Source organism: Prochlorococcus marinus XMU1404 (genome assembly GCF_017696175.1).
Lineage (GTDB): Bacteria > Cyanobacteriota > Cyanobacteriia > PCC-6307 > Cyanobiaceae > Prochlorococcus_A > Prochlorococcus_A marinus_X.
Map to the genome: position 1 here is coordinate 112761 of NZ_JAAORE010000002.1, position 57671 is coordinate 170431.

General features: G+C 30.3%; 60 protein-coding genes, 1 tRNA gene and 1 pseudogene (1 of these 62 only partly in view). 20 read left to right on the forward strand and 42 right to left on the reverse strand.

Translation table 11 applies throughout. The annotated features are described in order from the left end of the window. The first annotated feature begins 3 nt into the window (after window positions 1-3). Window positions 4-933: a c-type cytochrome biogenesis protein CcsB gene (gene ccsB / locus HA144_RS04250; RefSeq protein WP_209042828.1), complete on the forward strand. Its 930-nt coding sequence runs from the start codon at window positions 4-6 to the stop codon at window positions 931-933. A gap of 22 nt (window positions 934-955) precedes the next feature. Here the strand turns inward: ccsB and rpe are convergent, their stop codons facing one another. Beyond that, a complete protein-coding gene (gene rpe, locus HA144_RS04255) occupies window positions 956-1714 on the reverse strand; it encodes a ribulose-phosphate 3-epimerase (protein ID WP_209042830.1) in 759 nt (252 codons plus the stop codon). 188 nt (window positions 1715-1902) lie between these two features. Here rpe and glpX point away from each other — a divergent pair, with 188 nt between their 5' ends. From glpX to HA144_RS04290, 7 genes are all read left to right on the forward strand, one after another. Beyond that, complete coding sequence (gene glpX, locus HA144_RS04260) at window positions 1903-2904, forward strand: class II fructose-bisphosphatase (protein WP_209042832.1); 1002 nt, start codon at window positions 1903-1905, stop codon at window positions 2902-2904. Window positions 2905-2922: 18 nt separating this feature from the next. Further along, the gene (locus tag HA144_RS04265) at window positions 2923-4233 is read left to right on the forward strand and encodes a glutamyl-tRNA reductase (protein WP_209042834.1); all 1311 of its coding nucleotides are present in this window, start codon (window positions 2923-2925) and stop codon (window positions 4231-4233) included. A gap of 130 nt (window positions 4234-4363) precedes the next feature. Continuing rightward, window positions 4364-5659: a glucose-1-phosphate adenylyltransferase gene (locus HA144_RS04270; protein WP_209042836.1), complete on the forward strand. Its 1296-nt coding sequence runs from the start codon at window positions 4364-4366 to the stop codon at window positions 5657-5659. A gap of 94 nt (window positions 5660-5753) precedes the next feature. Next, on the forward strand, window positions 5754-7172 hold the full coding sequence (gene gndA / locus HA144_RS04275; protein ID WP_209042838.1) for an NADP-dependent phosphogluconate dehydrogenase: 1419 nt from the start codon (window positions 5754-5756) through the stop codon (window positions 7170-7172). Beyond that, window positions 7160-7897: a 6-phosphogluconolactonase gene (gene pgl / locus HA144_RS04280; protein WP_209042840.1), complete on the forward strand. Its 738-nt coding sequence runs from the start codon at window positions 7160-7162 to the stop codon at window positions 7895-7897. Before gndA ends, pgl begins: the two co-directional genes overlap by 13 nt. A 30-nt stretch (window positions 7898-7927) precedes the next feature. Next, entirely contained in the window at window positions 7928-8476 is a 549-nt protein-coding gene (locus tag HA144_RS04285; RefSeq protein WP_209042842.1) for a CIA30 family protein, read from the forward strand. Next, complete coding sequence (locus HA144_RS04290) at window positions 8466-8852, forward strand: coat-like protein (RefSeq protein ID WP_209042844.1); 387 nt, start codon at window positions 8466-8468, stop codon at window positions 8850-8852. Before HA144_RS04285 ends, HA144_RS04290 begins: the two co-directional genes overlap by 11 nt. A gap of 21 nt (window positions 8853-8873) precedes the next feature. On the opposite strand, the gene ilvD is transcribed toward HA144_RS04290, so the two are convergent. Genes ilvD through HA144_RS04305 form a run of 3 tightly spaced genes read right to left on the reverse strand, consistent with a single transcriptional unit; the run spans window position 8874 to window position 11508 of the window. Continuing rightward, a complete protein-coding gene (gene ilvD / locus HA144_RS04295; RefSeq protein ID WP_209042846.1) occupies window positions 8874-10547 on the reverse strand; it encodes a dihydroxy-acid dehydratase in 1674 nt (557 codons plus the stop codon). 23 nt (window positions 10548-10570) lie between these two features. After that, entirely contained in the window at window positions 10571-10861 is a 291-nt protein-coding gene (locus tag HA144_RS04300; RefSeq protein WP_209042848.1) for a hypothetical protein, read from the reverse strand. A gap of 29 nt (window positions 10862-10890) precedes the next feature. Beyond that, entirely contained in the window at window positions 10891-11508 is a 618-nt protein-coding gene (locus HA144_RS04305) for a uracil phosphoribosyltransferase (RefSeq protein WP_209042849.1), read from the reverse strand. Window positions 11509-11571: 63 nt separating this feature from the next. On the opposite strand from HA144_RS04305, the gene HA144_RS04310 reads away from it, so the two are divergent. The 5 genes from HA144_RS04310 (at window position 11572) to purQ (ending at window position 14388) form a co-directional block, all read left to right on the forward strand. Further along, the gene (locus HA144_RS04310; RefSeq protein WP_209042851.1) at window positions 11572-12084 is read left to right on the forward strand and encodes a pentapeptide repeat-containing protein; all 513 of its coding nucleotides are present in this window, start codon (window positions 11572-11574) and stop codon (window positions 12082-12084) included. Window positions 12085-12093: 9 nt separating this feature from the next. Continuing rightward, window positions 12094-13158, forward strand: a complete 1065-nt coding sequence (locus HA144_RS04315; RefSeq protein ID WP_209042853.1) for a GTP-binding protein — start codon at window positions 12094-12096, stop codon at window positions 13156-13158. A 46-nt stretch (window positions 13159-13204) separates the two neighbouring features. Then, window positions 13205-13369: a hypothetical protein gene (locus HA144_RS04320; protein ID WP_209042855.1), complete on the forward strand. Its 165-nt coding sequence runs from the start codon at window positions 13205-13207 to the stop codon at window positions 13367-13369. Between the two features lie 97 nt (window positions 13370-13466). Then, the gene (purS, locus tag HA144_RS04325) at window positions 13467-13721 is read left to right on the forward strand and encodes a phosphoribosylformylglycinamidine synthase subunit PurS (protein ID WP_011376342.1); all 255 of its coding nucleotides are present in this window, start codon (window positions 13467-13469) and stop codon (window positions 13719-13721) included. 1 nt (window position 13722) lies between these two features. Further along, the gene (gene purQ / locus HA144_RS04330; protein WP_209042857.1) at window positions 13723-14388 is read left to right on the forward strand and encodes a phosphoribosylformylglycinamidine synthase subunit PurQ; all 666 of its coding nucleotides are present in this window, start codon (window positions 13723-13725) and stop codon (window positions 14386-14388) included. 52 nt (window positions 14389-14440) lie between these two features. Here the strand turns inward: purQ and fba are convergent, their stop codons facing one another. The 21 genes and pseudogenes from fba to HA144_RS04435 all read right to left on the reverse strand — a co-directional run bounded on the left by fba (window position 14441) and on the right by HA144_RS04435 (window position 31566). Beyond that, a complete protein-coding gene (fba, locus tag HA144_RS04335) occupies window positions 14441-15514 on the reverse strand; it encodes a class II fructose-bisphosphate aldolase (RefSeq protein ID WP_011376344.1) in 1074 nt (357 codons plus the stop codon). A gap of 150 nt (window positions 15515-15664) precedes the next feature. Beyond that, a complete protein-coding gene (locus HA144_RS04340) occupies window positions 15665-16732 on the reverse strand; it encodes a class I fructose-bisphosphate aldolase (protein ID WP_209042859.1) in 1068 nt (355 codons plus the stop codon). A gap of 102 nt (window positions 16733-16834) precedes the next feature. Then, complete coding sequence (locus tag HA144_RS04345) at window positions 16835-17932, reverse strand: Gfo/Idh/MocA family protein (RefSeq protein WP_209042861.1); 1098 nt, start codon at window positions 17930-17932, stop codon at window positions 16835-16837. Between the two features lie 2 nt (window positions 17933-17934). Then, window positions 17935-18327 carry a hypothetical protein gene (locus tag HA144_RS04350; RefSeq protein WP_209042863.1) on the reverse strand — a complete coding sequence of 131 codons (393 nt, stop codon included), beginning with the start codon at window positions 18325-18327 and terminating at the stop codon, window positions 17935-17937. A 1-nt stretch (window position 18328) separates the two neighbouring features. Then, on the reverse strand, window positions 18329-19210 hold the full coding sequence (gene accD / locus HA144_RS04355; protein WP_209042865.1) for an acetyl-CoA carboxylase, carboxyltransferase subunit beta: 882 nt from the start codon (window positions 19208-19210) through the stop codon (window positions 18329-18331). A 136-nt stretch (window positions 19211-19346) separates the two neighbouring features. Continuing rightward, window positions 19347-20243 (reverse strand): phosphoribulokinase, encoded by an 897-nt coding sequence (locus tag HA144_RS04360; RefSeq protein ID WP_209042867.1) that lies wholly within the window; start codon window positions 20241-20243, stop codon window positions 19347-19349. 89 nt (window positions 20244-20332) lie between these two features. After that, a complete protein-coding gene (gene leuB, locus HA144_RS04365) occupies window positions 20333-21406 on the reverse strand; it encodes a 3-isopropylmalate dehydrogenase (RefSeq protein ID WP_209042868.1) in 1074 nt (357 codons plus the stop codon). 28 nt (window positions 21407-21434) lie between these two features. Then, window positions 21435-22469 (reverse strand): UDP-3-O-(3-hydroxymyristoyl)glucosamine N-acyltransferase, encoded by a 1035-nt coding sequence (gene lpxD / locus HA144_RS04370; protein ID WP_209042870.1) that lies wholly within the window; start codon window positions 22467-22469, stop codon window positions 21435-21437. A gap of 19 nt (window positions 22470-22488) precedes the next feature. Continuing rightward, the gene (proB, locus tag HA144_RS04375; RefSeq protein ID WP_209042872.1) at window positions 22489-23571 is read right to left on the reverse strand and encodes a glutamate 5-kinase; all 1083 of its coding nucleotides are present in this window, start codon (window positions 23569-23571) and stop codon (window positions 22489-22491) included. Beyond that, window positions 23568-24062 (reverse strand): YqeG family HAD IIIA-type phosphatase, encoded by a 495-nt coding sequence (locus HA144_RS04380; RefSeq protein WP_209042875.1) that lies wholly within the window; start codon window positions 24060-24062, stop codon window positions 23568-23570. Before HA144_RS04380 ends, proB begins: the two co-directional genes overlap by 4 nt. A 4-nt stretch (window positions 24063-24066) precedes the next feature. Beyond that, entirely contained in the window at window positions 24067-24603 is a 537-nt protein-coding gene (locus tag HA144_RS04385; protein ID WP_209042876.1) for a DUF3727 domain-containing protein, read from the reverse strand. Between the two features lie 26 nt (window positions 24604-24629). Next, the gene (gene ruvX / locus HA144_RS04390) at window positions 24630-25091 is read right to left on the reverse strand and encodes a Holliday junction resolvase RuvX (RefSeq protein WP_209042879.1); all 462 of its coding nucleotides are present in this window, start codon (window positions 25089-25091) and stop codon (window positions 24630-24632) included. Continuing rightward, a complete protein-coding gene (locus HA144_RS04395; protein WP_209042881.1) occupies window positions 25088-26143 on the reverse strand; it encodes a hypothetical protein in 1056 nt (351 codons plus the stop codon). Before HA144_RS04395 ends, ruvX begins: the two co-directional genes overlap by 4 nt. Then, complete coding sequence (locus HA144_RS04400) at window positions 26144-27310, reverse strand: hypothetical protein (protein WP_209042882.1); 1167 nt, start codon at window positions 27308-27310, stop codon at window positions 26144-26146. It abuts the gene before it with no gap. Window positions 27311-27332: 22 nt separating this feature from the next. Beyond that, window positions 27333-27869, reverse strand: coding sequence for a thylakoid membrane photosystem I accumulation factor (locus tag HA144_RS04405; RefSeq protein WP_209042884.1), 537 nt, complete (start codon window positions 27867-27869; stop codon window positions 27333-27335). A gap of 14 nt (window positions 27870-27883) precedes the next feature. After that, window positions 27884-29500: a DUF3685 domain-containing protein gene (locus HA144_RS04410; protein ID WP_209042886.1), complete on the reverse strand. Its 1617-nt coding sequence runs from the start codon at window positions 29498-29500 to the stop codon at window positions 27884-27886. 242 nt (window positions 29501-29742) lie between these two features. Further along, a pseudogene (locus HA144_RS04415) lies at window positions 29743-30030 on the reverse strand (ATP-dependent Clp protease adaptor ClpS). Between the two features lie 65 nt (window positions 30031-30095). Then, a tRNA-Met gene (locus HA144_RS04420) sits at window positions 30096-30169 on the reverse strand. A 29-nt stretch (window positions 30170-30198) separates the two neighbouring features. Next, on the reverse strand, window positions 30199-30681 hold the full coding sequence (locus HA144_RS04425) for a tRNA (cytidine(34)-2'-O)-methyltransferase (RefSeq protein ID WP_209042888.1): 483 nt from the start codon (window positions 30679-30681) through the stop codon (window positions 30199-30201). Between the two features lie 2 nt (window positions 30682-30683). After that, the gene (locus tag HA144_RS04430) at window positions 30684-31244 is read right to left on the reverse strand and encodes a bifunctional adenosylcobinamide kinase/adenosylcobinamide-phosphate guanylyltransferase (protein ID WP_209042890.1); all 561 of its coding nucleotides are present in this window, start codon (window positions 31242-31244) and stop codon (window positions 30684-30686) included. A 10-nt stretch (window positions 31245-31254) separates the two neighbouring features. After that, a complete protein-coding gene (locus HA144_RS04435; protein WP_209042892.1) occupies window positions 31255-31566 on the reverse strand; it encodes a fusion glycoprotein F0 in 312 nt (103 codons plus the stop codon). A 110-nt stretch (window positions 31567-31676) separates the two neighbouring features. Here HA144_RS04435 and HA144_RS04440 point away from each other — a divergent pair, with 110 nt between their 5' ends. After that, window positions 31677-32303 carry a cofactor assembly of complex C subunit B gene (locus tag HA144_RS04440; RefSeq protein ID WP_209042894.1) on the forward strand — a complete coding sequence of 209 codons (627 nt, stop codon included), beginning with the start codon at window positions 31677-31679 and terminating at the stop codon, window positions 32301-32303. On the opposite strand, the gene lptC is transcribed toward HA144_RS04440, so the two are convergent. The 5 genes from lptC to rpmG form a co-directional block, all read right to left on the reverse strand. Next, complete coding sequence (gene lptC / locus HA144_RS04445; RefSeq protein ID WP_209042896.1) at window positions 32300-32923, reverse strand: LPS export ABC transporter periplasmic protein LptC; 624 nt, start codon at window positions 32921-32923, stop codon at window positions 32300-32302. The two genes, HA144_RS04440 and lptC, sit on opposite strands and share 4 nt — an antisense overlap. Then, complete coding sequence (metG, locus tag HA144_RS04450) at window positions 32916-34451, reverse strand: methionine--tRNA ligase (RefSeq protein ID WP_209042898.1); 1536 nt, start codon at window positions 34449-34451, stop codon at window positions 32916-32918. The genes lptC and metG overlap by 8 nt, the downstream gene beginning before the upstream one ends. Before the next feature lie 66 nt (window positions 34452-34517). Then, window positions 34518-35702: a ribonuclease catalytic domain-containing protein gene (locus HA144_RS04455; RefSeq protein ID WP_209042900.1), complete on the reverse strand. Its 1185-nt coding sequence runs from the start codon at window positions 35700-35702 to the stop codon at window positions 34518-34520. 43 nt (window positions 35703-35745) lie between these two features. Next, entirely contained in the window at window positions 35746-35967 is a 222-nt protein-coding gene (rpsR, locus tag HA144_RS04460) for a 30S ribosomal protein S18 (RefSeq protein WP_002806014.1), read from the reverse strand. Window positions 35968-35979: 12 nt separating this feature from the next. After that, window positions 35980-36174: a 50S ribosomal protein L33 gene (gene rpmG / locus HA144_RS04465; protein ID WP_002805540.1), complete on the reverse strand. Its 195-nt coding sequence runs from the start codon at window positions 36172-36174 to the stop codon at window positions 35980-35982. A 100-nt stretch (window positions 36175-36274) separates the two neighbouring features. Here rpmG and pheT point away from each other — a divergent pair, with 100 nt between their 5' ends. Beyond that, window positions 36275-38719, forward strand: a complete 2445-nt coding sequence (gene pheT, locus HA144_RS04470; RefSeq protein WP_209042902.1) for a phenylalanine--tRNA ligase subunit beta — start codon at window positions 36275-36277, stop codon at window positions 38717-38719. Between the two features lie 105 nt (window positions 38720-38824). Continuing rightward, a complete protein-coding gene (locus HA144_RS04475) occupies window positions 38825-39073 on the forward strand; it encodes a hypothetical protein (RefSeq protein WP_209042904.1) in 249 nt (82 codons plus the stop codon). A 423-nt stretch (window positions 39074-39496) separates the two neighbouring features. Here the strand turns inward: HA144_RS04475 and HA144_RS04480 are convergent, their stop codons facing one another. After that, window positions 39497-40504 carry a molecular chaperone DnaJ gene (locus HA144_RS04480; protein ID WP_209042905.1) on the reverse strand — a complete coding sequence of 336 codons (1008 nt, stop codon included), beginning with the start codon at window positions 40502-40504 and terminating at the stop codon, window positions 39497-39499. Window positions 40505-40648: 144 nt separating this feature from the next. Between HA144_RS04480 and HA144_RS04485 the strand changes: the two genes are divergently transcribed. Then, the gene (locus HA144_RS04485) at window positions 40649-40828 is read left to right on the forward strand and encodes a hypothetical protein (RefSeq protein ID WP_209042907.1); all 180 of its coding nucleotides are present in this window, start codon (window positions 40649-40651) and stop codon (window positions 40826-40828) included. Window positions 40829-40830: 2 nt separating this feature from the next. On the opposite strand, the gene HA144_RS04490 is transcribed toward HA144_RS04485, so the two are convergent. Both HA144_RS04490 and HA144_RS04495 read right to left on the reverse strand, forming a co-directional pair. After that, window positions 40831-41661: a DUF4922 domain-containing protein gene (locus HA144_RS04490; RefSeq protein WP_209042909.1), complete on the reverse strand. Its 831-nt coding sequence runs from the start codon at window positions 41659-41661 to the stop codon at window positions 40831-40833. 48 nt (window positions 41662-41709) lie between these two features. After that, the gene (locus HA144_RS04495; protein WP_209042911.1) at window positions 41710-42093 is read right to left on the reverse strand and encodes a DUF2237 family protein; all 384 of its coding nucleotides are present in this window, start codon (window positions 42091-42093) and stop codon (window positions 41710-41712) included. A 99-nt stretch (window positions 42094-42192) separates the two neighbouring features. On the opposite strand from HA144_RS04495, the gene HA144_RS04500 reads away from it, so the two are divergent. Next, window positions 42193-42411, forward strand: coding sequence for a hypothetical protein (locus tag HA144_RS04500; RefSeq protein WP_209042913.1), 219 nt, complete (start codon window positions 42193-42195; stop codon window positions 42409-42411). Between the two features lie 9 nt (window positions 42412-42420). On the opposite strand, the gene metH is transcribed toward HA144_RS04500, so the two are convergent. After that, a complete protein-coding gene (metH, locus tag HA144_RS04505) occupies window positions 42421-45987 on the reverse strand; it encodes a methionine synthase (RefSeq protein ID WP_209042915.1) in 3567 nt (1188 codons plus the stop codon). An 18-nt stretch (window positions 45988-46005) separates the two neighbouring features. Further along, entirely contained in the window at window positions 46006-46920 is a 915-nt protein-coding gene (locus HA144_RS04510) for a branched-chain amino acid transaminase (RefSeq protein WP_209042918.1), read from the reverse strand. A gap of 72 nt (window positions 46921-46992) precedes the next feature. On the opposite strand from HA144_RS04510, the gene cobN reads away from it, so the two are divergent. After that, window positions 46993-50730 (forward strand): cobaltochelatase subunit CobN, encoded by a 3738-nt coding sequence (gene cobN, locus HA144_RS04515; RefSeq protein WP_209042920.1) that lies wholly within the window; start codon window positions 46993-46995, stop codon window positions 50728-50730. 1 nt (window position 50731) lies between these two features. On the opposite strand, the gene HA144_RS04520 is transcribed toward cobN, so the two are convergent. From HA144_RS04520 to HA144_RS04535, 4 genes are all read right to left on the reverse strand, one after another. Continuing rightward, a complete protein-coding gene (locus HA144_RS04520; protein WP_209042922.1) occupies window positions 50732-51379 on the reverse strand; it encodes a PHP domain-containing protein in 648 nt (215 codons plus the stop codon). Beyond that, the gene (gene hemJ, locus HA144_RS04525; protein WP_209042924.1) at window positions 51372-51938 is read right to left on the reverse strand and encodes a protoporphyrinogen oxidase HemJ; all 567 of its coding nucleotides are present in this window, start codon (window positions 51936-51938) and stop codon (window positions 51372-51374) included. Before hemJ ends, HA144_RS04520 begins: the two co-directional genes overlap by 8 nt. Before the next feature lie 88 nt (window positions 51939-52026). Next, a complete protein-coding gene (uvrC, locus tag HA144_RS04530; protein ID WP_209042926.1) occupies window positions 52027-53985 on the reverse strand; it encodes an excinuclease ABC subunit UvrC in 1959 nt (652 codons plus the stop codon). Between the two features lie 9 nt (window positions 53986-53994). Further along, a complete protein-coding gene (locus tag HA144_RS04535; protein ID WP_209042928.1) occupies window positions 53995-54483 on the reverse strand; it encodes a flavin reductase family protein in 489 nt (162 codons plus the stop codon). Between the two features lie 59 nt (window positions 54484-54542). On the opposite strand from HA144_RS04535, the gene coaD reads away from it, so the two are divergent. Further along, window positions 54543-55016, forward strand: a complete 474-nt coding sequence (coaD, locus tag HA144_RS04540; protein WP_209042930.1) for a pantetheine-phosphate adenylyltransferase — start codon at window positions 54543-54545, stop codon at window positions 55014-55016. 7 nt (window positions 55017-55023) lie between these two features. On the opposite strand, the gene HA144_RS04545 is transcribed toward coaD, so the two are convergent. The 3 genes in view from HA144_RS04545 to HA144_RS04555 are tightly spaced (at most 7 nt apart) and all read right to left on the reverse strand, a layout consistent with a single transcriptional unit that may run on beyond the window. After that, on the reverse strand, window positions 55024-56244 hold the full coding sequence (locus HA144_RS04545) for a D-alanyl-D-alanine carboxypeptidase (protein WP_209042931.1): 1221 nt from the start codon (window positions 56242-56244) through the stop codon (window positions 55024-55026). Between the two features lie 7 nt (window positions 56245-56251). Further along, complete coding sequence (locus HA144_RS04550) at window positions 56252-56878, reverse strand: DUF1995 family protein (RefSeq protein WP_209042932.1); 627 nt, start codon at window positions 56876-56878, stop codon at window positions 56252-56254. Continuing rightward, a protein-coding gene (locus HA144_RS04555) for a cysteine desulfurase family protein (RefSeq protein ID WP_209042933.1) crosses the window boundary here: on the reverse strand, window positions 56878-57671 show its 3' portion. The gene runs 379 nt beyond the window's last position; 794 of the gene's 1173 nt are visible here — the last part of the coding sequence; the start codon falls outside the window, past its right edge; its stop codon occupies window positions 56878-56880. The genes HA144_RS04550 and HA144_RS04555 overlap by 1 nt, the downstream gene beginning before the upstream one ends.

The following is a 57671-nucleotide window of genomic DNA, read 5'->3' on the forward strand; positions in this document are numbered from 1 at the left end:
GAAATGATATTAAATAATCTTTTTAAAAATATAATTTATGACCCGGTTTCAGTGTTAGGTATTCTGGTTTTTTATATTTTATTAATTAACCTACCAATATCTTTGGGTGCAGTTTTCAAAAAAAAGTCTTCTTTTACTGTACGATTTCTTACTATCCTAGTGAATTTATTCATAACGCTACAATTACTTTTTAGGTGGATAATTTCTGGGCATTTCCCAATAAGTAATTTGTATGAATCTCTTTATTTCCTTACTTGGGGGATAATAATTGGACAACTATTGATTGAGAGGGAATACCAATCTCCAATAATTCCCTCAATTGCTATACCCATTGAGTTGCTGACTGTGTCTTTTGCTTGTTTTGTTTTGCCTGAAGATTTGAAATTATCATCCAACTTGGTTCCAGCTTTAAGATCTAGTTGGTTAATAATGCATGTAAGTGTCGTAATGCTTAGTTATGCGGCATTAATAATGGGTTCTTTACTTTCAGCTTCTGTTTTGTTCATTAATAGTAAAAAGCCTCTTCAAATAAGAAGTAGTTCTATAGGGATAGGAGGATTCAAAATTTCTAATAACTATCCTTTAACTGAATTAGTTGATCCTATTGAATTTTCTCATTCAGAAGAATTAGATACATTAAGTTATCGTTCTATATTGATAGGTTTTGTCCTGTTAACTCTAGGTTTAATTTCTGGTGCGGTTTGGGCTAATGAGGCATGGGGCACATGGTGGAGTTGGGATCCAAAAGAAACATGGGCATTTATTTCATGGTTGTTTTATGCTGCTTATTTGCATATGAGAATAAGTAAAGGTTGGCAAGGAAGAAGGCCAGCATTATTAGCCACTACTGGCTTCTTAGTCGTTTTAGTATGTTATTTAGGAGTTAATTTTTTAGGTATAGGGTTGCATAGTTATGGCTGGATATTTGGGTAATTTGTTAATCTCGCAGAATATCTTATTGAGGTTCTGAAAGCACCTTCCCGTTCTGTGCTTCTTGTGCAACTTTTCTCAAGTCATCACATCCCTCTTTTAATGTTGGGTAAGCAAACATTCCACTGCCTGCAATAAAACAATTAGCACCAGCATCTGCACATTGTGAAATTGTCCAATTTGCTTTTATACCTCCATCAACTTCAATGTCGACATTTAGGTTTTTTTCGATAATAAAGTTTCTTATTTCTCTGATTTTACTAAGCATTGTTGGTATATAAGCTTGCCCACCAAAACCTGGATTAACTGTCATTACTAAAACATGATCAACCATATCCATTATGTTTTTAATCATCTCAAATGGAGTATGAGGATTTAATGCAACAGAAGGAGATCCTCCTAGGTCTCTTATTCTTCCAAGAACTCTATGTAAATGAATATTTGCTTCGGCATGAGCTATTACTACTCCTGGTTCACCATTTGCTCCTTTAGTAGCGTTTACATACGATTCAAGCATGGTTTCACAATTGTATTGACTTACCATTAATTGAGTTTCAAAAGGAACATTACAATATTTCCTGCATGCAGCAATCATTTCAGGACCGAAAGTAAGATTTGGCACGAAATTTCCATCCATTACATCAAATTGAATTCTATCCACCCCAGCTTTCTCAAGATCTTTCACACATGCCCCCATATTTGCCCAATCTGCAGGTAAAACAGAAGGAATTATTTGAATTGGTCTATTAACACCAGCTAAATTTTTTTGATTTGACTCAGTCATTTAATTTTTAAAATATTTAATAAAGATACTATATTTAGTTGTTTATTCCTAATTTCAAGTCATGGCCTGATAAAGTAACAGCTGTAAAGAGTTAAAAAAAGCTTACTAGCATAATAATTCTCAAAAAAAATGTCATTTTTTATGAGATCATACTCTAAACCTTTTAGAAAATCCTCAAAAATTTAATTGTGAATCAAACATTAATTCAAGAAATTCTCGAAGTCGTCGAGCAAGCAGCTATTGCCTCAGCAAAACTTACAGGACTTGGTCAAAAAGATGAAGCTGATGCTGCAGCTGTCGAAGCAATGCGATTGCGAATGGGCAAAATTGAAATGAAAGGGAAAATTGTTATTGGTGAAGGTGAAAGAGATGAAGCACCAATGCTTTATATAGGTGAAGAGGTGGGAAGTGGAAGTGGACCAGGGGTTGATTTTGCAGTAGATCCTTGTGAAGGAACTAACCTTTGCGCAAATAATCAAAGAGGTTCTATGGCAGTTTTAGCTGCCTCTGATACTGGCGGTCTTTTTAATGCTCCTGATTTTTATATGAACAAATTAGCAGCCCCCCCCGCTGCAAAAGGGAAAGTAGACATTAGAAATTCTGCAACTGAAAACTTGAATATACTTAGTGATTGTTTAGATCTTTCTATAGATGAACTTACTGTAGTTGTTATGGATAGAACCAGGCATAAAGATTTAATTAAAGAGATTCGAGGGTGTGGTGCAAAAGTACAACCAATCTCTGATGGTGATGTTCAAGCCGCTATTGCATGTGGTTTCGCAGGGACTGGAACACATTGCTTGATGGGTATAGGAGCTGCTCCAGAAGGTGTTATCTCCGCGGCTGCAATGAGAGCTCTAGGGGGCCACTTTCAAGGACAACTAGTTTATGATCCAGCAATTGCTCAAACTTCTGAATGGGCTGATTACACAAAAGAAGGAAATATAAAACGCCTTAATGAAATGGGTATAACCGATATAGATAAAATCTATGAAGCTAACGAATTGGCCTCAGGAGAAAATGTTGTTTTTGCTGGTAGTGGAATAACTGATGGATTATTATTTAACGGAGTTAAATTTGAAAGGGATTGTGTTAGAACAAGTAGCTTAGTAATTAGTACATTAGATAGTACTGCAAGATTCACAAATACTGTGCATATAAAAGATGGTGCTAAGAGTATCAGCCTTTAAAAATTTATTTTTAATTTTATGCATATTGTTGTCGTCGGACTAAGTCATCGCACGGCACCTGTTGAAGTGCGTGAGAAGTTAAGTATTCCTGACCAATCCATAACAGAATCTTTGAAAGCATTAAAAGCTTTCTCTGAAGTGTTGGAGGTATCAATTTTAAGTACTTGTAATAGGCTAGAAATATATGCGTTAGTAAAAGATAAAAATACTGGTATTTCATCTATTAAAGAATTTATATCAGATTATTCGGGAATTATCTTTGAAGATTTAAATCCACATCTATTTTGCTTTAGGCAAGAAGATGCAGTTTTACATTTGATGAAAGTTTCGGCAGGACTCGACAGCCTCGTACTAGGGGAAGGACAAATCCTTTCGCAGGTAAAGAAAATGATGAGATTAGGTCAAGATAATCAGTCTACTGGGCCTATTCTCAATAGATTATTAACTCAATCTGTTAGTACAGGTAAGAAAGTTAGATCTGAAACAAATTTAGGAACCGGAGCTGTATCAATAAGTTCAGCAGCAGTAGAACTTGCTCAATTGAAAATTGGACAAGAAAAGGGGTTTGATAATCTTGTTAGTTTGGAATCAGAGAAGGTTCTTGTAGTTGGAGCTGGACGAATGAGTAGGCTTTTAATAACGCATTTGAAATCAAAAGGTTGTAATAAACTTATTCTTGTTAATAGAAATATTGATAGAGCATTAAATCTCGCGGAAGACTTCCCGGACTTAGAAATCTTTTGTAAAGGGTTAAATGAATTAGATGAAAATATATCAATATCTTCTCTTGTTTTTACTAGTACAGCCTCAGATGTGCCAATAATTGATCTCGCTAGAATTGAAAAATTAAATTTGAATAATAAACTTAAATTTATTGATATTGGAGTACCGAGAAATATATCTAATGATGTTAAACAACATCAATTTGTAAAATCATTTGATGTAGATGACCTACAAGAGGTCGTTTCAAGAAATCAAGAATTTAGGCAGAAAATTGCAAAGGAAGCAGAATCTTTAGTTGAAGAAGAAAGAATCATTTTTCTAGAATGGTGGGCAAGTTTAGAGGCTGTTCCAGTCATTAATAAACTTCGATCTGATTTAGAGTTAATCAGAAAAGAGGAATTGCAAAAAGCACTTAGTAGAATGGGACCTGATTTTTCTGCAAGAGAAAGAAAAGTTGTGGAAGCTCTTACCAAAGGAATTATCAATAAAATACTTCACACACCTGTTACTAAGTTGAGAAGTCCTCAATCAAGAGAAGAAAGACAAGCTTCTTTAAAAATTGTCGAAAAATTGTTTTCTTTGGAGGATGAGGATAAAAACAACTAAATTTATCTAATTTATATTAAGTTTTTCAAGTGATTTATCGAAATACCTTCGTAAACTGACCATTGCTGTTTCTAAATTTACCCATAATCAGTTACTTTAGTTAGTTGTATATCTACCTCCATTAGATTGAATGAAGCGTGTGTTAGCCATCATCCTCGGAGGAGGAAAAGGTTCTAGACTTTACCCTTTAACAAAAATGAGGGCGAAACCTGCTGTGCCATTGGCCGGTAAGTATCGTTTAATTGATATCCCAATTAGTAATTGTATTAATTCTGGTATAGAAAAAATGTATGTATTGACTCAGTTCAATAGTGCATCTCTAAATAGACATATAGGAAGAACCTATAATTTAAATGGCCCTTTTGGTCAGGGATTTGTTGAGGTTTTAGCTGCGCAACAGACCCCTGATAGTCCAAAGTGGTTTGAAGGTACTGCTGATGCTGTTAGAAAATACCAATGGTTATTTCAAGAATGGGATGTAGACGAATATTTAATATTATCAGGTGATCAACTGTATAGGATGGATTACAGTTTATTTGTTCAACATCATAGAGATAATAGAGCTGACTTAACTGTCGCAGCTTTACCAGTTGATGAAGCCCAAGCAGAAGGTTTTGGCCTCATGAGAACAGATGATTTAGGAAATATAAAAGAGTTCAGTGAAAAGCCTACTGGAGAGAAGCTGAAGGCAATGGCAGTAGATACTTCCAAATTTGGATTAAGTATTGAGTCTGCTGCAGAAAAACCCTACCTTGCCTCTATGGGTATCTATGTATTTAGTAGAAATACTCTTTTCGATCTTCTAAATAAATTTCCTAGTTATACTGATTTTGGTAAGGACATAATTCCTGAATCACTTAAAAGAGGCGATACTCTCAAAAGTTATGTATTTGATGATTATTGGGAAGATATCGGAACCATTGGTGCGTTCTTTGAGTCAAACCTTGCATTAACTGAGCAACCAAAACCTCCATTTAGTTTTTATGATGAGAAATTCCCAATTTATACAAGACCTAGATTTCTTCCTCCTTCTAAACTTGTAGATGCTCAAATTACTGATTCAATAGTCTGTGAAGGTACAATCTTGAAGTCATGCAGTATTTTGCATTGTGTTTTGGGTGTTAGGAGCAGGATTGAAAGTGATTCTGTTCTTGAGGATACTCTTGTAATGGGTGCCGATTTTTTTGAATCGCCTGAAGAGAGGATTGAATTAAGAAAAGGAGGCGGAACACCTCTTGGAGTAGGTGAAGGAACTACTGTAAAAAGAGCAATTCTTGATAAGAATACAAGGATTGGTGATAATGTCGTGATTATTAATAAAGATCGAGTAGAAGAAGCAGATAAGCCAGAATTAGGCTTCTACATAAGAAATGGAATTGTTGTAGTAGTTAAAAACGCAACTATTGCAGACGGAACTGTTATTTAGATCTTTTCGATCATTTTTCGCTGACATAAGTATTTTTTTTGAGCAATTTTGTTGAGTTGCAGGCACACTATATTTATTGAGTTTTTTAATTTTTATGTCCAAGGCACATTTCGGTTTAATCGGTCTTGGTGTTATGGGCGAAAATTTAGTTCTTAACGCAGAGAGAAATGGATTTTCTAGTGTGGTTTTTAATAGAACTTACTCAAAAACTGAAGAATTTTTGCAAGGTCGAGGCTTTGGTAAGAATATAGCGGGAGCTGAAACTCTTCAAGAATTTGTTAATAAGCTTGAGAGACCTAGAAGAATTCTAATGATGGTAAAAGCCGGATCCGCAACAGATGCTGTTATAGACAATATTTCTGGATATCTCGAAGAAGGAGATTTATTAATAGATGGCGGTAATTCTCAATTTAAAGATACAGAAAGAAGGGTAAAAACTCTTGAAAGTAAAAGTTTTGGATACATTGGAATGGGAGTATCTGGTGGTGCCAAAGGTGCTCTTGAAGGTCCAAGTATGATGCCTGGAGGTACTAAGGCTTCATATGATGCGATAGAAAGTTTATTAACTAAAATGGCTGCCAAAGTTGAAGACGGACCATGTGTAGCATATGTAGGACCAGGAGGTTCAGGTCATTTTGTGAAAACTGTTCATAACGGAATTGAATATGGAATTGAGCAAATACTTGCAGAAGCTTATGACCTTATGAAGAGAGTCAAACATATGAATGGACAGCAGATGTCAGAGGTATTTGGTATTTGGAATAATACTGATGAATTAGCTTCTTATCTTGTTGAGATAACGGAGATTTGTCTAAATACAAAAGATGAGATTACTGGAGATGATGTTGTTGAGAAAATATTAGATAAAGCTGGCCAGAAAGGTACTGGGTTATGGACTGTTGTAAGTGCTTTAGAACTTGGCGTATCAGTACCAACTATATATGCATCTTTAAATGCAAGAGTAATGAGTTCTTTAAAAGATCAACGTAGTGAGATTGAAAAAACTATTCCAAGCAAAGAGATAGAGGATTTTGATTTAGGAAATATATCGGATGGAATGAAACCTTTATTTGATGCTGTAGTCCTTGCCACAATAGCTAGCTATGCCCAAGGTATGGATATTTTAAGAGAAGCATCTTCAGTATATAATTATGGTTTGAATATGCCTTCTATTGCTCAAATATGGAAAGGTGGTTGCATAATTAGATCGAAATTATTGAGTAAAATTCAAGATGCTTATAAAAATGACCCTAATCTAAAAAATTTAATTTTTGATGATTGGTTTAATAATGAAATAGCTACAAGATTAGATAACTTAGCCAATGTAGTTTCCTCATCTACAAAAGCTGGTATACCAGTTCCATGTCTATCCAGTACTTTAGATTATTTGAATAGTTACAGAACCAATAGACTTCCTCAGAATTTAGTTCAGGCAATGAGAGATTGTTTCGGCTCACATACATATGAAAGAATTGATAAGGAAGGTAGTTTTCATACTGAATGGATGAAATGATTGAAAAGGTTAAAAATGGATATACCCTTAATATTTACAAAGACAAGTTAGAACTATCAACAGCGGTTTTTAAGTTTATTGAAATTCAAATTATTCATACTTTAAAAAATAAAGACAGATTCAAATTTTGTGTAAGTGGAGGCTCAACCCCTAAATCTGTGTATCAGCTTTTATCAAAATGTGATCTTAGATGGGATATGGTTGATGTCTTTTTAGGAGACGAAAGATGTGTTGATCCAAATTCAGAATTAAGTAACTCGCTAATGTTGAAAAATTCATTGTTAACTAATTTTGGATCTAAAGCTTTTTTTTATGAGATTTTTAATGATTTAAAGGCTGATGATGAAGTTACAAAAAATCAATTTATTTCTAAATTATTTGAAAAATGTGGATCAAACCCTCCAACATTTGATTTAACATTATTAGGTCTTGGAGACGATGGTCATACAGCTTCACTATTCCCTTATCAAAAAAATAATAATGTAGATGATTTTGTGATTTTTAATGAAGGTAAAGGATTAAAAAGAATTTCATTAACTCCAAAGGTCCTTTCAGCCTCATCAAAGATAGTATTTTTAGTTAGTGGTGCCAATAAAAGAATTGCCCTTGATAGGTTACTAGATGATAAAGAGCCACCAGATAGAACACCATCAAAATTAATAAAATCCATAAATCAAATTTCAATATTTTGTGATCAGGAATCAGCAAAAGAATTAGAAATTTAGTTAAAGTCTGTTAATGATTTAAATTATTTAATGAGTAATAAAAAATTTTTATTCCAGAAAATGGAGTTTAATGGTTGGAAAACATTAAATGATACTGTTATGGGCGGATCAAGTTCAGCTTTCTGTGAGTTTTCAAATTCTGGTCTGTTATTAAAGGGTGATATTGTCGAGAAAGCAGGAGGATTTGTTAGTTGTAGATCGCCTATTTATAAACCCTCTTTAAACTTATCTGAATATTTATCCTTCGAATTAAATATTGATGGACAGGGAAGAACTTTTAAATTTGCTGTCGCTTGTGAAGATGATCTTCTTGGACTAACCGAATTTATTCCTGGTGGTCTTAGATGGATTAAATCATTCCCAACAAAAAAATTTGGAACAACTAATGTTCAAATCCCCTTTAGTGAGCTAAAACCTTCAGTAAGAGCTAATAAGGTACGGTTCCCATTTAAATTTAAGCCATCTAAAATTAAGAGATTGCAACTACTACACTCTAAGTTTGGTGATGATGGATTACTTAATAATGAATTTAAACAGGGTTCCATAAAAGTTTTAATTAAATCAATAAGTGTTATTTGAAAATCCATTTAAAAATATAGAGAGCTTAATCGCTAAGTCAGCAGATTTAACAAATAAACCTTTTGTGCATTCTGTCGTAAAAATAAATGGTGAATACGAAATCGAAGAAGAAGATATTGATTTGACGGTTAATATCTTATGTCGAGATAAAGAAGGTAAAAGATTAGAAATTTACGATCTTGAATTAGAACTTTTTAAATCAAATAAAGAGTTAGTTTTAGTTATCTCTAAGCTTAATTTCCCTGATGAACCAATATTATGGTTTGGAGTTAAAACATTGTGGATGAATAGTAATAATGGGAAAAAATGCAACTCACCAAAATACAGTGCTAGATTGGAAAACTTAGCAAATAGGATAAAAAGCTTTATTGATTAAGAAAATAAACTTTAAGCTGATCTATAAATCAGTAACAGCTCCTAAACTTGATGTGCTTACGATTTTCGAATATTTTGAAAGTATCCCTCTTTTGTATTTTGGTGTAGGTCTTACCCAATCTTTTTTTCTTTTTTCTAATTCTTCGTCAGATAAATCAACTTTAATTAGTTGCTTTACAGCATCTACTGTAATTAAATCACCTTGTTTTATAAGAGCAATATTTCCGCCAACAGCAGCCTCTGGGGCTATATGACCCACAACCAGACCATAAGTGCCCCCGCTAAATCTACCATCGGTAATTAAAGCTACCTTCTCTCCGAGGCCTTGACCAACAATTGCAGATGTTGGAGCTAACATCTCTCTCATACCTGGTCCTCCTACAGGTCCTTCATTTCTAATAACAACAACATCACCAGCTTTGATATCATTATTCAATATAGATTTTAAACAATCCTCTTCACTTTCAAAAATCTTTGCTGGACCTGTTAATACAGGGTTTTTTACTCCGCTAATTTTGGCTACGGAACCTTCGCTCGCTAAATTACCTTTTAATATCGCTAGGTGTCCTTTTTTATAAAGAGGGTTATTTATATCTCTTATGACATTTTGATTTGTTGCAGGCTTATCTGGAATATTCTGTAAGTATTCTGAGATTGTTTTCCCTTCAATATTTTTGCAATCGCCATGAATTAATCCTGCATTCAAAAGTATTTTCATTACTTGTGGAATCCCACCAGCATTATGAAGATCCACCGTCACAAATTTACCACTCGGTTTAAGGTCACAAATAACGGGTACTTTTTGTCTGATTCTCTCAAAATCATTAATGTTGATATCTATTCCTGCAGTATTTGCAATGGCTAAGATGTGCAAAACCGCATTTGTTGATCCTCCAATTGCCATAATTACTGATATTGCATTTTCAAATGCTTTCTTAGTCATTAGGTCTAGAGGTCTTATGTCTTTTTCTATTGCAGATACTAATATCTCAGCACTTTTATCTGCACTTAGTTCTTTTTCAAGATCTTCAGCAGCCATAGTGGAACTGTGAGGAAGACTTAACCCTAATACTTCAATAACTGCAGACATTGTATTAGCTGTAAACATCCCTCCACAGCTACCAGCACCAGGAATACAATTTTTCTCAACTTGGATTAGCCTTTCTTCATTAATTTTGCCTGATGTTAATTGTCCAACAGCTTCAAATGCACTAACAACAGTAAGATCTTCTCCATTCAACTTTCCAGGTTTTATTGTCCCTCCATAAATGAAAATTGAGGGAATATTCATTCTTGCAATCGCTATCATGGCACCTGGCATATTTTTGTCACATCCACCTATAGCAAGCACTCCATCCATACTCTGAGCATTGCATGCTGTTTCAATTGAATCAGCAATAACTTCTCTTGAAACTAGTGAATATTTCATGCCCTCTGTTCCCATAGAAATACCATCACTTACTGTTATCGTTCCAAACATCTGAGGCATCCCACCTGATCTTTTTATTGATTCTTCAGCTTTGAGTGCTAGCTTATTTAAACCTATATTGCATGGTGTTATGGTGCTGTATCCATTTGCAACTCCAATAATAGGTTTATTAAAATCTTCATCATTAAATCCAACAGCTCTTAACATCGATCTGTTAGGGGATCTTTGCACACCTTGGGTTATTGCAGATGATCTGAGTTTATTCATATTATTTGAGAACCTTTTTTATTCTATTGCCCCAACTCTTCAAGTTGCTTCCTCACATCAGCAATTGCAGAATTAAGTTTCTCAACTTTCTTCTCCAGATTCTCTCCTTCAACTTCATTTATCTTTTCATTTGAATCAATCGCTTCAGAGCCATCTTGAATTCTAGAGGAATACATCATTGCTTTTTGTTTCTTTTCCTCCTTTCTTTTGTCTGCTTCGGATATTAACCACCATGCTAGACCTGCTGCTCCAATAAAAGCACCGCTTATTAATGATAAAAGATTATTTGAAGACGAATCTCTGTATTCAGACATTGGTAAAATATTTACTCCTATATTCTATATTAGTTATTATCTTGAAATATAGTACTTAAACGCAATAAAGGATTCCCAATACCCGGTACCAATAATTTTGTGTTTTCATCTTCCTCATCTATGCAAGAGGTGTAGATTACCTGATTAGGGAATAATTTGCCAATTTCATTTAACCCTTTATTTGAGCAAATAGCAGTTATTAACAAAATCCTATTGGAATCAACACCTAATTTCTTTAATTTAATTAAAGTTTCTAATGTTGCTGATGTTGTCGTTATTTGTTCAGAATAAAATAAAACTCCTTCATTTGAGTCAATAGTCTTAGGTAGTTCTCCCAATGAAAGTGTTGAATTAGGAATTACTTCTTTAGATCCAAACCAAAGAGATAACCCTTCGGGCAACATTGCGAGCACTTTTATTGGATAATCATTATTAATAAAAAATCCATCTGCTTCCCCATTATCAGTATTTACTCTCTCTTTTTTATATGGCAGCCAATTACGTAATGCTTCATATGTAAGCCATTTACCTAATTGTTCATATCCTGTTGAGTACAAAATGTTTGGAGTATTTTTTTCTCGCAATATTGAAAGCCAATGTTTTATTAATGGATGAGGAGGAACAATTACCTTTAGTGACATTGCCATATATTTTCCTTTAAGATACTCTTACAAACTTTAAATACTTAAGTTCTAAAATACAGTCTTATTATGATTAAATCAATTGTTTTCCCCTCACTAAAGAATGCTTTAATTACTTTGTTATTCGTTGGAATTTTATTTTTTAATTCTGTAAATTCTGCATGGGCTAAAAGACCTCCAGAAATTAGAAACCAACAAGACCTTAATTTAGAGCCAGATATGCATGGTCAAGATTTAAGCGGTAACGAATACGTTAAGTTTGATTTGAATGGGTTTAATTTCAGTGAAAGTAATTTAGAAGGCGCGGTATTCAATAATAGTAAATTGCAAAACTCAAAGTTTACTGGAGCCAATTTAAGAGATGCACTAGCTTATGCAACAGACTTTACAGATGCAGATCTTTCGGATGTTAATTTTACAAATGCTTTATTAATGGAAAGTAATTTTGAAGGAGCAAAAATAGATGGTGCAGATTTTACTGATGCTGTTCTTAGTCGTACACAACAAAAACAATTATGTGCAATTGCTAATGGCACAAATACTTCTACAGGAGAGAGTACAGAATATAGCCTAGGTTGTTAATCATTAAGGATGAAAAAAAAAATACCAGTAATAGTTGTTTCCGGTTTTCTTGGTTCAGGTAAAACAACTTTTCTTAGATATTTGTTAAAGGAAAGTAATAAAAAATTCGGTTTAATAATCAATGAATTTGGTGATGTTGGAATTGACGGTGATTTAATTAAAAGTTGCGATAGATGTGATGAAACAGAAGAAGAATGCGTAATCGAATTAAATAATGGATGTTTATGTTGTACTGTTCAAGATGATTTTGTTCCATCAATAAAAGCTCTTCTAGAATTTAATCCTACTATTGAATCAATAATTATCGAAACAAGTGGCTTGGCACTTCCAATTCCCTTAATTCAAGCACTTAACTGGCCTGAAATTAGGTCTTCCATATACCTTGATGTAGTAGTTGGTATCGTTAATGGAGAGTCAATGCTTAATGGTTCACCAATTAATGATCTTAATAAAATAACAAAACAATATAATGATACGTTTAAAATTGATCATAACGCCGATATTGAAGAACTTTTTGAGGAACAACTTGAAGTCTCTGATATCGTTTTAGTCTCTAGATCAGATATCTTAAATGATCATCAGTTTGATGTTGTAAAAAATAAAATCCAAGGAAGTCTGAACTCATCTACACCTGTCCTTAAATCCAAGAATGGCAAAATTGATTTAAATTATCTATTTGACTTTAACTTTAAAAAGGAGACTTATAAAGAATTTTTAACGGAAGAACATGACCATAATCATGTTGAGCTTGTATCAGATTCAATTAAATTAAATTATTTCCTTGAAAAAAATGACTTTGAAAAAGAGATGTCAAAAATCTTGGATGAATTAAACATTCTTCGAATAAAAGGACGTATTTGGATACCAAACAAATCATTGCCTTTACAAATACAAATAGTTGGAAAAAAAATTAATACTTGGTTTGAAGAAGCTCCCATCAATTGTTGGAAACCAATTGATAATGCTGGTCTTGAATTAGTAATAATTTCCTTTGATGAAAAATCGATAAAAATTTTGGAAAAAAAATTTAAAGAGAAATTTAAGATTTTAAATGACCCAATAATACCAATTTGACTTTATAGTTAGCTGTCGGGATACTTACTACAGTAGAAAGTCGTAAATGGAAAATCCAAAAATTGCTTTAAAACAAATAATCTCTGACGATGTAATATCAATTGATAAAATCAAATGTTCCAAATGTGGAGGGGCAGGAAATTTTAAAACACCTGAAAATTCAAGAAGAACTTGTTTAGTTTGTTTTGGTAAGGGTTACATAAACATTTAAAAATTCAGAAAACCTTGAGGTAAAAATATTTGTTTATTAATCAATAGTACTTTTTATTAGAATTTAAACTAATCTTCTAATAGAAATTATTTTTTAATTGGACCAATTTGCTGTAAAAGTTTTTGTAAGACTAAGACCTTCAGTTTTAGATCCAGCAGGGGAAGCTACCAAATCTGCCTCTATAAAACTTGGAGCCGAGGGAATAAAATCATTACGTATAGGAAAAATGATTGAAGTAAAAATAGAAGGTAATGGTGAAAACGAAGTAAGAGAAAAAATTGATTTATTGTGTGATAGGTTATTCGCAAATACTGTTATTGAAGACTATGAATATTCACTAGAAAAATTATAAGATGGATAATTTTACTGTAGGAGTTATTGTCTTCCCTGGTTCTAATTGTGATCGTGATGTTTCATGGGCACTGGAAGGTTGTTTAGACATGAGAACGAAATACTTGTGGCATGAGTCTTCAGATTTAAGCGATGTAGATGCAATAGTTTTACCTGGAGGATTTAGCTATGGTGATTATTTAAGATGCGGTGCAATTGCTAGATTCTCTCCATTAATAAATGCCTTGGATGAGTTTGTTAAAACCGGAAAAAGAGTTTTAGGAATATGTAATGGGTTTCAAATCTTAACAGAATCAGGCTTTTTGCCTGGTGCCCTTACTGCAAATAAAAACCTTAATTTCATCTGTGATGATGTTGAACTTGATATTGTTTCTTCAAAAGGAGGTTGGTTTAATAATGGAGGTGAAAAACAAACTATTAAGTTGCCAATAGCGCATGGGGAAGGAAGATATCATTGTGATTCTGATACTTTAAAAAAACTTGCAGATAATGAATTGATCGCTTTGAGATATAAAAATAATCCTAATGGATCCTTATTTGATATCGCAGGCATAACTAATGAAAAGGGAAATGTTTTAGGTTTAATGCCTCATCCAGAACGTGCATGTGACGATACAATTGGTGGGACTGATGGTCTCTTTACATTAAAATCATTAATATTGAAATAAAAAAAAAGACCCCCGATGTTGGAGGTCATTTTTTGCTTGATTCCTTTTTTAATTAAACAGTAGCTTTTACTTTGGGATCTAAATCACCTTTAGCGTAAAGATCAGCAAAGTAATTGGTGCTGTTTTGCTTGATCTTACTCGCTTGACCTTCGCACCAGAATTGCTTGTATCTGTCAAGACAAACTTGCTTCATGTATTTTCTAGCAGGTTTGTTGAAATGTCTTGGGTCAAAGTTTGCCTTGTCAGCAAATGCTGCCTCTCTTACCGCGGCAGTGAAGGCAAGTCTGTTATCGGTATCAATGTTGACTTTCCTAACTCCATTTCTTATTCCCTCTTGAATCTCTTCAACAGGAACACCATATGTTTGAGGAATTTCACCACCATATTTGTTAATGATATCCAACCATTCTTGAGGCACTGAACTAGATCCATGCATTACAAGATGTGTATTTGGAAGTGCTTTATGGATTTCAGCAATTCTGCTTATTGCAAGAACTTCTCCTGTAGGCTTCCTTGTGAACTTATATGCACCATGACTTGTACCTATAGCAATTGCTAATGCATCAACTTTTGTTTTAGCAACAAAATCTGCCGCTTCTTCAGGATCAGTCAAAAGCATATCTGTAGAAAGTTCACCTTCAAATCCATGGCCATCTTCTGCCTCACCTTTTCCTGTCTCTAATGAACCTAAGCAACCTAATTCACCTTCAACACTAACTCCAACTGAATGAGCAAAATCTACAACTTTTTTAGTTACCGCAACATTGTATTCGTAACTCGCTGGTGTTTTTGCATCTGCCTCTAGAGAACCATCCATCATTACAGACGTGAAACCATTAATTGCTGCTGAATAACATGTTGATGGCTCGTTACCATGGTCTTGGTGCATCACAACTGGAATATTAGGATAAGTTTCAGTTGCTGCAAGAATCAGATGACGAAGAAATATTTCTCCAGCATAATTTCTAGCGCCTCTTGAAGCTTGTAGAATTACAGGACTATCTGTTTCATAAGCAGCCTCCATAATTGCTTGAACTTGTTCAAGGTTATTTACGTTAAACGCTGGGATACCATAACCATTTTCAGCAGCGTGATCTAAAAGTAGTCTTAAGGGAACAAGGGCCATAATCAAAATGAATTAGATGCTTAAGTTTTTAAGCAATATGTTCCGAGAGTTTAGTATACAGAGGTATCAAATGTCACGTCATTAGATATACAAAATACTAAATTAACGAATCTAATTTTATGGTCCAGTGTATATTTTTAGAATTTTAGGTTAGTAAGTGTAGCCTGCAACAAATAATTGCTCATCAGATGAAGGTTGCGAACCTGCTACGTAGGATCCTGTTGAAGCCTCTGAGTTTGCTTGAGCTCTTGCTATTAAGGCCTTTTGACCACCTTCTACATCACTTCCCTTCCAAGCCTTTAAGCACGAGTGCTGTAATGCTCTTCCATATGAGAATGAAACGTTCCATAAAGCTTTTCTGTAAAGAGTATTCATATTATTTAAATAAACAGAAGCAGCCTCTTCGCTTAATCCTCCTGATAAGAAAACTATTCCAGGAACAGATGCAGGAACGCATCTTTCCATAGTTCTTATAGTCATCTCTGCAACTTTCATAGGATCTGCCTTAGTTTGACAATCTGCTCCATTAACTGTCATAGAAGGTTTTAAAAGTGTTCCCTCTAGAAAGACTCCATTAGCTTGACAAGCAATGTAAACCTGCTTAATAACCTCTTGTTGAACTTCAGCAGTTTTTTCGATAGTATGATCGCCGTCCATTAAGATTTCAGGTTCAATAATTGGTACCAAGCCCGATTCTTGAACTGATCTCGCATACCTTGCGAGTCCCCATGCGTTCTCTTGTATTGATAGTTTTGAAGGACAACCATCACTTGTTATCTGGAGAACTGCTCTCCACTTTGCAAATCTTGCGCCTTGTTCATAATATTTTGCTGCTCTTTCAACTAATCCATCTAGACCAGAGCAAAAAGTTTCTACATCTCCTGCTCCAGGAAGTGGAATTAAACCTTTATCAACCTTTATTCCAGGAATGATACCTAAATCATTTAATTTCTTAACCATTGATTCACCATCTTGGTGATTCTGATAAAGAGTTTCTTCAAAAAGTATTGCTCCACTTATGTATTTACCAAGGCCTTCTGTAGTAAAAAGCATACCTCTATATGCCTTCCTGTTCTCTTCAGTATTCTCAACACCAATTCCAGCTAGTCTTTTCCCAACTGTTTTAGTGGATTCATCTACGGCTAATATACCTTTCCCTTTAGAAGCTAGTAATTGAGCATTTTCTTTAAGCTCATTCTTGTAATAATTTAAAGCCATCCTTAAAAATTCAGTTCAATTGATTTTTCCAGAATATGAAGAAAAAATAAAATCAATCTAATACTTAATCGGGTGATATTTGCTACGTATCAATGTATAGCCTTAAATTTTGATACTTAATCCACTTTTCGATGATTCTCTTATAGCTTCACAAACTTTATGACTTGCAAGTCCCTCACTCAAGCCTGGAATGATCGGTGTTTTATTAAAAATACTTTCAGCCCATAAATTTTGAATTCTCATTACTGGGGCTATCCTCCCATCAGTCCATGTTTTTTTAAAGTTAAAACTTGAATCTGCAGTTAGATTTTGGATCTTATTTTCTTTATCTGAATATTTCAAATTAAAACCATGCACATAATCTTTTTGGTTCTCGCTTTTAAGAATAAGTGAACCTTCGCTCCCATATATTTCTAAACAAAATCCTCTACCGTTTCTAGAAATCGATGATAACGATACTTGACATGGAATAAGATTCGAGCTGTAGTTTGATAATTCTATATTGGCTAGACAAACATCCTCGCTCGTAACATCATTTAAATCAGATGAATTAGGTGATGGTCTTTTTTTTATTGAGGTTGCCAACTTGCCAGATACGTTTATGGATTCTCCAAAAAACCAATTCAACATATCGAATGCATGAGTACCCAAGGCGCCAATAACTCCTCCACCTTTTTCTTCCAAAGAATACCAATTCCAAGTTCTTTTGGGGTCGGATCTACTGCCCATTAACCAATCTAATTTGACTAAATATATATCTCCTAAGATATTTTCATAAATAAGTTTTTTTGTCTGAAGGAAAAGGGGTACTGCTCTATATTCAAAATCAACACATACGCTTAGGTTCTTAATCAATGATATTCTATGTAGCTCTTCAATCTGAGAGGACGATATTGAAACGGGTTTTTCTAATAGCAAGTTTTTATTATTCTCAAGTGCTTGTTTTGCTAATTTAAATCTTGATTCAGGAGGGGTAGCAATAATAATCCCATCAATTTCTGGAGATTTAACTAAGTCTTCCCAATCATGAAAAAACTTTAATCCCGTTTCTTTTTCTATTAATGATTTTTGTGCTTTCTCATAATGATATATAGCTACAGGCGTTAAATAATGAGACTCTTTTAGTGCCTCTAAATGAACTTTCTTCCCAAACCCAAGTCCAGCAATGGCAATTTTTAATTTTTTATTTTTTGTATTCATTCTTATCCATTAATAAACTCTGAACAACTATTTTCGATGACTACATCTATAAGTTCGTCATTATTAGAGGTTTGCCATTTTGAATTGAATTGTGGAATTCCATTAATAGAAGTATCTTTAAACTTTTTTTCATCGCAATTAATTCTCATCACATAAAGTGATAACTCTCCATCATCATCAGAATTAGTTGGATTTTTTAAGTACTTTGTTAAGACACTTATTTCACCATTTTGATGCGGTCTAATACTTCCTTTGTCAAGCCATTCTTTCCCTTCATTATTCTCTTTTAGGAGGACCCAATCAACATTTCCTATTCCATATGAATATGGAGCAAAATTTAAAATAAAAAATAAAAGGCTTAAAGAAAAATATAATAAATTTGAAATTATTCTCATTTTATATATTTACTTTTGTAAGTTCTTTTACACCATGAATTTTTAAAATTTTAGTCAGAGTATCCTTGAGATCTTTCCTTTTAACTATTACATCAACAAACCCATGCTCAAGCAGATATTCAGCTGTTTGAAAGTTATCTGGTAATTTTTCTCTTAATGTTTGTTCTATAACCCTTCTTCCAGCAAATCCAATGAGAGCTTTAGGTTCTGCCAAAATTAAATCACCTAACATTGCAAAGCTTGCTGTCACTCCTCCAGTGGTTGGATGAGTTAATAGGGGCATATATAAAAGATTTTTTTCTTTATGTTTTTTTAGTGCTCCAGATATTTTTGCCATTTGCATGAGACTTAACATGCCTTCTTGCATCCTTGCTCCTCCTGATGCACAAACAATAAGAATTGGAAAATTTTCTAAAGTTGCTCTCTCAATTATCCTTGTAATTTTTTCACCAACTACTGAACCCATGGAGCCTCCCATAAATCTAAAATCCATAACAGCTAATGCTAAAGGCATTGAATTTACAGAACAGATACCTGTTACTACTCCATCTCTTAAGCCTGTGCCAGCTTGACTTTCTTTGATTCGATCAGCATATGATCTTCTATCTTTAAAACCCAATGGATCTGTAGGACTTAGTGAACTATCAAACTCTTCGAATGAATTTTTGTCAGCAATTATATTTATCCTTTCATCACTATTAATCCTATTGTGGTGTCCACAATTACTACAAACATTAAAATTTGAAATTAGGTCTTTTCTATAGGCTACTTGCGAACATTCAGAACATTTAACCCACAAACCATCCCCCTCATCTGTATCTTGCGAAACTTTTCCAACAAATTGATCTTTACGCCTTGCGGCAAACCAGTCGATTAATGACACAACGTTACCTTTTTTTCTATTTAAAACTAAATAAGGTACTTTTATCAAGAAAGATATATAAAAATTTGAGATCTTCTAGATTAGAAACTCCTAAAGAAAAATATAAAGATTTGAATTGATAATCGAAAAATAACTATTATTTATTTTTCTCCTCAATCATTTTATGAATTATTGGAGTAAGAATTAGTTCCATTGCGAAACCCATTTTCCCCCCATTTACTACGATACTAGTTGGACTTGACATAAATGAATCGTTTATCATTCCAAGTAAGTATTGAAAATCAATCCCCCATTTCTCTCTTGCACCTTTTCTGAAATGTATGATCACAAAGCTCTCATCAGGAGTTGGTATATTCCTGCAAATGAAAGGATTTGAGGTGTCTATTGTGGGAATTCTTTGGAAATTAATATCAGTTTTGCTGAATTGTGGGCAAATGTGATTTATATAATCAGGCATTCTTCTCAATATTGTATCCACTATGGTTTCAGCTGAGTAACCTCTTTCTGCGTTATCTCTATGGATTTTTTGAATCCACTCTAAATTTGTTATCGGAACAACACCGACAAGTAAATCAGCGTAAGATGCCACATTGTATCCATCACCTTCTACCCCACCATGCAAACCTTCATAAAAAAGTACATCTGTTCCCTGAGGAATATCTTCCCATGGGGTAAATTGCCCAGGTTCTAAGGATGTCCCAAGTCTTGTATTATGTTCTTCTGCTTCTTCAAGACTATGTAGATAATATCTTTTCTTTCCTCCTCCAGTTTCACCATAGATTTTAAAAAGTTCTTCTAGCTTGTCAAAAAGATTAGCCTCTGGACCAAAGTGAGAGAAATTTTCACCTTTTGAAAGAGCCTCTGCCATAGCTTTTTTCATAGGCATTCTTTCAAACCTGTGGTAACTATCACCTTCTACAACTGCGGGAACAATATCTTCTCTGGCAAAAATATGCTCAAAGGCTCTTTTTACTGTACTTGTTCCTGCTCCTGAAGATCCTGTTACAGCGACTACTGGATGACGTTTTGACATTTTTAAAAGACAATATCTAATGATTCTGACAGGTCATATGCCAACTTTATGTTCAACTTAAAAATATTTTTTTATTTATTAATTTTTTTTTAAATTTCATCTATTATTTTATTTCCGATTTCACTGCAAGATAATACTTCTGAGGAACCATCAGCTAAATCGGCTGTTCTATATCCTTTTGAAAAAACTTTATCAATGGCAGTTTCTAAATTTTCTGCGGCTTCTTCTTCATTTAATCCAATTTTTAACATCATAGAGGCGGATAAAAGCATCGCAATAGGATTCGCTATGTTTTTACCAGCTATATCAGGAGCGGAACCATGAACAGGTTCAAAGACTCCAGGCCCGTTATTGTTTAGAGAAGCAGATGGAAGCATACCAATAGAGCCAGTTAACATTGCGGCTAAATCACTTAAAATATCACCAAATAAATTACTAGTTAGAATTACATCGAATTGACTAGGATCTCTAACTAATTGCATTGCTGCATTATCAACGTACATATTGATTAAAGATAAATTACTATATTTTGAGGTGATATTTAAAACTGTATCTCTCCACAATTGACTAACCTCAAGAACGTTTGATTTATCAACTGAACATATTTTTTTATTTCTTTGATTAGCAATTTTTATTGCTATTTCAGTTATTCTCTCTATTTCGGCCGAATCATAAACCATCGTATTGAAAGCTTTTGGAATTTTTGTATTTGTTATATGTCCTCTTGGCTTTCCAAAATAAATACCCCCTATTAATTCTCTTACAACAATAAGATCTACATTCTCAACGATTTCTTTTTTTAATGTACTTGAATCTATGAGAGATTTTCTTATTTTTACAGGCCTGATATTTGCGAAAAGGTTTAGGGCAGATCTTAACTTTAGTAACCCACTTTCTGGTCTTAATTCTCTTGCAAGAGAGTCATATTTAATATCTCCAACACATGCTAAAAGCACAGCATCACTTTTTTTGCATTGATCTAGTGTCTCGTCTGGAGCAGGAGTCCCATATTTTTCATAAGCTATCCCTCCAAATAATTTTTCAATAATCTCAATATCAAAATTATGATTTTTTGAAAGCTTTTTTAAGACTTTTTTTGAAACTTCTGAAATCTCTGGCCCAATTCCGTCTCCTGATAATAAAACAATCTTATATTTCTTCATTTAAATTTTTGTTTAATAGAACAATAAATTATTGCTTGTCTAATTGTCTAAGTTTTTTTGCTAATTCTGGTAATTTTTTAAAAACACTTGAACTCTTTAGCCATGATTTATTTTCCATAGCGGGGAAACCACTAATTACCTTGCCATCTTCTATGTCACAATGGATCCCGCATTTTGAACTCGCAATGACATTATTCCCAACTTTTACTCTATTATTGACTCCTACTTGCCCTGCCAAAATAACACCATCTCCAATTTTTGCTCCTCCAGCGATACCAACTTGAGCTGCAAACGCACAATTCTTGCCAATTTTAACTCCATGACCTATTTGTACTAAATTATCCAACTTTGTTCCCTCATCAATAAAAGTAAAACCTACTGCGGGTCTATCAATACAACAATTCGTTCCAATTTCTACAAAACTCATTATTTTTACACCACCTTTTTGAGGCATCTTTACCCATTTGCCATCTTTAGGAATAAAGCCAAATCCTTCTGATCCAATAACAGAATTTGAATTAATTACACAATTATTTTTTAGAGTGGTATTTTCGTAAATAACACAATTTGGATGAATTATATTGTTATCTCCAATTCGAACATTGCCTAAAATTGATGATCCAGGAAGAATATGGTTATTGTCTCCAATTACAGTATTTTCTCCTACATAAACATTAGATCCAATATGGCAATCTTCTCCAATAATTGCTGTTTTATCTATAACGGCTGTAGCGTGAATTCCTGGTTTGAAATTGATCGTTTTATATAAACAATTCAAAACCTCAGCAAATGCAATTCTTGGATTTTTGACGATTATGTTTGATATTTTGAGTTTCTTTAGGACACTAGCGATTTCATTGTTGTTAGTGGTTATTATTGCCGATGCTTTAGTCTGATCTAATTTTTCTTTAAGGATATTATTTTCTTCTAAAAAAGATATTTGATGGTTATCTGCAGTATCTAAAGATGCAGCATCATCTATATTTAAATCTTCAAAAATATTGGCACTAATAAAATTTGAATTTCCTTTTTTTATTAGATCAACTAAATCACTTAAAAGCATTTGTCAGGTTTAAATTTTTCTAAGAGAGAGCAAGAACATCTCTGTGTACGACAATGATGGTGGAGTTGTTTTTTTCTTTATTATTTAAGATACTTCTTAATTTGTCGCTACTTATTGATACTAAACCTTTTGCAACTTCTTTATCATTTGTATTTACGATTTTAACTGCTTGATTAACCGTAAAGTTTCCTTCTACATTTTTAACACCAACTGCTAAAAGTGAGGCACCTTTTTTTTTGATTGCAAAAGAAGCTCCCTCATCCAAAGTGATTATTCCTACTGTGTGAATTGCATGTGAAAGCCAACTTTTTTTGTTTCCTATAGGTTTTTCTACTGGATAAAACAAAGTTCCAATTTTGTTATCATTAAAAATTTCAATTAAGTTTTTTTTATTAGTTCCATCAACTAGTTGGACTTCAACTCCTCCTTTTGTTGCTATTTCTGCAGAAATTAGTTTTGTAGAAATTCCTCCTGTTCCCCATTCATTATTTGAGTTTTGAATATTTTTATCTTTAATTTCTTTTAATTCACTATTATGAACCTCTTTAATTGGATGCGCATCTTTATTATTACGTGGATCTTTTGAGTATAGATTCTCAATATCGGTTAACAAAATAAGCTTGCTAGCATTTATAGCTAATGCAACTAATGCAGAGAGGGTATCATTGTCTCCATATTTAAGCTCTTCATTTGCTACAGTATCGTTCTCGTTTACTATTGGAATAACATTCAAATCAATTAATTTTTTTAAGGTTTTAGAAGCGTTATTGAATGATTCTCGTGAATTGAAATCAGCTTTCGTGATTAAAATTTGAGCAATATTGTGTCCTAATTTATTAAATACTTTTTCGTACAAAGTCATTAAATTAACTTGGCCTACTGCAGCAGTAGCTTGAAGGGTACTTAAATCATTTGGTCTCGTTTTAATATTTAATTTTTGACAACCTAATCCAACGGCTCCACTAGTTACTAAAATTAATTTATTTCCTTTTGAAAGAAAATTTTTAAAGGATCTACAAAGTGTTTCAATAACCTCTTCAGTAGAAGTTTCCTCCGTTGCTCTTAAAATACTAGTACCAATTTTTATGACCCAAGTTTTCATTTTATAAAGAAGGAAATTAATTTTTCTATTGTCAAAGTTAAATTAAATTTAGTAGGTAAACCATTTCTCTTTAATCGCTTAACTAATATTGTTTTTATATTACATCTATTCCCACCAATAATATCTGTAAAAATCCTATCGCCAATAATGGCTATATTTTTTGCTTCAAAATTAACTTCTTTAATAACATTCAAAATCTCTTTTTTTCTGGGTTTTGAAGCATTATATTTGTATCTTAATTTAAATTCTTTTGCTATTTTCGCGATTCGCTTCTTCGATGGATTGTTACTTATTAGATATAGGGTAAAAAGTTTTTCAGATTCCCTGATCCAATTTTTTACAGCCTTTGGGATCCTAGTTGAGTTTCTATTTAAAAGAGTTCCATCAACATCAAGTAATAAACATTGAATTTCTTTTTTTTGTAATTCAGATTGAGAAATTTCATATATTGGTAAATTTGAATCCCAATTTACTTTTAGGATGGATCTCATTAATTTAAGAACTACTTTTTTCGAGCTCAGATTCAATCAATGGTTGAACTTTATCAAACTCATCATCTTCGATTAATAAAGCTACTTTATCTTTTAATTTTCCAACAATAAAAAAAGGATCTAGTGGAATATATAGTCCATATTCTTGGTCGAAAAGATTAAAGTTAACAAGTAATTCATAACTCTCGCTATCATCATCGATGTAATCTTCTTCTAATTCATCGTAAATTGGTTCTTCAAGTTCTCCTGATACTGTTAAGGTAACGGCTGATCTGATAAGTTTTAAATCATGTTCTTGAAGAACGGCTTCAGCATTTTTTAGTATCTGTTCATTTTTATCTATTTTCTCTATTAGTTCTGGTTCATCTTCTTCATTAATCTTGAAAAGACTTACTGGAGTATCCACTGGCGTTAATAAAGCATATTCTTCTCCTTCAACACTTACTAATTGTTCAAGATAACAAAATAGCTCATTACCATTTGAATCATTTAATAATATTGTCTGCGCATCATAATTATTTATTGAGTTAGTTTCTTTCATTTGAAAATTATCTAATTATTTTAATACTAATATTTTATCTGAGCTTTACCAGTTAATTCTTCTAATTCAGGACCTTCTTCGATCCATTGTTCAAGTATTATTTTTGCTGAAAAACTATCAATCAATCCAGATTTATCTTTTTTAATTCCATATCTATTTGAAGATTCCCAAGTTGAACTGTGTTCGTTGACGAAAGAAAATGGCAGCTTTAATTCATTAGAAAGTAATTGGCCATATTTTTTGCAGTCTATAGCCTGAGCGGTCATTTGACCTTGCTCATCAAGTGGAAGACCTACAATAAATCCAGTCAAGTTAAATTCTTGTATATGATTTCTAATGATTTTAACCTCAAGGTTATTTTCAAACCTTTTTATTGCTGGAAGTATATTTGATGTTATGCATAGAGGATCACAATAAGCCAATCCTATTCTTTTGGTACCTACATCTAAACTTAAAATTGACCTGGGTTTGGGTTTGCAGAATTTCACTTTGTTTTTAATGGAAAAGGAGATGGATATGGATTACCTTGTGGACTTAATTTTTCAATGATAGATTCCAAAGATTGATTTATTTTATTTACTTGTTTGGCTTCATTCTTAACAATTGTGTTTCTGACAAGAATGATTTCTTGATTTTTTTCTTTCAGATAACATTCTTCGAGAAAAAGATTTAATTGAAAATTTTCTTTATAAGTTTTTAGATACGACATAGGAGATTTTTTAAAAAAAACTTTTATAAATTCATTTAGAATAGGATTGAATCTATTATCCCAAAATTTATTTATTGTTAAAGTATAAATTTCTTCGTTTTGATAATTAATATCTTTTAAAATTGTACATAAAACAGAATTCTCATATATTAAGGCACCACTTTTAGAGTTATTTCTTTTAAGGATATCGTCTTGATTAAAATCTAAAATATTTCTTATTAAGGGTGATTGATTTGATCTTATGAAATTCACTATTTTCAATATATTTTGTTGATTAATTTTTTGGAATTCATTAATAAAGGCGTAGCTTTGGGTATTTTGCTTTATAGATTTATTTAGATCACAACCATCCCAAAGTATTATCTCTCCTAACGGTTGAAAGCCTAATTCTCTTGAGCTTGATATAAGATCAACATTGTTTATATCAGAGTTAATTACCCAACTTGAAGTTTTGATGTCTGTTATTGAGATAGATTTTTTTAACAATCCTAAAGTTAATTGTTTATCTGTTAAAGAACATTTGCCCATAATTAACTTGGGCTTAGATATTTTTATGCAAGTCTTTTTTTTGTTTAAAGGAAAAATATTCAAATAACCAATAATTTCGTTTCCAGAAATAGCAATTATACATTTATTTTTATTTTTCTTAAGATTATTTAAAAAAATTTTTAAGTCATCAAAGGTATTTATAATTGCCATCTTTAAGAACCAATTATTCAATTTCTTATTTTTGATATCTATTAAAAGGTTAATGTGTCGTATATGGAGTTCTTCAAAAGTTACTTTCATTTCTTTTTTTGACTGAAAAGAATTAGAGGTATCTTTTTTCATTTACTTTTTTTCTCTTATTAACACTATAGGAGTTTTTTCATCTCCATTGCCAGCTGGATTAGATATTAGGTTTCTTTTAAGTATTTTATTTACTTTCTTATTTGAACTTGCTAAAACTTTTACACCTCCAAGATCATTAACATCGACAACTGCAACATCTATATTTAGATATTTCGAGACCTCCTTACAAAATAAATCTGCATTGAGAGGACCCATAACTATACTTTTGTCGTAAGGACTTACTGTACCGCTTATATCATCAATGAGAGATGATTCTGAACCAGTTAATCTATAAAACATACCCTTAATTCCAACTAATTTAAAGATAAATCCAACAATTAATGCAAAGGTTATTCTTGTGACTCCAATTCTATTTATTAATAATTGCATGCCACAAGCTGTTGCAAGACTGCTTGTAGGGTGAAAAAAATAACATAATGCTATCGAAAATAAACTATATTCTAAATTTTGAGGGGCAATATATCTATTTTGCATAATCGCAAGTGGACTCTCACCGATTGTTAAAATATCATTTTTTTCTACAATTCCTTTACAGTATTTAATCACAGTATTTACTGGGTCATCAAAGCAACCAAGTAAATCAGTTTTAATAGCATAAGCCTTATATTTATTATTTATTGGAATTTCAGAAACTTCGTTCGTCCTTTGTTTTTGACCATCTAAATTAATTAACAAACAATCCTTATTTTCTGAAATACCAAAATGACCATAGTTCTCCCAAAATACTTTTAGCCATAGATATTTTATTTTTTCCCTAAAATTATTATTGCTAAATTTATATATTATTCTTACAAATAATTCTGAATTTGACTTGATAATCGTTGTTGGCCAGTAATTATTTAAATTTTTTTCTTTTTCATTATCGTATATAAAAATATCTTCTTGATAGTTTAAATTTTTGCAATATTCATTACCCTTACTTTTAAAAAAATCTAATTCAAAATTTATATTAGATATCATAGTCTCTTTGGTTTTACTAGTATTAGTTATTTTTAAATCAATAGTTAATTCGTTTAAACCATCCTTTTTTTTGATTTTGTAATTTATCGGTACCAGATTTAACTTTGATTTAGGAGAGTTCTTAATATATAAGTCAGAAAGTATTAAAAAAATTAAAAGAACTAAGAGGGTATTTATTAATATCATTTTTAGTTAATTAATATTTGTTTTAATCTTTTTTTTCAGAAATTATACTGTTGTATTCATTAAAACTTTCTAAGGAAAATTCAGTATCTTTAATGTTAATTCCTTTTAGTTCGCTTATAACTTTGTTTAATTCATCGATATTAATCATTCCATTTTGATCATATTTAACTTCGCCATCACTATTAAAAATAATGGTTTGTGGTATTAACCCATTCCAATAATTACTCGGTTCATTTGTGAGATCAGACTTTTCTCTATCTTGTAATTCATCTGTAGTTAAAGCAATAATATCTATACTATTTCTCCATATCAAATCTAAACCGGATATTATCGGAGCCATAGCTTTGCTATCAGAACTGTCATCAAGATAAAAAAATAAAACTGAGACTCTATTATTTTTTAATGATTCCTGAAGAGTTGTCTGAGGAGGAACTATTGCTCCATTGCCTGCATATATAGGAAAGATGTTCCCATCGTAACTATTAGTGTCTCTAGAGGCATTCGCTTTATACGGACTTAAGAAGATTAATGTAATAAGGATCCATTGAATTATTTTCATTAAAGTTTAAAAACTTACTTTGAACTTGATCTTCCTAATCCTTGCAGGATTCCTTTCCCAACTAGACCGATAGCTTTGCCTACGACTTTTGTTAAGAAAGTTACAAAAAGATTACCGATGTATTTTACCGCAACTTCTAACTGAGGTGCTACTGCATCTCTTATCTCAACTAACAATGTAACTTGTTTTTGTAACCATTCTAGATTCTCTAATTCCTGCTCTCTATTTTCATTTTTAAAGTATCGTACAAATTTTTTCTCGATAATATCAATATATTCTCGTTTACTCTCATATAAGTAGATGGGCATATAAATATTGTCATGCCAACGATTGTAGTTATTAATATTATTTCTAAATCTTTCAAAATTTCTTGTTGACTGTAATTCGGGATTTATAAGTAAAGTTCTAAGTTCAGGCCAGGAAGAGCAAATATTAAAGATTTCAGAAGCTAATAAATTACAGTTCCTTATTGTCCAATTTGAAATAATATTTTCAAGTATTAAAAAAGATTCTGTTTCATATAGAGGTAATAATTTCCCATTATATTCAAGAGCTTCATTTTTAATAATAGGCTCGATAAACATTATTGATTCATGAGATTCTCTATCTATATCTTCACAACTTACTTCACTATAAATATAGTCATTTATTGAAATAGACTCGCCTCCTTTTTTTAATCTAAAATAACCGTCTGTGATATTTGAAATTGTATTAACTTTAAGTTCTTTTATAAGAGAATTTAAATCATCTTTAAAATCCTTATCTTTATAATTTTCCTTAATATTTTTTACTAAATTATCTAACTCATCTAACATTTTACATATTAAGCGTGAAATAAACTCTTTCTTTATCCCAGAAAGAATTATTGATGAATTATTAAATTCAACCTGCAAGTTATTTGAGCTATATCTTTCTTTTAGCCTATTGAAAATTAAATTCCAAATTTCTATAGTATTCTTATCTTTAATGAATATAGTATTCTTATTCTCAAGATTAATTTTATTTTCAGAGTAAATTGCCTCTGTATAAATCTCTAGTGAATTACCCCATATAAAAATAAGAAATGATTTAGCAGTAATAAGTTCTCTTAATCTTCCCTTTAAAATAAATTTATAAAATTCTGGAGTTGCATCAGAATTAACATATTTGAATATATAGTTAATCTCAATGTCTATTTGTTTTAGACCTGAAGTTAGGATTTTTTGACTAAAAGAAAGAGGCTTATCTTTATTTAATTTAACCCTGTAATTATTATCTATATCAAATACTCGTCCTTCATTTAAAATAATTTTTATAGATTCAAGAACTTTTTCCGCACTTGGATTTAAAAGAAAACCTTCAGCATTTAAAGATGGAGAATTCTTAGCTTCGTAAAAGAGTTCACCAGAAAGTATTATTAGAATCTTTGACTCATCAAACCTTTCCCTTAATTTTAACAATTCTAACCTGATAAGATCCTCTGATTGGAAATTAAGAATATTCCATATAACTAAATCAGGGGTTGTGTCATCTAGTCCATTATTAAAATAAATATTTAAATTTTCGTCTAGTGAAGTTAACTTAAGCGATAAAGATTCAGCTATTAAGCTTGGAGCAATAATAAATATTGATTTTTTTGAAATTAATTCCAAGACTAAATTTCTTATCTCTTATTCAAAATTAACTAACAATTACTGCAAATACCAGTCTTTAATTCATTTTTAGTCCTTCCTTGACAACATAAAAGTAGGCTGATTCCCTAAAACATCAATAAAGCTTCTATAGTCAGAAAAAAAAACTCTAAAATTTATCTTTTTTTGCTTTTTATTTTTAAGTTTTTTCTTTTTAGTGGTTCTAATTTATAGTCAATAAATCTATTGAGAATCTTAAAATTTTATGTTTTCTCAATAGGCGCAATGCTTAATCCTTTGCTGAAAAGTTTTTCATGATATAACTCTGCCTTTTCAAGATTACCTTTCCACACTTCAGCCGAACCTATTTTGTCTACTTTAATGGTTAGATCCCAGGCCCTATTTTCTGTCATCCCGTGGATTATTGTCAGAAGACTATTTGCGACGTGTTGAAAAGTATTAAAACTATCATCAAGAAAAACTAACCTTGCTTTAGGATACTTTTTATTTAGTTTATTTTAGTCTAAGACTGTAATAGCTGAATCGAACATTATTGTTTGTGCCAGTTCTAGAATTTTAAAATTTACAATGGGGATCTGATTGAAAATATTTAAAGTGTCTCGAGCGTGACTTGAACACGCGACCTGCGGGCTATGAATCCGCCGCTCTAACCAGCTGAGCTACCGAGACATGAAAATATTGTAAGACATTATTTGTAATTAATTATCATTTTTAAAATTTAATTGTTTATGAGCCTCATAAATTGCAATACCACATGCTACAGAAAGATTTAAACTTCTAACTCCTTTCTGATTATTAGTGCTAGGTTTTAAATTTGGCATATATATAGATATTAAAAAGTCGCTTTTATTAATAATGCAATCTGGTAAACCTGTATCTTCTCTACCGAAAAGCAAAACATCATTTTTCTGAAATTTAAAATCGTTCAAATACAACCCATTTTTTTTACTAAACGCAATTATTCTTTTTTTAGATTTTGACTCTAAAAATTTGTTAAAGTTCCCGTACTTATTAACAGTAACTAAAGGCCAATAGTCTAATCCTGCTCTTTTCAGATATTTATTTTCTATTTTAAAACCTAAGGGCTCTATAAGATTTAATGGAATGTTAAATGCAGCACATGATCTGGCAATATTACCTGTATTTTGTGGAATTCTAGGTTCAAAAAGAGCGACTTCCAATTTTAAGTAGGAATTTCTAAACTTATTTCGTCTATTTTGATTGCTCTGCCGTTTATTGCAAGCCAATTGTCCTTTGATATTTTGGTTATTCTCTTTTGAAGCTCGCCTATCCTTTCAATATAAGTATTACCAATTTTATATTCTGAGACCAAGCTCCAACCTACTTGCTCTCCAACAATAAATGTTATGCTTTTTCTTTTAATTAAAAGACTTATAAGTGAATCCAATTTTGTTGACCATTCTTCTTGTTCTTTATTAATACTTTCCATCACAAAACCACCTATCGAGTCTATTAATAATGGACCTTCTTCTTCGCATAATATATTTAAAAGATTTCTTGTCTCAATTAATTTCCAATCTTTTGGCCTTCTTTTTTTATGTAAATTAATCTTTTCTTGCCATTCTTTATCCTCAATATTGATTTCAGATAAGGCAATATATGATAATTTCTTTGTCTTCTTTGCTAAGTGTTCTGCAAATTCACTTTTGCCACTTTTTGTTCCACCTGTAATAAAGATAATATGAGATAAATCATTAGTAAGACTTGAATTGTTGGCATTCATAAATGCTGTCTTATTTAGAGAAGTACCACCAAGTTGCTAAAGGAATAATCGTAGCAGCAATTAACAAACCAATTACTATATAAGTAGCAGTTGAACTTTCAGTATCTTTAGATCTCATGACATTAAAGTTTGGATCCACTACAGGATTATCAATTGATGAAGGCTGGCTTTTTTCGTAATTTATAGTTGTGTTTTGTTGTGTGACGACAAAAAGGTTATTTATATCACTGATACTTTTTGCAAAGGTAGTTGGAGGTGTAAGGATTAATATTAAACCAAAAACCATGAAAGAAAATAGATATCTATTTATGTTTGATTTCATTTTAATCTTTTTGATTAATTATATATTAAAAAAGATATGTTTGAGTATCTTTAAAATTACTAAACAATATAAAATTTGCATAATTTAGATAAGATTAACTAATTTTATATATGGGATTTAACGGGAAATCTTTAATAATTATCGGTACGATACTTTTTATTTTTCAAATAGTAAATTTCTTTTCAATAGAAATTATTACTCCTGAGCTAGAGAGAGCACAAGTATTAGCTGCTATAGCTTCACTAATTGTTATCTTGATAGGCTTCTTATTTAAACAATTTGACCCCTTAGCTGGAGTGAAAACTGATCTTAAAGGAGAAAATAAATTTCTCTTTGATAAAAACATACCGGAGGAAGTTATTGAGGAACTCGCATGGGGGTCTGAAGCGATATTAACCTCTACTGCAGCAGCAACAATATTAATACATAATGATGGGGTAAATATATTGAGAAGAGGAATTACTTCGAGGAATAAGTTTACTCCTGGTGAAACCTGTTATAGAGCAATAAAAGATATGAAATTAATATCATTAGCAAATACTAAATTTTACCCAGGAAAAGATGAATTTAATAACTTTTGTCCCGAGATACCATCTATTTTAATTGTACCTATAAATAGTAAAGCATTTATTTTGATTGGAGGTTGGAGTACAAAATGTTTTACTAAGTCTGATGAAAAATGGATAAATAATTGGTCAAAGAAGATTAATAATGTTTTTTCCAAAAATAATATTTAAAAATAAATTATTGAGCGGACTTTTTTATTATTTGCCTTAAAACTTACGGACTCTGTTTTGAGATTATAGAAGGCATTTTCAGAATTTATTTCATATTTATTATTGTTATTAGCATCTTTAATAATATATTTTACTGGACTGAAAAATTCAATTATGTTATTTGAATCCAACTTTGCTTTTTCTGAATTTAAGATGATATTTTTATTTTCAAATCTTATATTTCCCTCTAATAAATAGTTTGTTTCTTCTATATTCCAAATAAAATAATCAGAATATAGGATATCTTCATCTTCCTTAATAGTTTTTAGTTTCACATTCCCTGTTAATTCAAGGAGTTTATTATTGTCTGATAATGTCGATTTGTCTGAATTTATAATATATTTAGTTTCTTCCCCTTTAAAAATATTTATTGTTGTTTTTTGTAATTGGAATTTTAATTTATTTTTATCAAAACTTGAATATGGACTTGTTATGGAATATATTTTCTCTCCTTTCTTAGAAAAAATATTCATGTCTAAACTATTTATTTTTTGAACTACTTTATTTTTCTCAATTACGTTAGTTGTACATCCAAGAACAAAAACAGGAAGTAAAATTATTAATTTATGTATGTTATTCATATTCAAGCTTATTTATAATTGGAGTGGGTTTAGGAAGGCTTGAATTACTAATTAATATCCCCCATTCTAGTTGTTTTTCCCAAGGGATATTATCTTTGTATAAAGAACCTAGTTGATCATTTATTTTTGATGATAATTCTGGCAGCAAAGGCTGTAATAATAATCCTATTATCCTTGTACTTTCTAATACGTTATAAATAATTTCTTTAACAAGAGGTAAGTTATCTCTTTCTTTTATTAAAAGCCAAGGTTGATTATCGTTTAAATATAAATTTGTGTTAATTGCAAGGCTAAGCACTTCATTAGCAGCTAAATCTATTTTGTAATTATTAAATTTATTTATATAGCTCTCTACAGCAATTTTGGCTAAATTCTCTAATTTATTTTCAATTGATCTTTTTTCATTATTAGGCACTTTATTATCAAACCACTTTCTAGACATAGATGATGTTCTATTTAATAAATTTCCAATTGTATTAGCAAGGTCATTATTGATGATGTCAACAAATCTTCTGTCTTGAAAATCTCCATCATTTCCGAGTGATATATCTTTAATTAAGTACCATCTAACAGGATCATTACCATATCTAGATAGCAATAAGTCTGGGTCAAGGACATTTCCTATGCTTTTACCCATTTTTTGACCTTCCCTAGTTAGAAAACCATGACCCAATACTTTTTTAGGAACCTTCATACCAGCGGAAATAAGCATTGCAGGCCAATAGACGGCATGAAACCTAAGTATATCTTTACCGATCAAATGAATATCAGCTGGCCAACCTCCATTAATTGAATTATTCAAAAAATTATCTGTAGAATTAGAACTAATAGCACTTACATATCCAAGTAATGCATCAAACCATACGTAAAAGGTGTGATTATCGTAACCAGGGACTGGAATTCCCCATGAGATATTTGTTCTTGAGATTGAAAAATCCTTTAAACCTCTAGAAACAAAGTTTATAATTTCATTTTTTCTTTCAATTGGTTCTATGAATGTTGGTTCATTTATTATTTCCTCAATTTGTTGTTGGTATTTAGACAGCCTAAAAAACAGATTCTCCTCATTCTTCCATTCTAAATTTTTTTGATGTATCGGACATTTGTATGTTGCTGAGTTTTCTGGATTATCTTTAAATTCTTCACAGCCAACACAATACCAACCTTTTTGCACGCCCATATAAATATCATCGGATCTTTTTACTCTTTCATAAAATTCATTAACAACTAACTCATGATTATTGGAGCTTGTTCTGATGAATTTATCAAAAGATATATCCCATTTTTTCCAATTATTGTGAAAAATTTCTGAAATTTCATCGCAATGAATCTTTGGTTTAATACCCTTTTCATTTGCTGTTCGTTGAATTTTTAAACCATGTTCATCAACGCCAGTTATAAAAATAACATCTTCTCCTAATAGCCTCTTGTATCTAGCTATGGCGTCGCATATTATTGTTGTATATACACTACCTAAGTGAGGCTTGTCATTTACATAATATAAGGGAGTAGTAATGACAAAACTCATAAAGCTTTTTTATCAATATTAACAGATATTATTAAACTGATAATAAGTTATTGTTTAAATTTCTAATTAATAAATAAACTCTAAAAGATTATTATCACTTATATTAAATTTTACTTTATAAATTTTATTAATATATAGATCTATTGATACGAAAAGAGTAATAATTATTTCGAGTGAATATTCTGGGAAGTAAACTAAAGCAATATTTCTTTTATAGTTGATCCACTTAACAAATATTATTTTATAAAAAGTTTTATTCTCAATTTTAAAAAATACTGACAAATATTTGAATTTATTATTTTTGTAGATATTGTTATTCTCTATTTGTCTATTTCTTGAATAATCAATTAATTTTGAAATTGAATTATTACTTATATTTTCTAAATTATTAATTTTATTATATACCTGTCTTTGCATAATTAAATCTAAATATCTTCTAAGTGGCGATGTGCATTGTACGTATAATGGAAGACCCAATGACTCGTGGCTATTAGGCTTTGTAGTTATATAACTTTTACCCATATGTTGTTTAAGTAATATATATTTTATCTCACTATCTTTATATTTATTAAGAATTTCGAATGGATTACAATTAATTTTTTGTGATCTATATGCAGCCGCTAAATTACTTTTTTTTAAAAACAAACTTGTTACATAACCCATTAATATCATTGCTTCAGCAACAATAATTTGAGCGATTGTTTTTTCTATTTTATTTATTATAATTTTATCCTTACATTTGTTTATTTTACTATTAGGACTTTCAATGATTATAGCTCCTTGTTTTTTTCTAAAAATAATGCTTTTTTCTAATAAATTTTTTATTTCAACCAATTCAATTTCTTCTTTAGGTTCTAGTTCTAAAATTTCATTTACATCTTCATATGTCAATTGATATTTAGGTTTTATAATTGCTTCAATTATTTCATAATTATCTATTGAGCCATCTTCATTGAATTCTATTACTGCACTTATAGTTTCTGAAATTTTATTTTGAGCTAAATTTGCTTTATCAATAATTTCAATGGGTAGCATTGGAACATATTGATCTATTAAATACAAACTGCTATTATTTTTTCTTGCATCAAGGTCAATATTAGAATCTTGCAAAAATAGCTTACAAGGATTACTAATATGTATCCATAGATTTTTTACATTCCCATCTTTTATTTCAAGAGAGATAGCATCATCTACTTCATGTGGATCTTCAGAATCAATAATATAGGTTTTTAAATTAGTTAAATCTCTCAAATATTTAAATATTAAATAGGGAGCAAACTATATTCAATATCTACTAGCCTTCTGGATTCACGAATGGTAGTAGGGCTACAATTCGTGCTCTTTTAACGGCTAATGTCAAATCTCTTTGTTGTTTTGAAGTTAACCCAGTCATTCTTCTGGGTAATATTTTACCTCTTTCTGTTATGAATTTCTTTAGAAGTTCTACATCCTTATAATCAATTGGATCTCCAGGTTTGATTGGTGATAATTGTTTTTTGAAAATTGAATTAGGCATGATTTGATTTAATTACTTTATTTCTTTGTGAATTGTCATTCTGTTTAAATGAGGATTAAACTTTTTCAGTTCTAATCTTTCAGTTGTATTTCTACGATTCTTTTCGGTAGTATATCTTGAGACACCATTAGATCTCTTAGGATCAGTGCTTGTTCTAGCTTCAGTACATTCCAGGGTTACTACAACTCTCGTCCCTTTTTTTGCCATTTTAATTAATACGTTAATGTATAATTTTCTATTGTACATCTTCAACAAACTATTTTGAAGATATTTCTATTATTAAATTATCACCGAAAAAAAAATATATATGAAAGTTTCTCAAAATTGGTTAAAAAAATTAGTCGAAATAAATTCTACTCCTGAAGATCTCTCTGAAAAATTATCTATCGGTGGTTTTGAGGTTGAATCACTAGAAGATTGTTCAAAGAATGTAAAAGGTGTCGTTTTAGGTAAGGTTTTAACTGTTTTAAAACATGAAGAATCTAAAAAACTTTCTATTTGCCAGGTTGATGTTGGCAATTCAAAGAATTTACAAATTATTTGTGGTGCAAGCAATATTAAACCAAATATTTATGTTTATATTGCTACTGTCGGAGCAGAATTAAATGCTGTCAATTTAACAATTAAAAGAAGCGAAATTAGAGGTGTACTTAGTGAAGGAATGATATGTTCATTGCAAGAATTGGGCATAGAAGATTCTAGCGATGGCATTGCAATTATTGATGAAGAATTAGCCTCAAAATATGTTCTAGGAACTCCTGCGTCTAAGTTTCTAGGATTAGATGATTTTGTGTATGATTTGGCAATTACAGCTAATAGGCCTGATGGGATGTCTGTAATTGGTATTGCACGAGAAATTTCTGCTCTCTTAGAAACAAAATTAAATTTTCCAGAATTAAATAATAAATATAGTACTAACTTACTTAATGATATTAAACTATGCCCTGAAGCCATAACATCAAATTGTCTATATACAATAACCAGCATTGACGGAGTCAATGGAGATAAATTATCACCAAGATGGCTTAAGGATCGTATAGAAAAATCAGGTATAAAATCTATAAATCTTATTGTTGACATAACAAACTACATTCTTTTAGAACAAGGCCAACCTTTGCATGCATTCGATAAGGATAAACTATCAAATTTAATTGGAAAGGAAGTTTCTTCAAATGACTTTTCAGTGAGAAAAGCCACAGATAGCGAAAGCCTTGTATGCTTGGACGGGAATAAGTACGATTTAAACAATAACATTACCGTAATAACATGTTCTAATAAACCAGTTGCTATTGCAGGGGTAATTGGTGGTTTAGAAACTTCAGTATCGACTACTACATCATCCATTTATCTCGAAGGCGCTGTTTTTAATCCGGTTACAATAAGAAAATCATCAAAGGAGATTGGAATAAGAACTGAATCTAGTAGCAGATATGAAAAAGGAATTTCATCAAAAAATACTATCAATTCTATCACTAGAGCAATTAATATTTTAGAGGAATTTTTTGGAATTAATTTACCAACTATTAATACTTCGAGTTTAATAACTAATGAGTGTACTTACATTAAATTACGAAGAAATCGTATTCACAAAATTCTTGGTCCAATTATCATAAATGATCAGTTTGATAAAAGAAATTTATCTGATAGTGAAATAGTAGACAAATTAACACTCATAGGCTGTAATTTAAAAAATAAAGAATACGGGTGGGATGTTGCTGTAATTCCTAATAGATCACAAGATTTAATAAGAGAAATTGATTTAATTGAAGAAATATCAAGATTAATAGGTTATGACAGATTCGATTTAAACCTACCTAGTCCAATTAAGCCAGGAAAATTGTCACCTGATCAATTGGCATTGAGAAAGATAAAAAATGGTTTCATGGAAAGTGGTTTTAATGAGGTTCTTAGTTATTCACTTGTTCCAGAAGATAATGATGAACTTATTAGGATTTCAAACCCTTTGCTAAAAGAAACTAGCTGTCTTAGAAACAATATTTGGAAAGAACACCTGCATATTGTAAATCGTAATTTTAAAGCTGGACAGACAAGTTGTTATGTTTTTGAAATTGGAAATGTTTTCTTTAAAAGTTCAGAATTTATTCAAAAAGAAATTTTAAATGGTGCAATTTTTGGCAATAGAAAATTTGGGAATTGGGCTAATTCAAGTAAAGATAATTATCTTAATTATTACCAGGCCAGAGGAAAATTAAAGGAAGCTCTGTCATGCTTGAATATAAAAATTGATGATAAGCCAATTAATTCAATTGATTTTTTACATCCTGGAAGATCAGCGCAGTTATTTATTGAAGGCAAGGATTCAGGATATTTTGGTGAAGTTCATCCAAAACTAATATTGGAAAAGAAAGCTTTAAAAAATACTTACTTATTTAGTTTAAATTTAGCCAATCTCCTTGCAGCAAGTACTAGGAAAAATAAATGGATCCCATTATTTAAGCAATATCCAACCGTACCAAAAATGGAAAGGGATATTAATTTTATTTTCAATAAGAAATACTTAATTAGCGAAATTACATCAGAAATAAAGAAAACAGGTAAGAATCTGTTAGAGGATGTAAATCTTATTGATGTTTTTGAAGATATTAATCTTGGAGAAGATTCTATAAGTTATACATTTCGATTATCTTATAGAGATAAAGACAAAACATTACTAGATTCAGATATTTCCCAAATACACACGAATATCATTTCTAAAGTTGAGAAAAGATTTAATACAAAACTGAGGAACTAGGTGTATCACTTATCTTGAATAAGACTATATATGAGTCTATATATAAGTCTTATATGAAATAAGTAATAATTTAAAAAAAACATCTGATGTTGTAACATTGTAATCATGATAAACGTATTAACTTTATTGCTATCTTCACTGCTATGGGTGCAAGTCCCTCAGTGGTCAGATGATTGGTCAAAATGTTCAGTTGATGTACCTGATGCTTCCTGTCATTGGTATATAACTTCACCTGATAATACATTTGGAGAAGGTTTCGACTGGGCTAGCGCCCCTTGGTTTGACGCTAATGGTTTAAGCGATGTGCCAAGTATTGACAAGCAAACAGCTATACAAAAACTTCAATCTAGGTAGTACTGTCTTTGAGACAGTACAGCTAGGCATAAAAGCCTTTTATAGTAATACTTTTTAACCATTATTATTTTCTTGGACATCTAAAGGACATAATTTATTGATATATCATTCAGTTTTTAATTTTTCCATGCTAAATCTATTTTGGGCATGATTAATTGAAATTGATAATTTACTTTATCTTATTTTTCTATTATGAGACTATAGAATAGACTAATAATAAGACTCATATAAGAAAGTATATACAAATAAATTTTTATATTTATAAAAGTAAATTTTATTTTAATTTCCAATTATATATAATAATTGATTCCAAAAATTCGAATAACAAATGACTAAAGAAGATCTGCAATTTTTCAGTTCATAGCTATCTTATATAAGACTAGTGTATAGACTTATAACTAGTCTTATTTAAGAATGAGTATACTAGTTTCTATAAAGATTTTTTAGCAATTGATAAGCTTCATTTAATTTTCTCATTTGATCTGTTGATCCTCCAGCATCTGGATGCGTCTCTAAGGCTATTGATTTATATGCCTCTCTAATTTTACGCAAAGTATGAGCTGATCCTGCAGATGTTGATAAATTCAATAATTTAAGTGCTCCATGTACTGTCATTGTAGAGTCCAAAGTTTCAAATGAATTTGATCTGTTATTTCGCTTAAATCTATTTACAAACCTTCTCATAAGTGTTGGTATCCTATTAATTAGATCTGATGTAGCAAAAGGGTCTTCTAAAACACCAATCATTAATAAAACAATTTCAAGGGATGGATTTTTCTTTATCCAAAATGGGCATAATTCAGACATTAATTTATTGGCTGCACTCCACGTAAAGGGTAGATTTTCAGTTCCATCAAGATTTGGCCATATATCACTTCCAAACCAATCCATCGAAGCTTCTACTACATGATCATTAGGAACTGATCCATATAAGGTTTTCCAATGACTAATTAACTCAATTCGACATTTTATTAATTCAGTTTCTTTAATTGTATTAATTTGAATATCATTAATATTCTCCTTTAATTTTTCACTATTAATACTTCTTCTTAGATTCTTTACTTTTTTTTCAACAAAATTGGGAAGGCTTATGTTTGAGTTGGCTTTTTCTTTATATTGATTATTATTTGAAAATATTTTTTTCAACGATATCTCATTATCTTCTTTTTTTACGTCTGATGTAATTAATACCAATGCTGTATCTTCATCAATATTTGAATTTTCATTATTCTTCTTATTAAAGTCTATTTCTTGCTGTTGGTTCTTAGGTAGTAAATCATCTTCTTGAAGAAGTTCTTTAAGTATCTTTTCTATTACAGGTCCTCTTGCTCTAAATCCCCACTCTTTTCGTAATTGATCAAACCTGGAAATTAGTTCTTCAGGTAAATCAATTGAAATTCTTTTTGTATTTGAATTTTCAGGAATATTCAATAATATTTTCTTGAATAGTAAGGAATTTCTTTAATTTTATTCAAAAATAATTGAAAGTCCATAAGTAATATTGTTTTTAAATTAAAACCAATTTATTTTCATGTCACAAGTCAATTAAGTATCTTTTTATAATAAAAATAAAAAATGTTTAATTGTTATTTCAAGTCATCTAAAGAACAAAAGAGTTTTTATCAACACAAGAAATTAGAAATGCTCAACTATATTAAGGATTCACTCGAACGTAAAATTGCTTCTGTTACAGCATCTATAGAAGTTCTAGAAAGCCAAATAAGCAGGGATAAAGAAGTTGAAGTAACTAACTAGTATTAAACAAAACTTTCTAGAAGTTTTTCAGGGCCAAATTTCTTTAAATAATTAATATTTGATTTTTCAGTTACTAATAGATAACCTGCAAACCCTAAACCGTTAACACTGAAACCATGAATATGATCATTTTTTCTCTTTACAATAGCTATCCATTTATTAGTTATTAAAATATTGTAAGGATATTTGGGTTTCTTATCACTAATAGGGTCCCCAAGTCCTAATTTCTTGCATAATTCTAAATAAAATTCAAAAAGAGATGATGAATTTTCTAAAAAATTAAATTTGGATACAATAATATTTTTTTCTAGCTTATTATTTAGATCTTGATATGAGTTCATTTCTAAAAACCACTTTTCTCTAGGGCATGATATCTCACCTCTAGATCTACGCAGAAGTTGAAAATGTCTGTGAGGTTGACTTGCACCCGCAATTGGAGAACTATTGAAAAACCATAATCCACTAGTATCTTTATTAACTTGTTGGATCGCTCTCCAATCTTTAATATCTAACCATCCATTTTGAGGTTTCCATTCATTTGTAATCAGTAAAATATGACCTTTTTGTACAGGGTACTTATTTAATATTAGTTGATGATTATCGCCAATTTTATCAATTTCTAGTATCTTTTCCCAAGGACTAAATGGATTCTGCTTAGGACCATAAATTTTTTTTTTATTAAATTTTGAAGTATCGAGTTTCCTGATTATGAAGTCGTCTTTTTTATATAAATCTCTTGTAATAATTTCAGTTTTGAGAGGATATAATGATCCATCATCAATTGATAATCGAGTTTGCTCTAATGCTTTTTCCCAATATATTTCTAAACTCATTTAAAAAAAATTATCATATTCATTTTAAAAACAATAATAAATTTGTAATTACTTTTTAGTAAATTGATATTCTTTCAATTTTTCCAGAGGTACTGATTCTAGGACTACAATATTCGTTGACTCTATTATGACTTTTGGTGCAAGACCGTCTAATAATGCTTGCTTCCATCTATCAAGACAAATACACCAATGATCGCCATTCTTTAGTCCTGGGAATGAATAAATAGGCATGGGAGTTATTAAATCATTACCTTGTGATTTACTATATTTCAGGAAATTATCATCCATTACACAACATATGGAATGATTCCCTCCATCATTTTTGTCATAGTTGCAAAATCCATCTCTGAACCACCCTGTCATAGGTGCGCAACTACAAACCTCCATTTTTTCTCCTAGGACATTCAACTGATCTTGATTATTTATAGTCATAGATTTTTTTAATAATTATAAAACACCAACATTTCTTTAAAAAAGGTTGACGAGTATGGGGGGTAAGGAGGTAATAATTCTAATAAGGTTTTTTTCATTATGGATTGGGACTTTACTGAAAACATAGCATTTAAAGCTCTTTATGAAGCTTTTAAAGATAGTGATGAAACTTCCGCATTAGAATTTTTATCTAGTGATGGTGCTTCATATTATCTTGAGTTAACACAGGACGCGGCGGGTGAGGGATTTGATCTGAGTGATAATGAAACGATGGAAGAACTACAGGAAGAAATTATTGAATATTTAGAAAAAAACTAGAGATTTAGCTTAAGCGCTGAAATATTTAGCTTTTGAGTGTAGTGAAATGATTGCTGTAGTACTTTGTTCTGGATGAAGTTGTTCAGATTCATCCATGGTCAAGTTTATTCTTTTTGCATCCAACAATGATAATTGTATGTTTGAATCAGATACTTTTGGACATGCAGGATAACCAAAAGAATATCTAGCTCCTCTATATTTTTGAGCTAGTATTTCTCTATTTTTGTCAGGTTCTTCAGTCCTAAAACCACATTCAATACGAATTAATGCATGGACATACTCAGCTAGAGCTTCTGCTAATTGCACTGTAAGTCCATGGAATAATAAATAATCGCTATATTTATCTTCTTTAAATAATTTTTGAGAAAATTCACTAGCAATATCGCCCATCGTTACTGCCTGCATAGGAAATATATCTATCGGTTTATCATTTTTTAAATCACAATAAAAATCAGCTATGCATAAATTATTCCCAGATTTTTGTCTTGGGAAAGTAAATTGGGAAATTTTATTTAATAATTTATCATCAAATAAGAAAATACTATTATCTTTTCTTCCGCATCTGAAATATCCATAAACAGCTTTGGGTGTAATAAGTTTTTTTTCTATAATTGTCTCTAACCATCTATCTAACAATGGTTTAGCATATGAATCCAAATAATTATTATATTCATCTACGCTTTGGTTTTTTCCTTTTTTTATTTGCCATTGTCCGCTAAATAGAGCTTTTGTATCTAAATAAAAAATTAACTTATTTAAATCTATATCAACTTCGTTCAAGACTTTCGTCCCCAAGAAAGGGGCTTGAATTGGTTTTTCTTCATTTATAAATGTAGATCTTATAAAATTTTCTTTTAAATTTAATTTAGAAGTCTCCGTATGTATGGATATTGATTTTTTAAAAGCTTGAGAGTTGGATTTTGATGAAGCTAAATTAATATTTATACCCTCATTGTTAATGAAGCCCTCTGTATTTGACCAATTACCCTTTTTTTTATTATCCATATATTCATTCATGAATTTAAGATCAGTGAACGCATCTTTTCCGTACAATATTTTCCCTTTATAAATTTTGCTGCAGTCCTCATTTACAAATTTTGGGGTTAAGGCTGCTCCTCCTAATATTACTGGTACACTAATATTTTCATTGTTAAAAGCCTCTAAATTATCTTTCATAAAAGCAGTTGATTTAACAAGTAATCCGCTCATAGCAATGCAATCTGCATTGTGCTTTTTTTGTGCGTCTATAATCGCTGATACATCTTGCTTTATTCCAAGATTTATTACGTCATAACCATTATTTGTAAGTATTATGTCAACCAAATTTTTTCCAATATCATGAACATCGCCTTTAACAGTTGCAATTAAGAGTTTTCCATTTGATATGCTTTCATCTACAGTTTCCATATATGGTTCTAAAATTGAAACTGCAAATTTCATTGTTTCAGCGGATTGGAGTACAAATGGCAATTGCATTTGACCAGAGCCAAATAAATCTCCTACAACTTTCATTCCATCTAGTAAAAAGGTATTAATTATTTCAAGAGGTTTATATGTTTTTAACGCTTTATTTAATTGATCCTCTAAACCTATTTTTTCTCCATCAATAATATGATTCTTTAGACTTTCTTCCAGAGTAAGGTTTTTATTTTCTGAAGATGCTTTTTTGAAATCTTGAATAGATAAATCTTGAAAAGCCTTCGTTAACTCTACTAGTGGATCATAAATACAAATATCATCTTCAAATTCTCTTTTGTCATATATCAAATCTAAGCAAAGCTTTTTAGTTTCTTCAGAAACTTTTGATAATGGCAAGATTTTGTTTGGTGCGATGATAGCAGAATCCAATCCTGCTTTAATGCATTCATCTAGAAATATTGAATTTAGATTAATTCTTGATAATGGTGAAAGACCAAAACTAATGTTTGATATCCCCAGTATGATATGAATATCTGGGAATTTTTCACGAATTTTTGATATAGCAGTAATTGTTTCTTTAGCGTTCAATCTATCTTCTTCTATCCCAGTAGATATTGGCAGAGCTAATGGATCAAAAAATAGCTCATAATCTGACAAGCCACATTCTCTAGTTCTATTAATCGCTCGTTTAACAATGTTATATTTTTTTTCTGCATTCCTTGCCATTCCATCTTCATCAATAGTTCCGACAACAAGAGCTGAACCATATCCTAAGGCTAAATTTAGAACTTGATCAAACCTATCATTGCCGTCTTCGTAATTGGTTGAATTTATAATACATTTACCACCAGCTGACTTTAATCCACTTTCCATTTTGTCAGCATCTGTAGAGTCAATCATTAATGGCAAATTTATATTTGTAACTAGTCTTGAAGTTAATTCCTTCATATCTTTCACTCCGTCTCTCCCCACATAATCAACATTCACATCAAGAACGTGTGCATTTTCTTTTTGTTGTTGCTTGGCAATTGAAACTAGTCCATCCCAATCGTCGTTATTTAATAACTCCCTTACCTTTTTAGATCCACTTGCATTTAATCTTTCTCCAACAATCAAGATAGAATTGTCTTGTTTGTAAGGGACAGAATTATATATTGATGATGCAGAAGGAATATAACCACTTTGATTGTTATTACCATTTTTGTTAGACCTTTCGTTATAAATAATTTCATCGATTATTGAAGAAAGATATTTAATATGTTCAGGTGTCGTACCGCAACATCCACCTATTAATTGAACGTTAAAGTCATATATAAAATTCATTAACTGCATCTTTAATTCTATTGGCTTTAATCTGTAGTGAGCTACACCACCAATATTTTCAGGTAGTCCTGCATTGGGAATACAGCTTATAGCGAAGGGAGAATTTTCAGACAAATATTTAATATGTTCTTTCATTTGTTCTGGACCAGTTGCACAATTCAGTCCAAGGATATCTATATTAAATGGCTCTAATATTGTTAATGCAGAGGCGATGTCAGATCCAACAAGCATTGTACCTGTTGTTTCCATTGTTATCGATACCATTATAGGTATATCTATATTTTTACTATCAAGTACTTCTTTAGACGCTAATAAGGCAGATTTGATTTGTAATACATCTTGACAAGTCTCAATTAAAAGAAGATCAACTCCTCCATCTGTAAGACCATATATTTGTTCTTTATATGATTGCTTTAATTCATCAAAATCTATATGTCCTAATGTGGGTAATTTAGTAGTTGGTCCAATTGAGCCAGCAACAAACCTTGGCTTATCAACTGATGCATATTTGGCAGCAGCCTTTTTTGCTATTAATGCAGCATTTTTATTTATCTCATATGCCTTATCCGCAATATCATATTCATCAAGAACTATTGATGAGGCTCCAAAAGTATTAGTTTCTATAACATGACAACCTGCTTCTAAGAATGAATTATGAACCTTTTCGACTACCTTTGGTGAGGATAAAACAAGGTTTTCATTACAACCCTCTAATTCTTTGCCTCCAAAGTCGTCTGCAGTAAGATTTAAGTTCTGAAAAGATGTTCCAGTACCTCCGTCAAAAATTATTAATGGCTTTTCATCTCTATTTAGATAGGTTCTGAAAGATTCCATTTTTAGGTAAAAATTAATTTATTTTAGAGAAATTCTTGTTATCCAATTATCATAGTCTTGAGAACGACCTTCTGTTATTTCTATAAGCTTACTTTTTAATTTATTCATTATTGGTCTTTCACCATTTAATTTACTTGATTCAATTTTTTTAACTGGTGTAATTTTTGCTGCTGTACCAGTTAGAAAAACTTCATCTGCTATTAATAATTCTGTTTTATCAACAGGCCTTTCAATTACATTTATTCCAAAAGATTTTGCTAATTCAATTACACTAGCTCTAGTAATCCCCTCAAGTATATCTTGATCAACACCAGGAGTGATTAAGTCTCCATTTCTTACAATAAATAAATTCATACCACTAGCTTCGCTTACCTTACCACTTGAATTTAATAGCAAGGCTTCATCAAAACCCGATAAACTAGCTTCTGTTTTAGCTAATGAACTAGTAATATAAGCTCCACTTATTTTTCCTCTTAATGGGAGAGATCTATCTTCTTGCCTAGTCCAACTACTCATTCTACAAGAAACACCATCTGGGGATAGATAATCTCCTAATTCAATACAATAAATAAAGAAATCTGTTTCAATATTGTGTAACCTTGGAGCTATACCTAAATCGCTTGTATATACGAATGGTCTTATATAGATAGGATTTTCTGGCTTATTTCTTTTTATAACTTCCTCTAAGGCTTTAAATATATATTCTTCAGAAATATCAGTTAAGAGTAATTTTGCACTTTGAGATAACCTTTTTATGTGTTTATCAGTTCTAAATAAAAGGAATTCTTCTTTATTTGTAGGGTTAGGTATCGCTCGCATTCCTCCAAATGCAGCAGTACCATAATGTAGTGCATGAGTAGCTATTGATATTTTTGCTTCTTTAAATGGAATACATTTACCTTCGAACCAGGCGTATGGAAGAAATTCATGCATATTCAATTTATTTAATTAAGGTAAACTTGTTTTATCCTACTTACGTATTCTAAACCCTATTTATATATAAAAATGCACAGGATATTAAATATAGCAGGAAATGAAAAGAATAAGGATGACTTAATAGAGCAACCAGCTGCAGATTTTATTTTTATAACAAGTGTCAAAGCTGATTTAAATCTCTTGTCGAACTTATTGTTAGAAAAAGAATTTGCCTCATTAAAAAATAATATTAGAGCTTTAGAAATTTCTAATTTAAATACCTCAGCTCAAGTAGATAATTATCTATTAAAAACAATTAATTATGCAAAGGTTGTCGTACTACGATTATTTGGAGATAAAGGTACATGGAACTATGGAATTGAACAACTTTTAAATTGGCAAGCAGTTGATAAAAAAAGGAAGTTATTAATCCTATCAGGTACCCTAGATCAGGAAGTTTCCTTATGTGAATTAAGTAGTATAGATAAAGATGTAGCATTAAATATTTCTAAATTACTAAGATCTGGGGGACTGGATAATTATAGAAAATTTCTTAATTGTTTAAATTATCTAAAAACAGATGAAACATTAATTCCTGAAGAGTTTTTGAAGATTTCTTTTTATGCAGATCCTTATTTGTATGATTGGAAAATGGAAAAAGGAGAAAAGATAGGAATAATATCCTATAAATCGCTTTTTTTGGCTGATGAAATTGAAGTAAACGAAAAACTTAACTTGCAGTTAAGAAAATGCGGACTATCCCCTAAAACATTTTTTATTTCAACTCTAAAAGATCATATTCTTCAAAAGAAATTAATAGAAATATTTAAAAAAGAAGATATTAAAATAATAATTACCACAACTTCATTTTCTTCATCTCAAATCAAAAATAATGATTTGATTGAAAATTCTACAAATATTTTTAATTCTCTAAATATACCAGTTTTACAACTTCTTTCTTCTAATATATCAAAAAAAATTTGGTTAAATTCATCAATTGGATTGAATTCATCTGATTTATTAATGCAAATAATTATTCCCGAATTTGATGGAAGAATTACTACCTGTCCTTCTGCATTTAAAGAAATAATTTCAAAAAAAAATACACTTTACAGTGAAATAACTAGTTACAAAGCTGATCAAGTAGGAATTGAGTGGATTTCAAAATTTGCAACAAATTATGTGAAGCTCCAAAAACTTAATAATTTTGATAAAAGAATTTGTTTAGTAATAAGTAATTATCCAGTAAAGAACGGAAGAATCGGTAATGGAGTTGGTCTAAATACACCATCTTCAATAATAAATATTCTTAATTGGTTAAAAGAAGAAGGTTATGACCTTGGATCTTTTGATTATCCTCAAGATTCTTCGGAATTAATGTCAAAGCTTATAAAAACTAGAACTAATGATATTGAATCTCAAAATAATAAACCATTAGATTACTTACCACTTAGTGAATATTTAAAATATTGGAATTATTTAGAACTTGATCCAAAAAATATTATTGTTAAACGTTGGGGTAAACCATCTGATGCGATCGATCTAGATAATGAAGGCTTCTCAATAAATGGTCTTAGATTTGGAAAAATAACATTATTGATTCAACCTCAACGAGGTTACGACGCTTACACTGATAGAGATATTCATTCTCCTGATCTTCCACCTCCCCATAGATATTTAGCACAATATTTTTGGATTGAAAAAGTTTTTAATGCAAATGCTATATGCCATATTGGTAAACATGGGACTGTTGAATGGTTACCGGGCAAATCTATAGGTCTCAGTAATAAATGTTTTCCAAATATTATTTGTCCAGCGATCCCTAACATATATCCCTTTATCGTAAATGATCCTGGAGAAGGTTCCCAAGCTAAAAGAAGAACTGCAGCCACTATTATTGATCATTTAACCCCTCCTTTGGATAGGTCAGAATTATATGGAAAATATTCAATATTAGAAAATTATTTAGAAGAATATTTTGAATCAAAATTGTTAAATTCTAATCGTATTGAAATAATAGAAAAATCCATTTTTGAATTAATAAAAAAAGATTTTATTGAAATTACTTTTAAAAATAAAAATAATAAAATAGAAGAAATTGATTCCTTTCTTTGCAAAATTAAAGAATCTCAAATTAGAACAGGCTTGCATGTATTTGGTAATAGACAGAATGATATTAATGAAATAAATTTATTCTTGTGTATTGCTAGAGTACCAAATGCCAATCGAATTGGTCTTGTTCAATATATAGCGAAAAATTTAAAACTAGATTTGAATCCTTGGACAAATAATTATGATCAAAAGTTAACTGAAAAGGATAAAAAAATATTTTTAAGTTTTTCAAACAACAAAATTTTAAATTTTAGAATGGCTATTGAGTTTTTGGAACAACAAGCAAAATATATAATATATTTGTTTTTTTACAAAAAGAAAACCAATATAAAAAATTTAGACAAATATAAAAATCAGAAAATAATAGACTTTTTCTTAAATGATAAAAAACATAATAATTATTTTTTATTATTAAAAAATGAAATCCTAAATCCAATCATTAATTCTTCATATAATGAAAAATTATCATTTATTAATTCATTAAATGGCAAATATGTAAAAAGTGGTCCATCTGGAGCTCCTACGAGAGGTAAAACTGAGGCTTTACCAACTGGTAAAAATTTTTTTTCAGTTGATGCGAGAGGACTGCCAACTGAATCAGCATGGAGTGTTGGTTGTAAATCTGCGTCTCAAATAATTGATTTATACAAACAAGAAAATGGAGAAGATTTAAAAAATATAGCAATATCTGTATGGGCAACATCCACCATGCGAAATGGTGGAGAAGATATTTGTCAAATATTATATTTATTAGGCGTACAACCTATTTGGGATGGACCCTCAAGAAGAGTAATTGACTTAGAAATCATCCCTTTATCTGTTCTCGATAGGCCAAGAATAGATGTTACATTAAGGATTTCTGGGATGTTTAGAGATGCATTTCCTCAGTTAGTTAAATTAACTTCTAAAGCAATAAATCTAATTTCTAATCTTAATGAGAATGATAAATTTAACCCTCTTGCTGGAGCACTAAAAAAAGGTGATCCAATTAATCGTATATTTGGGTCAGCGCCAGGTTCATATGGAGCTGGTCTACAAGAACTAATTTCAAATTCTAATTGGGAAAATATAGACGATTTTGGAGAATCATTTCTTAATTGGAGTAAGTGGATTTATAGTGATAATCTTGAACCTATAGAGGATAAAAAATCATTAGAAAATGCTCTTAAAAATGTGCAGTTAGTTATTCATAACCAAGATAATAAGGAACATGATATTTTAGATTCTGATGACTATTATCAGTTTCAGGGTGGTTTATCTTCTGCAGTAAAAAAATTGAGCGGTAAATTACCCGAAATGTATCATGGTGATTTATCTAAATTTGGATTATCTAAAATTTCAAAATTACAAGATGAAATTAATAAAGTTGTTATATCAAGAATCCTTAACCCTAAATGGATAAATGGAATGAAGGATAATGGTTATAAAGGAGCGTTTGAATTTTCAGCGACACTAGATTACTTATATGCTTTTGATGCTTCTACTGAAGTAGTATCAGATTGGTGTTATGAGGAAGTTTATAAATCATGGTTATGTGATCGTGATCTTAGGAATTTCTTTCTAGAGAATAATCCATGGGCTTTAAGAGATATTGCACAAAGATTTCTTGAAATTGTCAATAGAAAAATGTGGAATAATTGTTCTTCTGATGTCATTGAAAATTTAAAGAGCATAATTATTAATACTGAATCAATAATTGAAAAAAACGAATTCTGATTTATCTGCCTAATAGTGAAAGTCCATGGCTATCTGTTCCGCATGTTTTTAGCATTGAATATTTATCTGCTAATTTATCTATTTCTGAACATACAAATAAACTAGGATTCCATACTTCATTAAGTTCATAATCGTACCAAACCTCTATTCCATCAATACCTTGTATTTTGGCCTCTGGAATTAATTTATAAAAGGGAATCCTGTACCTCGCTGGATGAGCAAGAAATGATAAACCACCAGCTAAATTTATTGCTTTAATTACTGATTTAATATTTAAATCATTACCTATTGGAGATTCTCCAAGGATGTAAGGATTTAGGTATCTACTTTTTATATCTATTCCCAATCCAATTACATGTACTAAACATCCTAGAATCAAACAATTTATTTCTATTCCCGAAATTAATGTAAAAGAATCTTTTGGATAATTTTTGAGTATATTATTTTTTTTTATATATTCATGAGCTTTAATTGTATGATGATCGGTTATTGATAAAAATTTTAAGTTATTTTTATAAGCTTGTTCTAAAAGTTCATACGGTTCTAGACTTCCATCGCTAAATTTTGTATGACAGTGAAAATTAATATTTTTAGGACAACTATATTTATTAATATTGGAAGTTAATTTAATTAAGTCTTCCCTATTCATTACTTAATGAATTCTCATTTTTCTTTCTAATCTTTGCATATAATTGTATTGAAGCCAACATGAAAATAATTAGTCCAACTACACTCCATGTAGCAACACTAGTTGGAAAATTATTTTTAAAAATAACTAAAAGTACAATTATAAATAATAATAAAGTAGGCAATTCATTTAATAATCTAAGGTTTTTTGCTGAAATCGTTGAGGTGCCATTTTGTAATGAATACATTATTTTGTAACAGTAATAATGATAAATTACTAATCCTAAAACAAAAGAAATTTTAATTTGCAACCACTTCTCACTTAACCAACCTGGTTCCATAATAACCATGCATATAGCCATACTTAAAGCTAATATCATTCCAGGAGTTGTGATTATATTCGCCAGCCTTTTTTCCATCAAGGTATATTGTTTATTAAAGGCAATTTTTAATTCATTATCCATATTTTTAGATTCTTCATGATATATAAAAAGTCTTACTAAATAAAAAAGTCCCGAAAACCAAACTATTACACCAATAATGTGAAGTGATTTAAACCAGAGATATGCTTCAGCTGCCAAATTACTAGATTAATTTATAAATATATATTTTAATAATAATTATATTTAAGGATATCAAGAAATCTATTTTTCAAAAATTAATTAATATTTATAACTCGTGAAAATATTCATATATATCATTTACTGAATTTTTTCCAAGTCCTTTAACTTTTGATAAATCCTCTTTACTAGCTATTCTTATCGCGTCTATTGATTTAAAATGCACGAGCAATTCTCTTATTCTTGATGGGCCTAATCCACTGATTTGGGACAATTGTGATCTATTCATTCTCTTAGATCTTTTGTCTCTATGAAAAGATAATGCAAATCTATGTGCTTCATCTCTTACCCTTCTTAATAGAAGAACTCCTTTTTGATTTTCATCAGTATCTAGAGACTTAGTAAAGCCTGGAATAAATATTTCTTCATTTTTTTTTGCCAATGAACATATAGTTACTTCTTCTTCAAGATTTAATTCTTTTAATGCTTTAATAGCAGCATTTAACTGCCCTTTACCTCCGTCAATCATTATTAAATCAGGCCAATCTGATAGAAGTTCATTTTCTAATTTACTATTTGTTTTATCATTTAATATTGAAAAATCCCCTCCGCTTTTTTTAAATCTTGACCATTTTCTAAACCTTCTATGTATTACTTCATATATCGAAGCAAAATCATCACTATGTCCTACAAAAACGTTTGGATCTTTAATTTTATATTTCCTATAATGTTGTTTAGAAGGAATCCCATCAATAAAAACGACTTGTGATGCTACAGGGTCACTACCTTGAATATGGCTTATATCATAACCTTCAATTCTTTTAGGTTGTTCGCTTAATTCAAGTATTTGGGCAAGATCCTCAATTGATGATTCATTATCTTGTATCCCATTTAATATTCTATCTAATTCTAATTTCGCATTTTTTAAAACCATCTCTACAGTTTCATGTTTTTTATTTCTTTTTGGGATTAAAATTTTTACTTTCTTTTTTCTTAGCTCCGTTAACCAATCCTCTATGGTTGCTTGTTTTGGAAGGTTATATTGAATAAGAATTTCTGATGGTATTTCTACTCCTTCAACATTCATATAATGCTCTTCTAATACCTTTTGTAGAATAAGATTTTGATCTTCATTATTTAATTTTTGACTATAACCAATTCTCCCGATCAGCTTACCAGATCTCATTTGGAAAATTTGTATACTAGCTATATTTTTTTCTGAAACTATTCCAAAGATATCTCTATTAATTGAAGAATCTGGTATTGATATTTTTTGCGATTCAGTTAATAATTTTAAACCTAAAATTTGGTCCCTTATTTTTGCTGCATTCTCATAATCTAAATCATTTGAAAATTGAAGCATTTTTTTTTGTAAAAATATTTCTAAGTCATCATTTCTTCCCTGAAATATCATAGATACTTGTTTCATTATTTTTTTATAATCCTCAGATGATATAACTTCTTGGCAAACACCTGGACATCTTCCTATTGAATAATTCAAACAAGTTCTATCTTTATAGACTGGTCTCGGTCTTTGTCTAAGTGGAAATATTTTTTTTATCGTAAATAATGTTCTCCTTAATAATCCGACATCAACATAAGGTCCATAATATCTATCTAAATTATTTCTATTTCTTCTTCTTCTTGTAATAAATATTCGAGGATATTTTTCACTCCATGTTATACAAAGATATGGATATTTCTTATCATCCTTTAAAAGAATATTAAAGTATGGTTTGTTTGTTTTAATTAAATTTGACTCTAAATTTAATGCTTCATATTCGCTATCTGTAACTATAATTTCTATTTCAGTTATTTGACGAACCATCAAACTTAATCGGGGAGTTAAATCAGAATAATTATTGAAATAACTACTAACTCTACTGCGTAGTTTTTTAGATTTGCCAATATAAAGTAGGTTGCTATCTATATCCTTAAAAAGATAACATCCAGATGACTTTGGAATTTCGGATAATCTTGATTTTAATAATTCCTTATTATTAATTAATTTATATTCAATTTTAAAATTGTATTTGTTATCTATGGTTTCGATAGAGGAATTACTCATTTAGAATGATTAACCTCCATAATTCCAGCCAGTTGAAGATAAATTTAGTGAGTCAACATTATTATTCAAATAAGCAGATTGAACCTCTCCTACAAAAACGGTATGGTCTCCATGAATAACACTTCCAACAACATTACATTCAACTCCACCCACACTATCAACTAAAATAGGCAATCCAAGCTCACCTAAATTAAATTCAACAGATTCAAATCTACCTCCTAATGCTTTTTGAGGTTTAAAGAAAACAGCTGCTAGATCCTTTTGATCACTTTTGAGCACATTTAATGAGAACTTATTGGTGGACTTTATTATTTCATGACTAGAACCCTCTGCTCTAACTGCCATTACAACTAATGGGGGCGTGAAGGAACCTTGAGTCACCCAACTCGCAGTAAATCCATTCACTTCATTTTTATCTTCGTCTCTAACACCACAAATAAATAATCCGTGAGGTATTTTTCTTAATAAGATTTTTTTTGCTTCTAGATTTAATGTCATAATTGATTTATCTAATAATCTTATTTTAACTAAATTTCTTATTCGATCATAATAAATTCATGAAAATTCTTTATCCAGGTACATTTGATCCTTTAACAAACGGGCATCTTGATTTAATAGAAAGGGCTGAAAAAATTTTTGGCAATCTAGTAGTTGCTGTTTTAGAAAATACTTCTAAAACACCAACATTTAATCTTCAAAGAAGAATAATACAAATAAAAAATTCTCTTTCTCATTTATCTAATATCGAAGTTATTTCTTATTCTGGACTCACTGTAGATTGTGCAAATGATCTAAAAGCTAATCTTATTCTTAGAGGATTAAGAGCAATGAGTGATTTTGAGTATGAACTTCAGATTGCACATACGAATAAATCTCTTAATAATAATATTGAAACTATATTTTTATCGACAAATACAAATTATAGTTTTCTTAGTAGTTCTTTAGTAAAAGAAGTTGCAAAATTTGGTGGTGAAATTAATCACATGGTACCTCCCTTTGTTGAAAGAGATTTAAAAGAATATTTTAAATAATATTTTATTAACAAGATTTCAAGTGATAAACATCATTTAATAATTTAAAAGTTTTTTCTTTATCAATATTATTAGAATTTTGGATAATACTTACAATTATTGGCTTTTCATTTTTATACAAAAAGCCAGATAATGCAAAGACATTTGAAAGAGTCCCAGTTTTTCCAAAAAACTTTCCAGATAACTCACTATTTACAAATCTCTTAGCTAATGTTCCTCTTACTCCCATAATTGCAAGTGAAGATTGATAAGCTTGAAAATCATTAGAATATCTCATTTTATCTAAAAATAATACAACTAACTTTGTTGTAATTTTATTTTTTCTAGATAATCCACTAGCATCTGCAAAGTATGTATTAGTTACTGGGAGGCCTTTATTTTCAAGCCATTTTTTCAATTTTATATAGTCATTATCGTTCCATGTATTAGAGGCATTTTTAAAGAGTGATTCTGCTGTAAAATTATGGCTCTCAGAATTTGTTAGAGTTAATAATGAAAGAATTGGAGTTGAATATATTTTATTTACCTCTGAAATATCTTTTAAATAAAATGTTTTTTCTGAATCAAAAAAATCTATATATACTTTTGAATTTGGAAATTTATTTTTTAAATAGTTTTTAATAAAATTTTTTAATGCATAAATATCTTCATATTTATTGTGATTACTTTCTATTGCAAGAGATGTGATTGGAGATCCATATTCGTAAAGTTTATCTGTATTTGTCCAACCATTAGGCCAATATAATTTTGAATCAATTTCTACAATATTAAAGTTAATAATTTTATTTTCCTTAACATTTGAAATTAGTTCGATTATATGTTCATAATTCAGATCAGGATCACCTTGACCTTTCAAATAATAATTGTTTTTATTTTTTTTTAATAAGGAAGTTTTTAAATTACTATTTAATTTATATTTACTTAAAACATAAGCTGATGAGAATAATTTTTGATTTGATGCTGGCAACCTTGGAACTTCATCATTATAGGAACTAATTATTTCCCCTTTATTATTAATAATTGATACACTAAAGGAATCATCAAGTTTTTGTTTCAATAAAGCATCATAACTAGGACATTTTTTATTTTTAGTAATTATTCCTGGGAAATTAAAATAAATACTATTTAAAATAGTTATTTTCTCATTTGCTAGTAAATATCTTATTAAGAAAGGAGATGTTACTAATACAAGAACAATTAAGAAAAATGAATAAATTTTTTTTATCACTTTCAATCTATAAATTTACAAAAATAGATTCGTTGTCGGGTTTAATTTCAAATTCTTTTTTAAAAAAATATTTTTTGTTTTCTTCTTTGAAAAGCAACCAGTTATTTGGGTAAATATGCATAAGAGCAGCTTTATTTAAAGGCTGAAGAAAATAAATATTATTCCAAGTTTTGACAAAGTTTTTACGTCTCTCTCTAATAACACTTCCTATACCAATATTGGCATCTTCAAATTTTGGATTTAATGAATAATGCGTTCCTTTATAATTATTAGACATGGGTTCAAATGAATCGAAATCATATGGCTGAGGTAGTATCGATATCATTGCACTATCAAAATTATTTATATTATTTGATTCATTAAATGATTTAAAAGTAAATATTTTATCTTTGATATCTGGATAGTCTCTTTGAGCCAAAGCAACAGCACCTTGATCAGCAAATGTTATGAATACATTATTATTTTTAGATAATATCTTGTAGATAGTTATTCCAATTCTGTTAAACTTTAACCCTTCAAAATTAAATTCTATAGTAAATCTTTTATTTGAATCTAATAAACTTGGAATAATTGCATCCTCCATATTCTTAAGAGATTCATCTAAATCCTTAGGTAGTCTGTAATTAGTTTCCATTAAAATTTGTCAATACATATTTGAATAAGTTCTAAAAATTTATCTATTTCTGACTTATTGTTTATTGAACCTAAAGTAACACGAATATTTGAATATAGTTCATCATCTTTTAAACCAATATTTTTAAGTGTAGAGCTAGGTTTCCCAGATGAGCTTGAACAAGCACTTCCACTACTTATGGCTATTTTATTTTCTGACATGAAATTAACAATCTTATATGCCCTTATAGGCTCAGATAGTTTATTTAATAATAGAAACGAAATATGATTGGGAAGCCTGTAGTTAATGCTGCCCGTAATCTTTATGTGATTATTATCCTTAATCCTTAGTAAAAAATAATTTTTTAATTTATTAATATTATTAGAAGGAAATTTAGTTATGTAATCATATAATTTTATTTTTCCTTTAATATTCTTTAATGATTCATACATTCCAGCGATTAATGGCAAAGCTTGTGTACCTTGTCTAATTGAAAATTCCTGAGTAAGTGATATGTCTTTATTTTTTAAAATTTGTCTAGACTTTTCTTTTGTTAAAAGAATACCGATGCCTTTTGGACCTCCAAATTTATGAGCAGATAAACTTAAAAAATCACATTTAAGTTCTTTCCAACTGAATATTCCATTACTTAATATTTGCGTTCCATCTAAATGAAACATTATATTTAATTCTTCACATTTGGAACCTATAAATTGAACAGGTTGTATTGTCCCAATTTCACTTTGTCCCCAAATAATTGATACAAGCTTAGTTTCCTTGGTTAAAATTTTATCGATATTAGAAATATTTAAAA

Coding starts and splice junctions, on each gene's coding strand:
- metH (WP_209042915.1), bottom strand. CDS start 45,987: ATGGAATCTTTCAGAACCTATCTAAATAGAGATGAAAAGCCATTAATA.
- leuB (WP_209042868.1), bottom strand. CDS start 21,406: ATGAAGAAATATAAGATTGTTTTATTATCAGGAGACGGAATTGGGCCA.
- HA144_RS04315 (WP_209042853.1), top strand. CDS start 12,094: ATGAAAAAAAAAATACCAGTAATAGTTGTTTCCGGTTTTCTTGGTTCA.
- HA144_RS04490 (WP_209042909.1), bottom strand. CDS start 41,661: ATGAGTTTAGAAATATATTGGGAAAAAGCATTAGAGCAAACTCGATTA.
- HA144_RS04400 (WP_209042882.1), bottom strand. CDS start 27,310: ATGATATTAATAAATACCCTCTTAGTTCTTTTAATTTTTTTAATACTT.
- HA144_RS04345 (WP_209042861.1), bottom strand. CDS start 17,932: ATGAATACAAAAAATAAAAAATTAAAAATTGCCATTGCTGGACTTGGG.
- HA144_RS04510 (WP_209042918.1), bottom strand. CDS start 46,920: ATGCATGAATTTCTTCCATACGCCTGGTTCGAAGGTAAATGTATTCCA.
- ilvD (WP_209042846.1), bottom strand. CDS start 10,547: ATGAATAAACTCAGATCATCTGCAATAACCCAAGGTGTGCAAAGATCC.
- HA144_RS04500 (WP_209042913.1), top strand. CDS start 42,193: ATGGATTGGGACTTTACTGAAAACATAGCATTTAAAGCTCTTTATGAA.
- rpsR (WP_002806014.1), bottom strand. CDS start 35,967: ATGCCTAATTCAATTTTCAAAAAACAATTATCACCAATCAAACCTGGA.
- purQ (WP_209042857.1), top strand. CDS start 13,723: ATGGATAATTTTACTGTAGGAGTTATTGTCTTCCCTGGTTCTAATTGT.
- HA144_RS04380 (WP_209042875.1), bottom strand. CDS start 24,062: ATGAGATCCATCCTAAAAGTAAATTGGGATTCAAATTTACCAATATAT.
- HA144_RS04385 (WP_209042876.1), bottom strand. CDS start 24,603: ATGAAAGAAACTAACTCAATAAATAATTATGATGCGCAGACAATATTA.
- ccsB (WP_209042828.1), top strand. CDS start 4: ATGATATTAAATAATCTTTTTAAAAATATAATTTATGACCCGGTTTCA.
- pgl (WP_209042840.1), top strand. CDS start 7,160: ATGGATGAAATGATTGAAAAGGTTAAAAATGGATATACCCTTAATATT.
- proB (WP_209042872.1), bottom strand. CDS start 23,571: ATGAAAACTTGGGTCATAAAAATTGGTACTAGTATTTTAAGAGCAACG.
- HA144_RS04395 (WP_209042881.1), bottom strand. CDS start 26,143: ATGAAAAAAGATACCTCTAATTCTTTTCAGTCAAAAAAAGAAATGAAA.
- HA144_RS04405 (WP_209042884.1), bottom strand. CDS start 27,869: ATGAAAATAATTCAATGGATCCTTATTACATTAATCTTCTTAAGTCCG.
- HA144_RS04495 (WP_209042911.1), bottom strand. CDS start 42,093: ATGACTATAAATAATCAAGATCAGTTGAATGTCCTAGGAGAAAAAATG.
- HA144_RS04485 (WP_209042907.1), top strand. CDS start 40,649: ATGTTTAATTGTTATTTCAAGTCATCTAAAGAACAAAAGAGTTTTTAT.
- HA144_RS04300 (WP_209042848.1), bottom strand. CDS start 10,861: ATGTCTGAATACAGAGATTCGTCTTCAAATAATCTTTTATCATTAATA.
- gndA (WP_209042838.1), top strand. CDS start 5,754: ATGTCCAAGGCACATTTCGGTTTAATCGGTCTTGGTGTTATGGGCGAA.
- HA144_RS04285 (WP_209042842.1), top strand. CDS start 7,928: ATGAGTAATAAAAAATTTTTATTCCAGAAAATGGAGTTTAATGGTTGG.
- HA144_RS04360 (WP_209042867.1), bottom strand. CDS start 20,243: ATGTCAAAACGTCATCCAGTAGTCGCTGTAACAGGATCTTCAGGAGCA.
- cobN (WP_209042920.1), top strand. CDS start 46,993: ATGCACAGGATATTAAATATAGCAGGAAATGAAAAGAATAAGGATGAC.
- HA144_RS04305 (WP_209042849.1), bottom strand. CDS start 11,508: ATGGCAATGTCACTAAAGGTAATTGTTCCTCCTCATCCATTAATAAAA.
- HA144_RS04265 (WP_209042834.1), top strand. CDS start 2,923: ATGCATATTGTTGTCGTCGGACTAAGTCATCGCACGGCACCTGTTGAA.
- lptC (WP_209042896.1), bottom strand. CDS start 32,923: ATGAATAACATACATAAATTAATAATTTTACTTCCTGTTTTTGTTCTT.
- coaD (WP_209042930.1), top strand. CDS start 54,543: ATGAAAATTCTTTATCCAGGTACATTTGATCCTTTAACAAACGGGCAT.
- HA144_RS04430 (WP_209042890.1), bottom strand. CDS start 31,244: ATGAATGCCAACAATTCAAGTCTTACTAATGATTTATCTCATATTATC.
- HA144_RS04440 (WP_209042894.1), top strand. CDS start 31,677: ATGGGATTTAACGGGAAATCTTTAATAATTATCGGTACGATACTTTTT.
- lpxD (WP_209042870.1), bottom strand. CDS start 22,469: ATGCTTTTAAGTGATTTAGTTGATCTAATAAAAAAAGGAAATTCAAAT.
- pheT (WP_209042902.1), top strand. CDS start 36,275: ATGAAAGTTTCTCAAAATTGGTTAAAAAAATTAGTCGAAATAAATTCT.
- HA144_RS04475 (WP_209042904.1), top strand. CDS start 38,825: ATGATAAACGTATTAACTTTATTGCTATCTTCACTGCTATGGGTGCAA.
- HA144_RS04310 (WP_209042851.1), top strand. CDS start 11,572: ATGATTAAATCAATTGTTTTCCCCTCACTAAAGAATGCTTTAATTACT.
- rpmG (WP_002805540.1), bottom strand. CDS start 36,174: ATGGCAAAAAAAGGGACGAGAGTTGTAGTAACCCTGGAATGTACTGAA.
- metG (WP_209042898.1), bottom strand. CDS start 34,451: ATGAGTTTTGTCATTACTACTCCCTTATATTATGTAAATGACAAGCCT.
- HA144_RS04550 (WP_209042932.1), bottom strand. CDS start 56,878: ATGGAAACTAATTACAGACTACCTAAGGATTTAGATGAATCTCTTAAG.
- rpe (WP_209042830.1), bottom strand. CDS start 1,714: ATGACTGAGTCAAATCAAAAAAATTTAGCTGGTGTTAATAGACCAATT.
- HA144_RS04350 (WP_209042863.1), bottom strand. CDS start 18,327: ATGAGAATAATTTCAAATTTATTATATTTTTCTTTAAGCCTTTTATTT.
- HA144_RS04535 (WP_209042928.1), bottom strand. CDS start 54,483: ATGACATTAAATCTAGAAGCAAAAAAAATCTTATTAAGAAAAATACCT.
- HA144_RS04435 (WP_209042892.1), bottom strand. CDS start 31,566: ATGAAATCAAACATAAATAGATATCTATTTTCTTTCATGGTTTTTGGT.
- HA144_RS04320 (WP_209042855.1), top strand. CDS start 13,205: ATGGAAAATCCAAAAATTGCTTTAAAACAAATAATCTCTGACGATGTA.
- HA144_RS04520 (WP_209042922.1), bottom strand. CDS start 51,379: ATGAATAGGGAAGACTTAATTAAATTAACTTCCAATATTAATAAATAT.
- fba (WP_011376344.1), bottom strand. CDS start 15,514: ATGGCCCTTGTTCCCTTAAGACTACTTTTAGATCACGCTGCTGAAAAT.
- HA144_RS04270 (WP_209042836.1), top strand. CDS start 4,364: ATGAAGCGTGTGTTAGCCATCATCCTCGGAGGAGGAAAAGGTTCTAGA.
- uvrC (WP_209042926.1), bottom strand. CDS start 53,985: ATGAGTAATTCCTCTATCGAAACCATAGATAACAAATACAATTTTAAA.
- HA144_RS04340 (WP_209042859.1), bottom strand. CDS start 16,732: ATGGCTTTAAATTATTACAAGAATGAGCTTAAAGAAAATGCTCAATTA.